The following is a 57671-nucleotide window of genomic DNA, read 5'->3' as shown; positions in this document are numbered from 1 at the left end:
AGCGCGCTATCCTCTACCGCAAGATGGAGGGAATCCCTGCAGAGTGGGGAACCGCTGTAACCGTACAAGCTATGGTATTCGGGAACATGGGCAATACCTCAGCTACGGGGGTATGCTTCTCTCGCGATGCCGGTAACGGCGAAAACCTCTTCAACGGAGAGTACCTTATCAATGCACAAGGAGAAGACGTGGTAGCAGGTATCCGCACTCCTCAGCAGATCACCAAGATCGGCTCACAACGTTGGGCAGAACGCGGAGGCATTAGCGAAGCAGATCGTGCCGCTAAGTACCCCTCTATGGAGGAATGCATGCCCGAGATTTATGCCGAGCTCAACGCCATCCAACAAAAGCTAGAAGACCACTACTCCGATATGCAGGATATGGAGTTTACCGTACAAGAAGGCAAACTCTGGCTCCTCCAAACACGTAATGGTAAGCGCACCGGTAGCGCAATGGTTAAGATCGCTTGTGACCTACTCCGCGAAGGTAAGATCACAGAAGAGCAAGCCATCATGCGCATCGAACCCAACAAACTCGATGAGCTACTCCACCCCGTATTCGACAAGGAAGCGCTAAAGAAAGCCCAACTTCTAACGAAGGGTCTTCCTGCATCTCCCGGTGCTGCAACGGGGCAAATTGTATTCTTTGCCGACGACGCTGCCGCTTGGAACGCAGAAGGCAAGAAAGTAATCATCGTACGCCAAGAGACTTCTCCCGAAGACCTCGAAGGTATGACAGCCTCTCAGGGTATCCTCACCACACGTGGGGGCATGACCTCTCACGCTGCCGTAGTGGCTCGTGGTATGGGTAAATGCTGTATCACCGGTGCCGGCGAAATGATGGTGAACATGGTAGAGCGCACGCTTACCATCGGTAAGACCGTTCTCCACGAAGGCGATAAGATCTCTATCAATGGTACTACGGGGGAAGTATTCCTCGGCGAAGTAGCTACAGTTGCTGCCGAAATGGACGACGACTTCCGCACCTTGATGACGCTCGCCGATAAGCACGCACGCCTCCAAGTTCGCACCAATGCAGACACGCCTCGCGACGCTGCAACGGCTCGTAGCTTTGGTGCTGTAGGTATCGGTCTCTGCCGTACAGAGCACATGTTCTTCGAAGCAGAAAAGATCAAAGCCATGCGTGAGATGATCCTCTCCGAAAACGAAGAGGGTCGTGTAAAAGCACTCGAAAAGATCTTGCCTTACCAGCGCAAAGACTTCTATGAGATCTTCAAAGTAATGCAAGGCTTGCCCGTAACAGTACGTCTTCTCGACCCCCCTCTCCATGAGTTTGTTCCCCACGATGTAAAACAACAAGAGGAGATGGCAGAAGCTATGGGCATCGATCTCGCTACGCTCACAGCTCGCATCGAAAAGCTCAACGAGCAAAACCCAATGCTCGGGCACCGTGGTTGCCGTCTCGGTAATACCTTCCCCGAAATTACTCGCATGCAAACGCGTGCCATCCTCGGGGCTTGCTGCCAACTCCAAAAGGAGGGTATTGAAACTCATCCCGAGATCATGGTACCTCTCGTTGGTATCCTCTACGAGTTCAAGCAACAAGAGGAAGTAATCCGTGCTACAGCAGAAAAGGTATTTGAAGAAGAGGGTGTACGCCTTGACTTTAAGGTAGGTACGATGATAGAGATCCCTCGTGCGGCTCTCACTGCCGACCGTATCGCCTCGTCCGCTGAGTTCTTCTCGTTTGGTACTAACGACCTTACGCAGATGACCTTCGGGTACTCTCGCGACGATATCGCCAGCTTCTTGCCTCACTACCTCGAGCAAAAGATCCTAAAGGTCGATCCCTTCCAAGTACTCGACCAGAAGGGTGTGGGACAACTCATCAGCATGGCAACAGAGCGTGGTCGTGCCATCCGTCCCGAACTCAAAGTGGGTATCTGCGGCGAGCATGGTGGTGAACCCTCGTCCGTTAAGTTCTGCCATCGTGTAGGTCTTAACTACGTATCTTGCTCCCCCTTCCGTGTGCCCATAGCACGTGTAGCTGCTGCACAAGCTGCTATCGAAGAGCGCAAGTAATCTAGCGAACTAGATACAATCCCAATAAAGGGATACCTGAGAGATGAAAATCTTTTGGGTATCCCTTTTTATTTTACCAGTGAGAAAAACTTGGAAACGTAGCCTGTAAGGCAGGAGAAACCAGCCGCCCCCCTCGGACAAATCACCCGAACTTACACGTTATCGGGAGACGAAGACGAGCCCTCCTCACACCCATACGCATTCGACTCCACCCCACCTCACACTAATAAGGATAGTTTGTTTGGGACTATGGCTGTGCGATAAGGAGTTATCGGATTAGGATAATAGAAGGGCTGGCTTCTCGCGTGGAGAAGTCAGCCCTTTTGTCAAGCCCTTAGGAAGTTTTTCTTCAAGGGCGGTTATGGGTTACCAGCCTTTGTTATAGCCGTAGCGGAAGTCGAGCTCTTTGCGCAGTAGGTCTCGCACTTCGTTCTCGGAAGATGAGAACGAGAACACATCGCCCAACTTGGTACAATTCTCTATGTCAAGCACCTGACTAGCTAAGACACGAGCGACCACCAACTTAGAGCTATCAAAACTGGGAACGGAGCACAGGGCTTTGAATTGCTGAGCCGTCACTCCGGCATCGGCGGGATAGAGCGCCATCACCTTTTCCACATCCGACTTAAAGGAGCAGTCCTCCAGCTCCTCTAGCAACGCCTTGTAGGTCTGCTGGGGGAGAGGGCGCAATCGGAATCCTTTGGAGTTCGTTACAGATGAGTAATCTCTACGGGGGCGACCATAATCGTCTCTATCACCTGGGCGCCCGTAATCCAAAGAAAGATACCTCTCGGCATCAATATACTCTGTACCATAACCCGAGAAGTAAAAATTGCGGTCATATATAACGCGCTTCCGCGCATGCACTTGCTCCAGAGGCACCTCTACTCTTACCCGATAGTTGCCCCGAGGCAGAGCCACATAGCAACTATAGGTAGGGTTGCAAACCCGTGTATTATCTATATACACAATGATGGGGACGCTCCTTGCTTCGATAGAGATACCCGCGAGACTTTGTGCAGAAAGCGTTGTTGCCAAAGCGAATGTAAGGAGTAGGGAAAGGAGTAGAGTGTAGCGTTTCATAAGGCTTCCTATTTATATTTATACTCCCCCCAAAGGTAAAACATTCTCCCCAAAAACCGTTCTCCCCTCCGCAGCGCACAGTCTCCTCTACATAATTGGCGTTGATGGTGGTAATGGCAGATATTTTTCGTAATTTTGTACTTGGTAATCATGGCGATTATCATCTGTAATTTTTAGGGTTCCGACATTGTAAAGATATAACAATCTTGACCAGTTGCTAGATTTACAAATAGCTACGCTTCGTCAAGCTCACATTAAGTACTGATGAAAAGAATTGTATCCATCTTGTTCAGCCTTATCCTTTCGATAGGGAGTGTATACGCCATTAGTCCTGCCAACTCCATACGTCGGGAGATGAACCGCCTCCGAGGGAAAGAGCTTTTGCAAGCACACAGCAACCTTTGCCAGTTAGCGGCCACCCAAGACGATATGCAGTATGAGTTGCGCTGCATCCGCGAATTTCTTGCGGAGGCTCTGAAACAAAAGGACGCGGAAGCCGAAGGGATGGCACGTGTAAGACAGCTCTATTGCTACTACAATTACGACAATCTGGACAGCATCCTCTTCTATCTGCCGGCGTCGCTCAAGTCTATGAAGGAAAATAAGACCTGGGACTATTACTACAATGCGTGGAGCGTCTTGGTAGAGAGGTATATTTATGAGGAAAAACTACAGACCGCTTTGCTCGAGGCACAGAAGATGTATGCCGATGCGCACGCTACGAATAGCAACTACGGACTGGGCATTTCCTCATACGATATGGGTTGCATCTACCAAACGATGGGACGCTTTCGTGAGGCGGAAAAATCCTTAACGGAAAGCATTGCCGCTCTCTCTAAGGAAGAAGACATCTCGCAGCTGCTCTCTGCGTACAATGCTTTAAGCGAAATCCTCGACGAATTGGGAGAGTACGACAGATTGCGAAGAATAGTCGAGGAATGGAAATCCGTCCTCGACAAATATCGGGAGGAATCACTACGCAAGGGGTATACCCAGTCGCTAAATGGGCGTTACCTCTACTGCACGCTGGCTGCCGCCGTTGCCGAGATAGAGACAGCAAATTATACAAAGGCCGGTGAACTGCTGAAGCAAGCAGAGATATATGCCGAGGGACGCAAAGCTGTTGCGCAGTTTAAGCTCCTGCAAGTGCAGGCACGCTACTATGCGGCGATGAAACAATATGACAAAGCAATAGCCTGCAACCATAAGAATATAGAGATTATCGCCGCCTCGGGTGACTCCGTGAGTCTACTCTCCGTACAGACCCAGCAGGCAGATTTCCTCCTGAAAGCCGGGCGGTATAAAGAGGCTGCCGAACTCTACCACGAGATCCTCCCCCACAAGGATAGGATGCGCACCACGGAACTTGCCAATCAGCTCGACGAGCTGCATACCATCTTCGAAGTGGATGAGCTCACGCTACGCAACGAAGTCGTCACCACACGTTTCTACCTCTCTCTCTTTATCGGGATATTGCTGTTGCTTGCTCTTGTCCTATACATTATACAGACGCGCAGACTGCGCCGTAAGAACCGAGCTTTGTACGACTCTATCCTACAATCGCAACGTACGCAAGACAAAGCGGAGGAGGAGGCGAGAACCACTTCCGAAGAACAACTCGACCACAAAAGCAAGCTCTACCGCCAACTGTGCGAACTGATGCAGGCCGAAGAGCTCTACAAAGACACAACCCTGAACCGAGATATTTTGGCCGAACGACTCTGCACAAACTCCGTTTACCTTGCCGATGCTGTGCACAAATATGCCGACGGTGCCACCATCAATGAGTTTATCAACAGCTACCGTCTGCGCCGTGCCGCCTCCTTACTGACCGAAAATCCGAAGCTAAACATCAATGAGGTGGAATACCAGTCGGGCTTCAATTCTCGCTCCACTTTCAACCGTTGCTTCCGAGCCTACTATGGCATGTCTCCCTCGGAATATAAGACCATTTCCAAAGAAAAGAAGATAGGGAAGTAACTCAGAGAGAGAGAGAAGGGGGAGGGGAAAGAGCCAATACGGCTCTCCCTCCCCCTCTGTATTTATCTGATTTAAAGCCGTTTCCAAATATGAAACACTTTTTTTTCAAATATGACACATCCCCCGAATCCCTCTTTTTTAGTTTTGCATCGTCATCAAAACGAAAAAAAGAATGAAGACGGGAATGTATTGGGTGTACATAACGGAGGATAGCGAGAGCGAAATAACCATTGGGTTCTCTACCGAAATGGATAAGACGTTCCTTGAGCTTTCTAGGCGAGGAACAACCTTTTCCTATCTCCGCTCCTTTTCCACCCCTTTCGATGCTCTAGCACACAAACATCTGCTTGAGGATCTCTCACCACAGACAATTAGGAGATTCATACGAAGCCATCGGAAGGAGACCAAGCGACGTTGCGACAAACTTTTGTCTATATCTAATTATCGAGAAGCGAATATTCTAAATTAAGTCAGAAGATGAATTATAAAAAAATTGTGCTAGCTGTGCTGCTTGGAGGAGCAATTCTCCCCACCCATGCACAGGAGGCTCCGGAGGGGCGCACCACGGATCTAGGGTGGTACACCGGACTTCGCGGAGGAGTGTCGGCAGGGTCGTCTACATTTGTTTCGGCCGCTGCCGATAAGTTTCGAGCCGGGTGGAGTGCAGGCCTTTTCGGCGGTTACCGATTTAATTCTGTACTCTCTCTCGAGGGCGTATTGAAGTGGGGAGAAGTCACGCTCGGCGTCCGCAAGGGCGATGTCGACGCTAACTACTGGCTGGGCAGAGACCTCGTGCGCTACCATGCCCCCGTCATCGACTTCGAGGGTTGGAACTACAACGACCTCAAAAGTCGCATCAACGCCCAGAGTTTTAGTCTACAGGGCAATATCAACTTGTTGGGATTCTTCCATTCCGGCAATTGCCGCTGGCGCATGGAGGTCTCCCCCCTTGTCTCGCTTGTGCGTACGAAGGCTCGTTTCGTGGCGATTGCCAACGACGAGACCGTTATGAGTCTCAAGCCCCAGTGGCATGCCGGATGGGGTGGCGAGGCACAAATCGGATATCGGGTGTCCGAACATTGCGAGCTCGGCATCTACGGCGACTTCACGCAGCTTCTTGGCAAACGCTTCGACCGCATCCCCGAGCAGAGCTACAAAACCAACCGGCTCTGCGAAGGCGGTCTGAAGCTCACGTATGCTTTTGGTAAGCAAAGGAAGAGAACGGAGGCATTGAAGCCCATCGAGCCCGGCATGCCCGAGGGGGACGCGCTCTACGAACAACCGGCACGGAAAGTGGACAGCGAACCGGAAGCAACAGAGAAGGCCGAACCGATGGATCAATCAACGACAACGGCTCCCTCCTCTCCCGAAGTAAGTATCGCCCCCGTAGAGAGTGCGGCAGCCATCGACTTCCCCACCGTCTACTTCGCCTTCAACAGTGCAACGATCTCGAGCGAAGAGGAGGTGAAAATGCAACAGACACTCCGCTTACTACAAGAGAATCCGAAGCTGAATATCATCATAATAGGTTGGTGCGACACGGTGGGCAGCGACGCCGTCAACCTACGGCTGTCTCAGAAGCGTGCCAAAGCCCTCAAAACATGGCTGACCACCCGAGGTATCAGCGCCGCCCGTATCAAGGCCGTGGGCAGAGGCCGAGACTTCAACGAAAAGGAGGCTGCCAAAGCGCGCCGTTCGGAAACAGCAAAGGAGGATTAAACAATGAAACAAACACCCTTTTATTACACACTTCGGAGACTTTTAGCACTCTCCGTCATGTCACTTTTGACTTTGGGCATACTCTCGCTTACCTCTTGCCGCCATAAGGGCTCAGAGCATGATGATTATGGACTTTCTGCCGCTCTCTCCTGGGCAGACCCTAGTGATGCCGGCCGTGAAATCAAAAACGTCAGGATATGGATATTCCAAGCCGGTGGCAAACTCGTGGCTAAGCGTCAGTATGGTAGTAAGTTTCTGATCGCCCTCGACATTCATCCCCTTCCCGTTGGGGAGTACGACGTGGTGGCTACGACCAACCTTATCGAGCCTTTCGGGGCGGAGGGTGACGAGACCTTTTCCTCCCTGCAGCTCAAACTTCGGGAGGCTTCCACCTCGGCCGAGCACGCCCACTATGCCGTGGGGCACATCAGCCTACCGAAGGACAGAAATAGCCGTATCGGTCTCAGCCTGCGCCGCATCCTCTCGGAGCTTACGGTAGAGGTGGAGGGCGCCCCCCGGGGCACGAAGCTCGAAACGATGGTACTCAATGCTGCCGATGCCCTTGTGCCCTCGCAAAAAGGAGCCGAAGGCATTTGGGGTAGAGCTTCTAACAACAAGCAGCCGGCCCAAGGCAAGAGTGCCATTGAGCAGAACGGACTTATCAAGACCGAGACCCTTCGCCCAATGCCCACGGTGAGCCATGATGCATATGCCTACCTCCGGTTTACATTCCGCCTAGCGGACGGAAGCCTGCGCGAGTGCGCTGCAGAGGCCCCGATCATGAAGCCGGCAGGCAAGTATACGTTGAAGATGAAATACTCCGAGCTCAAACCCTTTATGCACATCAAACCCACACGTATCAGCGACTGGGAAGAGGGGTGGACCGTAGTTGGAGAAATACTCAACCCTGATGACTAAACGGGGCAAATGACGAAATGGATGCCCCCCTTCCCCCCCTATCTCTAAACTATTCAAATTCAATCACATAAAATTAGCAAGTATGAAGAAAAAGACTCTTTTCGCTGCCGTGCTGGCAGCCGTTGTGCTCGTAAGCTGCCACAACAACAAGCAGGTGCAATCGCAGGCCAAGCCTGAGTACATCACCGTGAGCACCTCTATTGACAACCTGACCCGCGTCTCCACCACAGGCGATGCCTCTCGGTTTGACGAAGGCGACAAAATCAGCGTCTATGCCTGGACAGGCACTGCCGACGAGGTGCCCACTGCCAACCTGGTGGTGAACAACTCCCTCAACGAGCTGAAGGGCGGCAAGTGGCTGCCTACGCCCCTTATGAAATGGGCAAACATGTCCACGCCCCACTTCTTCCTCTCCGTTTACCCTGCACGCGCCATTGCCGACTTCAAAGCCGACCCCGTGAAGGTAGATATCGAGAAACAGATGGAGAGCGACCTACTTGTGGCCGTCAATACGGGCGAGAGCAAAGCCGGGCTCAAAGCCACCGACAACCCCGTGTCGCTCCGCTTCGACCACATGATGTCTAAGCTTATTGTAGAGCTGACCTACCGCAACGAGTTCAGCAAAACACCCACCGTGGCTTCGGTAAGCACCGAGGCTAAGAACGAGGGTACCATCGATTACCTCAAGGGGGTGATTACGCTCAAGGGGGCTTCCGCTCCGTTCCATCTGCATACGCAGAAGGCCAACGAGGCATACGCTTCCGTTATCATGCCACAGGCGGTGCAGAAGTTCACGATCACCATCGATGGCAAGAGCTACGTCTACACCCATCCCACACCGCTCACCCTCGTCAAGGGCAAGAAGCAGACCGTAAAACTCATTGTGGGGCGCAACCGCATCGAGCTGGATCAAGTAGTGATCAATGACTGGGGAGCAGCCGAAGACATCACGGGCGGAGAAGCGGTAGATTGAATATAGTAAGCACTGATTAAGAAATCGACTTCAAAAAAAAGGAATATGAAGAACCATTTTTTCATCTCAATGCTTGCAGCGGTGGCTCTCCTTGGGGGGCTGACCGCCTGCAATGGCAAACTCGACAAAGCCCCCAGGGCAGACCAAGTACCCGAGAATGCCGTGCGGATTACAGCCAGCATCGGCAACCCGTTTTCCACCACCCGTTCCATGCCACTAGGCACGGAGGAGGAGCAAGCCAAGTTCAAGGAGGGCGACGAAATCTTGGTGAAAACCTACTACAGCGAACAGCGTGCCACCTATCGTTTCGACGGCACTGCCTGGAAGCCCAAAGACGGCAAGTACCTCCTTTGGAAATACGACTGGCCGGAGTCTTTCAGAGCCTTTTATACCGTCGAATCTGGCTTGCAAGCTGTTGATGGGGCACCATATGTTTTTCCAACAGACCAGAGCAGTATAGACAAAATCGCTAAAGCAGATATAATGTCGGCGGATCTTAACCCTGCAAAGACGAAAGAGGTGTTGCACTTTGCGATGCGACGCTCGACGGCACGCCTTATTGTCAAGATAGCCGGCTTCAACTCCGAATTTCCTGCCGATGCCAAGGTGGAGAACGTCAGGTTCCATAACAAAAACAACGCAAGTGCCCCTCTAAGAACATACATACCCTATGCCAAGGGCGAGGGCAAGACGGGCAGCACCTACACGGTGCTCGTTCGCGGTGATGCTGCGTACAATACGATTTCCCTTGAAGTAGGCGGCAAAACGATGACCGCCAAGCTGTCGGGAATTACGTATGATACCGGCCAGAGCTACACCTACCGCCTCACCGTGGGCAAGGAGAAACTCGAGACGACCGAAGTAACGGTATCCGACTGGACAGGCAGCGCAGTTATCCCCGGCGGAGAAGCCAAGGCGAACTAAGGAACCCACCTGTCGCACTCATAGTACGGCCTCGGTCGAAGCATAAGTAAAACAGAATGAGTATATAACCCATCAAAAAAAGCAGTAAATGTTGATCCATCAAATAAAAAAAGGAGTTGTCTATGTAGGCAAAAACAAGGGTAAGGCCGTTTACTACGCATCCCCCATTGTACAAAACAAGATTACCTCCCATCAGGTGGAAAACCGTATTATCAAAGCCACGGCACTATCGCGTGCCGATGTACGCAGTGCCATCACCGCCCTTGCCGAAATCGTGCGCGAAGAGATGCTTGCCGGGCGGGCGGTAGCTCTCGCCGACCTCGGTTCGTTCCGAGTTGTCTCGACCGGCAAACGCATGGCCACGGAGAAAGAGGTGACCGCCGAGACCCTGAAGGAGCCGCGCATACAGTTCCTCCCTAAAATGGAGATGCGCAATATGGCTAAGAGCATACAGCGCGTTGTGCTACGCCCCGGCGAGACCGTGCCCACAGCCAAGAAGCCATTGGGTTGAACCCCTCTCTCTCTAGAGGGGGAAACATATTCATTCCTCAATACGAATTTCAATAACAAAATAAAATAATCAAGATAATGAAGACAATAAAGAATCTGGCAATGCTTACCATTGCCGCACTTGCCGCTGCTGCGTGCAGCCATGACAAAAACCTCGTCGCCCCCACCAACCATTTCCCTGCCGACGGCGTCATCCGCGTGGCTACCGACGTAACTCGCCCACAAACCCGTGCCGGGATGGAAACCGGCAACCTTACGATGTTCCAACTTCGCGTAAAGAACCCCGTAAGTGACGGCTATTCTTACAACGCCCTCATGAAGAAAGAGGGTAGCGACTGGGTGAGCTACAACAACGATGGCACCGCAAAAAAGGTGATGCTCTGGCAGAACAAGACGCAAAAAGTGAATGTAGCTGCCGTATACATCCCCGGCGTCACACTGACCGACGAAAATTGGAAGACCACCGACGTCGTACCCGTGAATATTAAGGTAAGAGAAGACCAGAGCAATGCCGACAGTCTGAACGAAAGCGACATCCTCGTGATGAAGGACCACGAGGTGGACCCCTCCAGCGCCACCGACCTGACCCCACAAGGTAAGATGAAAGTGGAGCTCAAGCACCGCCTCGCTAAGCTCAACCTCACGGTGAATCTCGGTACGCAGTTCAACATCGACGGCTCCGGCACCGCCACCAACCCCATCACCGCAGTGAGCGTGGAGGGTACGAAGACCCAAGCCTCATGGAGTCTCATCACCGATAAGCTGGAGGGGCAGAGCGAGGTAAAACCCATTAAACTCTTCGAGGCTGCTTACGCCGCCGGCGAGGGTAAAACAAAGAGTGCCGTGGCGAAGTACGAATGCATCCTCATGCCGCAGACCATCGCTTCCAACGGCTTTATGGTGAAGATTGTCATAGGAGGCAAGACGTATACATGGAAGTCTTCGAACGAAGTCACTCTCGCATCCGACACGCAGTACAACCTCACCCTCTCCGTGGGCAAAGACGTCGTGATCGTTGGCGGCTTCTCTGCCACCCCGTGGACCGACGGCGGCTCGAGCAACATTGAGACGGAATAAAACTTTTTGATGCAATGAAACTCAACATAATGATAACGCTTGCAGCGGCGGCTCTCCTTGGGGGGCTGACCGCCTGCAATAGCAAACTTGACGAAGCCCCCAGGGCAGACCAAGTGCCCGAAAATGCCGTGCGGATTACAGCCAGCATCGGCAACCCGTTTGCCGCCACCCGTTCCATGCCACTAGGCACGGAGGAGGAGCAGGGCAAGTTCAACGTGGGCGACGAAATCTTTGTTGTGTGCACTCGAAGCAACCAGCGTGCCACCTATCGTTTCGATGGTTCTGCCTGGACGCCCAAAGAGGGCGAGTACCTCCTTTGGAAAAGAGATATGGAGTCTTTCGATGCCTACTATCCCGCCGAATGGGGCTTGGCAGTGGTTGATGGGGTGTCATATGCTCATCCTCATCCAACAGACCAGAGCAGTACAGAAAAAATTGCTAAAGCAGACGTAATGTCGGTAGGGCTTAACCAAGCAAAGACGAAAGAGGCGTTGCTCTTTACGATGCGTCGCTTGACGACACGCCTCATTGTCGAGATAGCCGGCTTCAAGTCCGAATTTCCCGGCGATGCCAAGGTGGAGAAGGTCAGGTTTCATAACAAAAGCAACGCAAGTGCCCCTCCAAGAACATACATACCCTATGCCAAGGGCGAGGGCAAGACGGGCAGCACCTACACGGTGCTCGTTCGCGGTGATGCTGCGTACAATACGATTTCCCTTGAAGTAGGCGGCAAAACGATGACCGCCAAGCTGTCGGGAATTACGTATGATACCGGCCAGAGCTACACCTACCGCCTCACCGTGGGCAAGGAGAAACTCGAGACGACCGAAGTAACGGTATCCGACTGGACCGGTAGCGCAGTCATCCCGGGCGGAGAAGCCGAAGCGAACTAAGATTAGTATTGAGCTCTGCTCACTATTAAATAGAGATTAGATCCGATTGGAGCTCCCCCTCTCTCAGGCTTTGTCTTGGGAGGGGGGGGTATCTTTTTCTAGCAGCGGTAGCAAGTAGTCCGTACTTCCCCCATGGTAGGTGTGGGAGAGAAAAGCCGAGAGAGCCCCGAGCGTACACCTTAATAAAGGAGGGAATTATCCCCCGAGAAAGAAGCACAACACAGCACAAAACGACACAAAGCAGCACAACGCGGCACATTTTGGGCGAGGCTATTGCACAGCGCAAAATCTCGCTTTACCTTTGCAATGCAATCCACGAGAGAGAGGGCGCTCTCTAGCACAAGTGGGAATAAGAGCAACAAGCCATACTACAGAAGACTCTCCCCCCTAATCTACATTGTATTTTGTGTAGAAGAGGAAGAGGACAAGAAGCTTTGAAGACAATGCCGGCTTACCTCTATCAAAGACGCATTCTTTAGTACTACGCCACACTCCATCCCCCACACCCCCTCCACGAGGAGAGCAAAAACATTTTATTAACTATTTATTCCGACAAAAGTTATGTCTGTAAATTATCGTGTGGTCCGTCGAACCCTTAACTTCGACAAAGCGAATCCCAAAGAAGTTGTTGTCGCTCAAACCGAACCACGTGCAACCACGGGTCTCGAAGATCTTATCTCGCTTATCGGTCAGATTTCTGCCATCTCTCGAGGCGGTGTACTCAGCGTTATCAGTACACTCACGCGCCTCATTGCCGACGAACTGGCCAAGGGCAATATCGTAGAAATAGGAGAATTGGGGCGACTGCGCTTCAATATGCGTAGCAAGGCTGCCAAGAGCGTCAAAGAGTTTACGCACAGCAATATACTCACCCCTACGCTGCACTTCTTGCCCGGTATGCTGCTCAAAGATGCGCGCCGCCGTATCCGCTTTACCCTTGCTGACGAAAAGGGGAAATCCACAGAGGGCAAAGGGAAGCCTACGACCCCTCCCAATAGTGGTAGTGGTACCGGGTCATCCACCGGTGGAGATGGGAACGAATAAGCTCTAACCTTACTCTCGTCAACTCTAACTAAGAGGGGGCAAAGGTCGGCTCCTCCCCGTGAAAAGGGACTCCACTTTTGCCCCCGACCTTTTATTCTCACCCCCTCTCTCGTAATAAAAACACACAAAACCCAACGAGAAGGGGCACACTATACTCCATTAAAAACGACAACACGTATATGAATGTACAATATATTGTAGTGCATTGCTCTGCCACGCGTATCGATCGCCCCTATAAGGTGGAGCAGTTGGAGCGCGATCACCAAGCCCGAGGGATGCGCTCTGCCGGTTATCATTTCTACATTCCGAGGGATGGTATTATCATTCCCCTCCGCCCCCTCAATGTAATTGGGGCACACGCCAGAGGTTATAACCGCAAAAGCATTGGGGTATGCTACGAAGGCGGATTGCTCAGCGACGGTACCCCCAGCGACACGCGCACCCTAGAGCAAAAAGGAGCCCTTGTGCTACTCCTTAGGATGCTGCGCAGATGTTACCCCCAAGCGCGCATTGTAGGGCATCGCGATCTCAGCCCCGACCTCAATAGAGATGGCAAGATTTCTCCCAACGAGTGGACTAAACTATGCCCTTGTTTCGACGCGAAGGAGGCGTATGCTCAGCTATGAATCGACCCTCTTTCCAGCTTTGGTATGCCGCCATCACTACCCTGCTCGGCATCGTACTGCTCTTCTGTTCGTTTTATGCACCTCCCGAGGGGGAGATCTCTCCTACCGTAATGGTTGCTTTTGGCGAGATCTGCACCTTTGCCGGAGCTCTGATGGGTTTGGATTACAAATGGCGCAATCGAGACCCTAAATAGTACGAAACAAAGATCCTATTTATACACAACACGACCCTCCGCCCCCCTCTATACAGGGTGTAGGAGGGTCTCTATCTATCTCTCGAAACGACCTCTCTCCTTCGCATAATATACTTACGAAAAAGAGGGCAAAAAGCTCCCAAATATTGCTACCTTTGCCTTGGTTACCTACCCAAAAGAGAGCCCGAGGAGCGGAGGCATTTACCGATCAAATTCTACCTCCCTGGGCAAGGCTGTAACCTAGCCGGAGTCTCTCCGAGGGAGGTCAAAACCCGATTCTCTACATAAGGAATGCTGTTCTCTCTCCCTAGAGAGGCGTGCATCCACCCAAAGTTCTCCCCATCCCTCCTAAATATCCCGGAGAGGAGGGAACACAACGAGAAGTTTATTTATCGCTCTTCTCCCCTCACACCCCACTAAGAAAGAGGGGAAAAGAAAGAAGAGTACGTGTATACATTTTATTATCTATTTTACGATGAATTGGAAGATCAGGAAGCCGACCCCACAAGAGGAGCTGTGCTATAGCTTAGAAGCTCGCCCCTATGCCACCCAAGAAGTTGCTCTCAAATGGTTTAGCATCGAAGGGAACATTACCAGCAACCCCAAGCAAAATGCCGTGCGCAATATGCGCAACTACATCAAAAGACATCGCGACCTGCAAGAAGCCCTTGCCCGTGAGGGGTACCGCTCGTACATGCGCAGCCTATCCCCCGTGTTGGTACAGCTCATTGTGACTCATCGCTCCAAGATGAAAGTGATCATAACCCCTATCGGTTTGGAGCATAGTTAGATTCGCCTTTATAGGGGCACAGAGAGGGCTCTCTCATTGGCAAGAAATTGCTACCTTTGCAGGCGGAGTATTCCTCTCATAAATTAAAAGAGATTCGAAGTAATAAAAAGCAATGACAGACGATTCGTTACCGCCGCAGACTTCAGACGATAAGTCGCCCATAGGCATAAAGTGCAGCGACCCAACAAGGCGAGAGAGCGTCTATCATGCTATTACGCTCGCCTCATTATAGATAGGAAGAGAACGGAGGGCTATCCCAAGAGAAAGCCTACCCGCAAAAGCTCTCTCCCCCCAAAGATGAATCTATAATTAGGGCTCCGAGCCTGCCTAATGCCCTGCTCTCTAAGAAGAGAATGAGGCATTTATTCTTATCGTCTACGCACTTTACGACAAAAACGTGCATTCCCTTCTCACGAAAAAAAGACTATGCGTAGATACTTTTACCCCGAAAAAGGCTTTGTTGAGACCGACACCCTACACGAGGGTTGCTGGATGAAAGTGGTAAGCCCCACAACAGAAGACCTCGACTTCTTGACCAACGACCTAGGCATCCCCGAGTCGTTCATCGCCGACATTGCCGACGCCGACGAGCGTCCTCGTACAGAAGAAGAAGAGGGCTGGAACCTAACCATTGTGCGCATCCCCATCGTGGCAGCCGACTCCGCCACGCCCTATACCACCATCCCCATAGGTATCATTTACTCCCCCGAGCGGCACATTATGATAACGGTGTGCTACCACCGCACGCAGTTGATGCCCGATTTTATTGGGCACAACCGGCGCAAAAAGATTGTGGTAACGAGCGAGACGGATTTCATTTTCCGCCTCGTACACAGCTCGGCAGTATGGTTCCTAAAGTACCTCAAGCAGATAAGTTCGCTTATCATGGAAGCGGAAGAGGCTCTCGAGAGCAGCGTGCGCAACGAAGACCTTTTGCAGCTTATGAAGCTACAAAAGTGCCTCGTATACTTTAGTACTTCCATCCGAGGCAACGAAGCGGTTATCAACAAGTTACAGGGAAGCCGACGCAGCATCGGATACGACGAAGACCTTGCAGAAGACGTTAGTATTGAGCTCAAGCAGGCCTACAATACCGTGACCATCCATGCCGAAATCCTAACGGGGACGATGGATGCTTTTGCCAGCGTTATCTCCAACAATGTGAACACGATCATGAAGCGAATGACCAGTGTTTCCATCCTTCTCATGCTCCCCACCCTTATTGCCAGCCTATACGGGATGAACGTGCCCAACGGGCTGGAGCATTCTCCCATCGCCTTTTGGGGGTTGGTAGTTATTGCCGTTGTTATCTCGGTAGGTGCCTTCTTCCTTCTCAAACGCATCAAATGGTTTTAAGACAATAACAGAAAACGAATACACATATATATGATCACGATCAACGACCTCTGCATCCAATTTGGCAAACGCATCCTGTTTCAGGATGTCAATCTCAAATTCACACCCGGCAATTGCTACGGTATCATTGGAGCCAATGGAGCAGGAAAGTCTACTCTACTTCGTGCCATTAGTGGGCAAATAGACCCTACTCGTGGCAGCATTTCTTTGGGACCCGGCGAGCGTCTCAGCGTGCTTAGTCAGGACCACTTTGCCTTCGATGAGTTTACCGTCCTCAACACCGTTTTGATGGGACACAGCACACTATGGGAGGTGATGGAGGAGAAAAATGCCATCTATGCCAAGGAGGATTTTTCTGACGAAGACGGCAATCGCGTGGCAGAATTGGAAGAGCAATTCGCCAACCTAGACGGCTGGAATGCCGAGAGTGATGCGGCAGCTCTTCTCAGCGGGCTTGGAATCAAAGAAGATCTCCACTACCAACTCATGAAGGATATTAGCGGTAAGCAAAAAGTGCGTGTGCTACTCGCTCGTGCCCTCTTTGGTAAACCCGACAACCTTTTGCTGGACGAACCTACCAACGACCTCGACCTCGATACCGTAGGATGGCTCGAAGATTATCTTGCAGAAACAGAGAGTACCGTACTCGTCGTGAGCCACGACCGCCACTTCCTCGACGCCGTTTCCACCCACACCATTGACATCGACTTTGGCAAGGTGCGCCAGTTTGCCGGGAACTATTCCTTCTGGTACGAATCAAGCCAATTAGCCCTCCGCCAGCAGCAACAGCAGAATAAAAAGAACGAAGAGAAGCGCAAAGAGCTCGAAGAATTCATCCGCCGCTTTAGTGCCAACGTGGCCAAGAGTAAGCAGACAACCAGTCGTAAAAAGATGCTCGAGAAGCTCAACGTGGATGAGATTGTGGCCTCCTCTCGCCGCTACCCCGGGATTATATTCCAACCCGAGCGTGAGCCGGGCAACCGCATTCTAGAGGTCAAGGGGCTCACCGCAAGCATCGAAGGGCAAATCCTTTTCCAGGACCTCAACTTCAATGTGGAGCAGGGCGACAAGATCGTTTTCATCAGCCGCGACCCTCGTGCCATGACAGCTCTTTTTGAGATTATCAACGACAATCGCAAAGCCGACTCGGGTACATTCGAATGGGGGCAGACCATTACCAAAGCCTATCTTCCTCTGGATAATACCAACTTCTTCAATACCGACATGAACTTGATAGAGTGGCTCGGGCAGTTCGCTCAGGATACCAACGACGTCTATATCAAGGGATTCCTCGGGCGTATGCTCTTCAGTGGAGAGGAAGTCAATAAGAGCGCTTCGGTACTCTCCGGGGGAGAAAAGATGCGTTGTATGATCTCCAAAATGATGCTTCCCCCGGGAGCTAACGTGCTCGTACTGGATACCCCCACCAACCACCTTGACCTAGAGTCCATCCAAGCCTTCAATAATACGCTCATCGGATTCAAGGGGAATGTCCTCTTCAGCAGCCACGACCACGAGTTTATTCGCACCGTTGCCAATCGTGTAATTGAGCTAGGCCCCAAGGGCAGCATTGACAAGATTATCAATTACGACGACTATATCAGCGATACCTCGCTACTCGAGCGTCGTGAGGCTATCTATTAATTATCAAGAATGCCATATCCTATGAAAAGAACTATCCTCAGCCTCCTCGCAGCCGTTTCGCTTGCCATACCCGCACATGCAACAGGCTACAGCGATGGAAATCCAACCCAACAGACTTCTCAATCCTCTATGATGACTCCGGAAATGCTCCTTACCATGGCTCGGATAGGAGGCTTCTCTCTCTCCCCCAATGGCAAACAAGTTGTGTACAGTGTGAGCCTACCAAGCATCCAAGACAACAAGGCAAAGACGCAACTTTTCCTTGTCAATAGCGATGGTTCGGGTCGCAAAGCGCTCACCGACGGCACGCGCACAGCAGTCTCTCCTCGCTGGATCGAAGGCGGGAAGCGCATTGCCTATCTTACGGTTATTGAGGGCGAGATGCAACTTGTCAGCATCCTACCCGATGGCACCGACCAGCGTCAAGTAACCCGCATCCCCGGGGGAATCACCGGATACCTCTACAGCCAAGACGGTAAGCAACTCGTGTACACAGCGGACATCAAACTCCCCAACGAAGCAAAAGATCGCAACCCCGATCTCGATAAAATCTCGGGGCGTGTCATTACCGATCTTATGTACAAGCATTGGGATGAATGGGTAGAAACCGCTCCGCACACCTTCGTTGCCTCTCTCTCTCAGCAGCCCATTACACAAGGGAAAGACCTACTAGAGGGCGAACTATTCGAGGCTCCCATGAAGCCCCACAGCGACGAGAGCGACATCGCCATTACCCCCGATGGTAAAGGGATTGCCTACGCTAGTCGTAAAAAAATGGGCTTGGAATACAGCATCTCTACCAACTCAGACATCTATTACTACGACCTCACAACCGGCACTACTACCAACCTAACCGAGGGTATGATGGGCTACGATACACATCCCTCCTTCTCCCCGGATGGTAAGTACATCATATGGTGTAGCATGGAGCGCGATGGGTACGAGTCGGATCTGATCCGCCTTTTCCTCCTCGATAGAACCACGGGCGAGAAGACCTATCTAACCGAGGGGTTTGAGTACAACGTAGAGCAACCCACCTGGAGCCAAGACGGCAAGAGCATCTACTTTATTGCTTGTGTAGAAGCCGAGTCGCACCTATACGAACTCACGCTCAAGAACAAGAAAATCCGCCGCATCACCCAAGGACAGATGGACTATGTGGGCTTCGACCTACAGGGCACGACGCTCGTTGCAGCACGCCAATCCATGCTGGCCCCAACCGACCTCTACCGCATTGACCTCAAAAAAGGAACGGCTACGGCTATTACAAAGGAGAACGAATCGACACTCGCTCAGCTGGGAGACATTCGTTGCGAAAAGCGTTGGATGAATACCACCAATGGCGAAAAGATGCTCGTATGGGTACTCTATCCCGCCAATTTTGATGCCTCAAAAAAATATCCCTCAATCCTATATTGCCAAGGAGGGCCACAGAGCACCATCAGTCAATTCTGGTCCTATCGCTGGAATCCTCGCATCATCGCGGAGAACGGATATATCGTAATTCTCCCCAATCGTCACGGCGTTCCCGGATTCGGCAAGGCTTGGAACGAACAAATTAGTGGCGACTACGGCGGTCAGAACATGCGCGACTACCTAACGGCTGCCGATGAAATGAAGAAAGAACCCTACATAGATCCCAACGGGATGGGCTGTGTAGGTGCCAGCTATGGAGGCTTCTCGGTATATTGGCTTGCAGGTCATCACGAAAAGCGATTCAACTGCTTTATTGCCCATGCCGGCATCTTCAATTTGGAAGCTCAATACCTCGAAACGGAGGAGAAATGGTTTGCCAATTGGGATATGGGAGGTGCTCCTTGGGAAAAATCCAATGCAACCGCACAACGCACCTTTGCCACCTCGCCTCATCTCTTCGTGGATAAATGGGATACGCCCATACTTATCATTCACGGAGAGCGAGACTACCGCATCTTGGCGTCACAAGGGATGATGGCTTTTGACGCAGCTCGTATGCATGGCGTTCCCACCGAGATGTTGCTCTATCCCGACGAGAATCACTGGGTGCTCCAACCCCAGAATGCGGTACTTTGGCAGCGCACATTCTTCCGTTGGCTAGGCCGCTGGCTCAAAAAATAATCCTTTATAAACCGTACAAACATGGGGCGTACCAAGATCTTTTGCTTGGTATGTGCCCCTGTTTTTTATTCCTATGATTAAGAATATCATCTTCGACTTTGGAGGAGTTCTTGTCGACCTCGACAGAGACGAAGCCGCCAGACGTTTTTTAAGCCTCGGGGTACACGACATAGAAGATCTGCTTGATCCCTACCTACAACGAGGGGTTTTTCTAGAGCTTGAGCGGGGTACTTACTCTGCCTCTCGCTTCGAGGATCTCCTAAACGAGCAGTACCATCTCTCCCTCACACATCAGCAGGTAAGCTGGGCTGTGCAGGGGTTTATCAAAGAGGTCCCTCTCTATAAGTACGACGATCTCCGTGAGTTGCGCAAAAAGTACTACCTCGGAATCCTAAGCAACACCAACCCCTACATTCTCGAAATGGTAGAGGCTCCCGGCTTCCTTCCCAATGGAGGTTCGCTCCCCCAAATGGTAGATCACATCTACGCCTCCTGCCGCATGGGGCTTCTAAAGCCAAGCCCCGAAATATACCAAAAGATGCTCTCCGAAGGCCAAATGAAGCCCGAAGAGACTCTTTTTGTAGACGATGGGATAGCGAACGTAGAGGCGGCTCAAGCTCTCGGCATCCACTCCCTTCTCGTAAAAAACACTGAAGATTGGCATGACGCCCTACAAGACATGCTCAATCAGCTGGAGAAGTAACCCACTAACTCTCTAAGAGACAAGGAAGTAAGATATAAGCAAGAAAAATATTTTTGCTCTGTGAGATCTAAAATAGTTGCATATCAAAAGTTTGTAGTAACTTTGCAGAGTATTTGCTGGAGTTACCCACTAAAGGGGATCGTCTGGCAGTTTTGTGTATCTACATTTGAGTGAGAATATAGAACAAAGAAATAGTATTATTAATTAAGAAGAAAATGAAAAAGGTATTTGGTATCATCGCTCTTTCTATGGCTCTTTTTGCCTGCGGTGGCAACAAAAACGAAGAAACAACTGACACAACTGCTACTGTTGTAGAAGAAGTTGTAACTCCTACTCTTCAAATGGGTGAATGGAAGGCTGGTGAAGTATCTCTTACCCTCAACGAAGATGCGTCTTTCATCTTTGTTGAAGGTGAAAAGAAAACTGAAGGTACTTATGCTTTCAACGCAGAAACCAAGGAACTTACCCTTACTCCTAAAGAAGGTGAGCCTATGGTTTTGAACCTCACCGAAGCTGGTCTTGAACCTGCTGTTAAGGAAGAAGGCGCTGCTCCTGTAGTATTTGTAGCTCCCGCTCCTGTAGTAGAAGCTCCCGCTGCTGAAGAAGCTCCTGCACAATAAGAAAGGAATCTAATCACCCTCTGTCTCTCCACTCTGAGAGACTTGGGAAAAGATAAACTTTAAGCGACCGCTACTCCTCTCTGTGAGGGGTAGCGGTTGCTCTTTTCTAGGGAGAAGATAGACGCCCAAACCCTTAGCGAAAAAAATCTACGCCCTAAGGTGTACAATATATAATCCATATTTTGTACTTTTGCAGCGGAAAAGGAGAGAGGGCGTTTAGGCCCGTAGGATAATCTCCACAGCTCCCAAGAGAGGGGCTGATTTCGATAATAGGAAAAAGAAGGGAGCCCATTCCCAAAAAGCCGAGGTGAACGCTAGTGGTCTATATGCGTTAGACACCATACGTAAACATCGTGAGGTAAACAAAGAAGGGGCTCCATATTATAAAAGACAATTTTAATAAATCAATCATTATGATGAAGAAGATGATGGGCATCGTTGCCCTCTCAATGATGTTGTTTGCCTGCGGTGGCAACAAGAACGAAGAAACGACAGACACAACTGCAACTGTTGTAGAAGAAGTAGTAGCTCCCGAACTCCAAATGGGTGAGTACAAGGCTACATTCCCTATGGCAGACAAGGGCACTGCTGAAGAAGCTACTCTCGTAATCAAAGAAGGCAACCTCTGCGACTACAAGACTTCTACAGAAGACCTCAAGGATGTACCTTACACTTTTGCTGAAGGCAAGCTCACTTTTGCTGACAAGGCTTTCGAAGTAGAAAACGGTATGATCTACATCCTCGATCAAGAAGGTAAGCGTGCTAACGTAGAAGGTTCTCAAGAATACATCTTCATGCTCGTTCCTGCTGAAGCACCTGCAGAAGCTGCTCCTGCAAAGTAAGAAACCCAACAAATATCCCCTAGCCATCTAGCGGGATAGAAGGTAAGCTGATCGCTGCGCCCTTTCTCTATTAGGGCGTGGCGATCTTCTGTTTATGGGGCTACCCCTAGACTCTTGGAGCCATGAACTAACTAGAGAACAGCCCCCAAGGGGAAAGGGAGAGACGGCAGATAGGGTACCCCTTTTCGCCTAAGACTCTCCTCGCTCCTCGCCCAAAACACCCGGACACTTCGGGCAAAAACCTTTTCGTTTCTGCTCCACTCCTCTCCAAATCTCAGTCAACTTCCCCCAAGAAACCACCCTCCTACGCGAGGAAAAGATATACAGATGCATATATCTATCAGAAAATCAAACTAATAAGTTTTCACAAAAGGGAAAGGGGTTACGACTTGCCAACGAGCGGACTTCTTTTCCCTTCTGCCTTTTGCAATGCCTCAATGAACACTTGTTTTGATGCGTTAAAAGTACTGATTATTCGATGAAAAACAGCTGAAATTAAAGAAATTCGTTGCCTCAGTCAAACAATATCCTAAATCCTTCGTCTATAAGCTGCTATATGTAGTATCTTTGCCCTATAGTTATTAAGACAGAGTATGTTGTTTCGTCTTCTTGCCCTGTGGATTTGCCTTATGACGACTTCGCTCCATGCTGTTGGGGCGAGGGCTGTTGCTATGGCAAATGGTATAGAGCGAAGGATGAGGGCCACTTACACTGATGGCAAGGCGTACAGCATCTTAACAGACCAACTCGGCACGCCGACAGAGGCTTACAACGCAGAGGGCGAAGAGGTGTGGTCGCGTAGGCTCGACACGAACGGGAATATATTCGAGGAGAAGTACAACCAATATGCTCCTTACAGCGATCAGATATGGATACCATTCCTATTCCAAGGGCAGTTCTATATTAAACCAAGGACACAATGTTATACGGAATAGATATTTTCTCAGGTGCAGGAGGTTTGAGCCTTGGTGCAGAAATGGCTGGAATACAAATCAGCTATGGAATTGAAATAAATCCAAGTGCAGCTAAATCATTTATCCGAAATCATAAAGGGGCAAAAGTTCTTCAAGGAGACATCAAAGACATTGACCCATCAAAACTCAAAGAAAGCAATGATCCAGTATTCATCATTATGGGTGGACCTCCTTGCCAAGGATTTTCGCTCTCGAATACTCGTACACGAAATATGCAGAATGAGAAGAACTTCTTGTTCTTGGAGTTCGTGCGTTTTGTTCAGGAGTTGAAACCAACTTGGTTCGTTCTTGAAAATGTGTGGGGCTTAACCAACATGGAAGAGGGTAAAACCAAGAACATGATTGAAGATTGTTTCAGAGCTTTAGGTTATGAGGTAAATTCTCAGGTGCTGTGGGCTTCTGATTATGGTGTTCCCCAAAATAGAAACCGTTTCTTCATGGTGGGCAATCGTCATGGAATAAAGTTTGAATTTCCAAAACCATTTGAGAAGAAGATTACGGTCGAAGAAGCTATTGGAGATTTGCCTGATTTGGGAAATGGCGAGATGCTCGAAAAGGGCAAATATAAAGTTCCTCGTTCAGAAGCAAGTGAGTACGCTCAGCTTATGCGAGAGCGTTCTCATTACCCAACTCAGAATTTTGTTTCATGTAATAATGACCTTGTAATTCAGCGCTATAAATACATAAAGCAAGGACAGAACTGGCGTGCAATCCCAGATGAACTGATGCAGAACTATGCAGACAAAGGACGAACTCATAGTGGCATTTACAAACGTCTTATTGCCGACCAACCGTCTGTGGTAATCTCTAACTACAGAAAGAGTATGCTCATTCACCCTTCTCAAGACAGAGGTTTGTCTGTACGTGAAGCCGCACGTTTGCAGAGTTTCCCTGATGACTTCTATTTCGAAGGCCCTATCTCTCACATCCAGCAACAGATAGGTAATGCCGTACCACCACTACTTGCAAAAGTAGTATTTGACCAGATTATAAAAATATCTCGTCACAATGGCCAAAGATAGAGAAAACATACCAGTAGCACCAACCTTAATGGGTTCCCTCAGATCGATGGGGTATTCCTTTGAATCTGCGGTAGCCGATGTTATTGATAATAGCATCAGCGCACATGCTACATTCGTAAAAGTACTCTTTCCAACCAATCCACTTGAACCGACAGCTGTAGGCATTTTGGATGATGGTGAAGGAATGAGTGATGAAAAACTGTTTGATGCGATGCGTTATGGTAGCATGGCATCAGAAGCAGAACGTGACGAAGATGACCTTGGTCGTTTCGGCATGGGCATGAAGGCTGCTTCCCTCTCGCAATGTAGAAATTTGACGGTTGTAAGTTATAGTAAAGGAAAACGAAGTGCCTACACTTGGGATTACGTTTACATCCAGAAAAAACAGAAATGGATAATCCAAGAGCTTACGTCGCAGGAAATAGACAAACTTCCATACGTTCGCCAGATTACCAAGCAAGCTAAAGGCACACTTGTTATCTGGAGCGACTTTGATGTTTTGTCAAAATCAAGCGATGGTCAAGTTTACGAAACCCTTGTTGATCTAAAGAAATCACTCGACAAAGCTCTCGCACTTATTTTCCACAGATTCCTTTCTGCCACAGGTAGTGCTAAACTCGAAATTCAGATAAACAATCAGGGCGTAAAGCCGCTTGATCCATTCCTCGAACGTCATTCAAAAACTTCAAGAAAGAAGGAACGAACCATAGCAATCAACGATAGTGAAGGAGTTGAGCGTTTGATTCATGTAAAACCATTTGTCCTTCCTTTTGCTACCGATCTTTCTGATAACGACAAGAAGTTAATTGGAGGTATAGAAAACCTGCGAGCAAAGCAAGGATTCTACGTTTACCGAAATAATCGTCTCATTATCTGGGGTACTTGGTTTGGTATGAAGCAACGTGCAGAGTTGACAAAGAACGCTCGAATACGTGTTGATATTCCTAATACCCTGGATGACATATGGGGTATTGACATTAAGAAGCAAAATGCTTCTATCCCTAAGCGTATTCTTAATCAGTTGCGCAAAACGGTAGTTGATGCACTCGAAGCATCCGTTAATCAGCAAACTTACAGAGGAAGATCTGCAAAGATTGACGATGACACAGATTACATCTGGGATAGAAAAGAAGGTCGCAACCAGATGTTCTATTACCAGATAAACAGAGAAAGCAAACTCTTTCAGTTTGTCAAGGGAAAAATGTCTGAAGAGGATTACAACTATCTTGAAATGCTGGTAACAGAGATTGAGAACAACATCCCAACTCAGCAAATGTACATTGACAAATCAAATGAAGCAATTACTGCAGAAGAAACAGATAGTCGCTTTGATGATGTCTTCCAAATTGCCGTAACAATGGTAAGTACATTAAAGAGCGCAACGAATAGTACTACAGAAAGCATCATTAACGACCTGATGAAATCTGAGCCATTCTGCAAATATCAAAAGTTGAAGGATAAACTAACCGATAATTTCAAAGAAACCAATGACTGATGATTTATACCTTTCGTTGAAGCAAATAACATTTGGCTTCATCAATGCAGATAAAGCAGTTGGCAAAGAGGTGAAATTTGGAAACATTAACTCCTATATTGATAAAGCAATAACGTTGCTCCCGTTCACTTGTAATGAAGAGATAAGAAAACGTCTTTTCACGGATGTGGAGTATCAGTTCAAAATCACTCATGCCAAGGGAAATGTAATCTTTGATGATTATGACAATAGACAAGAGTGGTATTCCAATGAGGACATTGAGAATCCTTATTTCTGGAATAAATACAAGGCATTGCTTCTTGCCAACCCATCCTTCAACATAAAGAGTATAAATCTTCTAGATGAGGACACTCTTCCCAACATAATGAACTGTCTTGGAAATCCAAATGACAAGTTTGAAGGTAAAAGATTCCGCAGAGGTCTTATCATTGGTGACGTACAATCTGGCAAAACGGCAACATACTCAGGTTTGATTTGTAAGGCTACCGATGCTGGTTACAAAGTAGTCATACTGCTTGCCGGTATTACAGAAAGCCTTCGTCAGCAAACACAAGAGCGTATTGACGAAAGTATTATTGGCATTACTTACAAGAAGCAAGGTCGTACGGATTTGACTTCTCAACGTGTTGGTGTTGGCAAGGATAATCAGGAGCTCAGAGCGACTTCATTTACATCCTGCGTTAATGATTTCGTTGACGATCATGATAAAATTGCAATGTCGTTGAACTCACAGAAGTCTTTGGTCGTATTTGTCATTAAGAAGAACGTTTCCGTTTTGCAGAAGCTTCACAAGTGGCTTAAAGACCAAAATCTTGATCCAGTGAAGGGTTACATCGATATTCCTATGTTGTTGATTGACGATGAAGCAGATAATGCGTCTGTCAACACAAAGAAGGACGAAACTGACCCGACAAAGACAAATAAGCTGATACGTCAGATCTGTACGCTCTTTAAGGACACAACGTATGTGGGATTTACTGCTACACCATTTGCAAATGTGTTCATTGATCCAGACTCTGTGGACAGCATGAAAAACGCAGATTTGTTTCCAGAACACTTCATTTATGCCTTGGAAGCACCTTCTAATTACGTGGGTGCTCAAAAGATTTTTTATCCTGAAGGTCAGTTCTATCGCAACTTGCGCTACATTACCGATATTGAAGAGCCAGATTATACCTCGGAAGAATATCTTGACCAAGTTGATAATGACATTGATTCCCTAAATTCCGGAGGTTTCTATTATCGCCACAAGAAAGAATGGGATGGCGAATTGCCTGCTTCATTGACGGAAGCCATCTATTGCTTCTATCTGGCAAATGCCATTCGCGACCTTAGAGGGCAACATTCAGCACCCCGAAGTATGCTTATAAATATGAGCCGTTTCATCAAGGTGCAACGTGTAATAACTGAGCACGTAGAGCTCGTTCACGAAAAAGTCTTTGATGACATTCGCTTCAACTTTACCGACAATAACAAAGATAATAGGAAGTTACCTCTGTATCAAATATTCGAGAAGCTCTGGAAGAAGCATTTCTCGCATGTAACAGACATTACCTTTGATAGAGTTGTCCAGAAACAAACCATCATGGATGCGATTGAGAAGATTAAGGTGATGGTAGTCAATGGCTCTAAGCAAAGCAATAGACTTGATTATCGAACCAATAAATCACTTCGCGTAATTGCCGTTGGTGGCTTGGCTCTTTCTCGTGGTTTGACTCTCGAAGGTCTTCTTGTAAGCTATTTCTATAGGAATACCTCTACCTTTGATGTACTTATGCAGATGGGTAGATGGTTTGGCTATCGTAATGGCTATGACGACATTTTCCAGATATGGACAAGCCAGACAAGTGCAGAATGGTACGCTGAAATTGCACGCTCATCACAGGAGCTAAAAGATAATATCAAGAACATGTATGACCAACGTCTTACACCAAAAGACTTTGGCATAAAGGTTCGTGATAATTGTAATGAATTACAAATTACGGCTTCAAACAAGATGAGAACAGCAAGAGGTTTGGATTTGCGCTACTCATTCTATGGCAATATTTACGATACCCCCTACGTAAGTTTTAACATTGAGCACAATCGTAACAATTGGGAGGAAACTGCAATTCTTATTGACACATTGTTTAAGGGTGGTTATACATTGCGTTATACTGACCTCGTAGGAAAGGCAATCAAGGATGTAAATGACACTTCTGATAGTAGTTCACGCTTCTTTGAGAATGTTCCAAAGGAAACCATCATTGCGTTTATTGAAAAGATAAAGTGTTCGATGGCAAATGGAAATTTCAATGTGCCAAATATTCTTGAGTTTCTAAAAGATGCTGAGAATACTGGTATAGAGAATTGGGATGTTGTAATTGAAGGCGGTGAAAGCAAAGAACATGTCCGGTTTGACGGATTGCAAAATATAAGATGCGTCAAGCGTTCCATCTATTATGGTACTCGCAATGTTGTTCAGATAAGCTCACGCCGAAGAGCACTTAGTGGTAGTGCAGAAGGAAAATACGCACTCACGAAAGAACAGATAAAGTGCGCAGAAGATGAACATAGAAAAGGTAGCGGAGGTGAGAATACTCCGTTGAAGGCATACTTTGAATTCTTGCCAACACGTAAACCAATCTTCATCATTATGCCCATTCATCCTGTACCTGCAGAAACAGGTGAAGGAAAAGAAGAAAATCAGAAACTAACCAAGTTCAGAGAAGACCTAGGTAATGATCATATTATTGCCTTTGCAATCGGTTTACCAGGAGTGAAGGGAATAGAAAATGCTGTTCATTACAAAATAAATAAGGTCTACCAACGTCTTAATGTAGAAGATGCAGAAGAAGAGGAGGTTGATGATGCAGATTAAGATTTACACACTTCTATCTGGAGATTTCAAGGCAAGCCATTTCATTAGGATTGGTGAGAACCACAACATTAGTTTGTATGTGGGTAAAGACGAAATGGGGCGTTACGCTTTTGATTTCAGAGGTCGATTCAAGGTTGCTCGGACTAAGAGTTCTGAGGTAATCTCTGTTACTCACATCAATAGTGGGGATGAGAACTTTATACGTTTCTCGTTAGAGAATCCTGCGTTGCTCGAATACTTTTGCACCTTCTGTGAAGACCTGATTACCTCTACGCAAGTAATAAGCGATGACGAAACTGCTTATCAAACGCTTAGAGCTCGTTACTTCTCATGGAAGCAACTCTTTAAACCAAATCATGGCAATCTTACGGAGATTGAGGTGATGGGGCTTATTGGTGAGTTGCTCTTTCTTAGAGACGAAATGATTCCTACAAAGGGACTTGATGCTGCTCTTGAAAGCTGGATAGGACCAGAGAAAACCCACAAAGATTTCTCATACGACAATAACTGGTACGAGGTAAAGACCATCAACTTTGGCAAAGAGTCGGTTCATATTTCATCTATTGAACAACTTGATGGTAGTAATGAAGGGCATCTGACTGTGTACTCCTTGGAACGCATGAGTCCTTCATTCAACGGAATCAAGTTGAATGCTTTGGTGAACGAGTTAATTGCTACGATAAGACCTTCTCACTACAAAGAGACGTTTCTTGCGAAGCTGAGTTTATATGGATTTGATTTCTCGCCAGAGAATGATAATCTCGTTTACGACCTTAAATCGGTAGCGTCATACAGAGTAGATAATGCTGATTTCCCCAGAGTAACTAGAGATTTGCTTCCTGACCCAATTATAAAAGTACAATACGACATTAGACTCTCAGAAATAGAAAGGTTTAAAGTGTCATAACCTATAAAAACGCTGGCACAATGGAAATTGAAGAATACAGACAACAATTCATTGATGAACTGAGATTCAATGCGGAACATGAAGGCACAGAGCCCGAAACTCAGTTTATAGAGAAAACCCTTAATGACTTGGAAGAGGTTGGCGAGCTCAACGACCCAATTCCAATATCTGTGGAAATGCGAGGTTCAAGAAACCGCATTTTGGCATTTGATGCATATGCTTACGATGAAGCCGATGGCGCATTAGTGCTTATTGCAAGTGACTTCACAAATCAACGTGATACAGCTCCCACACTAACAAATACTCGTATTGAGGAGTTGTACGGTCGTATGTTGAACTTCGTAGAAGAAAGCGTACAAGGCAATATTAGAAAGTATTGTGATGACTCTGATCCTGCTCTTCTGATAGCGAACGAATTTAGAAAGAAGATAGGTAAGGGTATGCTCTCAACGGAAATTCTCCGTTTCAAGTTCTTCATTATTTCCAATGCAACATTGAGTAAACAGGTAAAGAATCTCAGCAAACCTGATTTACTTGAACGTCCTGTAGAACTGAATGTGTGGACGCTTGAACGTTTCTTCCAGACCTTTGCGTCAAACTCCAGCGAGATTATAGAGATCGACACTGCCGACTTTGACTGTCAGGGTATTCAATGTTTGAAGGCAGACCTTGGACAAGGTTCTGAGTATGACGCTTATCTTGGGATTGTCCCAGGTAAATTTCTTGCAGATATTTATCTGAAATATGGTAGTAAGTTGCTGCAAGGTAACGTTCGTGCATTCCTTAGTGTACGTGGAAAGGTAAACAAGGGTATTCGTGATACTATTATAAATCATCCCGAGAAATTCTTTACTTTCAACAATGGTATTGCTATTGTTGCTCGTTCCGTAACATTTTCGCCTGATGGTAGTCGTATTGTTCATTTCAAGGATCCTCAGATTATCAATGGCGGTCAGACAACGGCTTCACTTGCCAACGCAATTATCAAGAAAGAAGCTCGCTATGGTATGGATACGCTATTTGTTCCTATGAAGCTTACCGTACTCAATGTGGAAAACGACATGAGCGAAGAGCAAATTGAGCAGTACAACACCATTACAAAGACCATTTCTCAATGTGCCAATAGTCAGAATGCAGTTTCTGATGCTGACTTCTTCTCTAACCATCCGTTCCATGTTATGATGGAGAAGTTGTCACGTAAGGTTATGGCTCCTCCTGTTGATGGTAACCCATTCCAAACAATTTGGTTCTACGAGCGCTCACGAGGCAAATGGGAGCAGGAACAGATGAAACTGACAGTAGCGCAGAAGAAGAAATTCTGCGAGATGCATCCAAAAAATCAGGTTATCAAGAAGGAGAAACTGGCAAAGTGCTACAATGCCATCTTAATGAATCCTAATCAGGTGTGCCAGAGTTCTGCTATTAACTTCAGTCGTTTTGCGTCGGTTATTGAAAAGATTTATGAAGAGCAGCGTGACAGTATTAACGAAGATTTCTTCAAGAAGTGTGTTAGCTCTGTTATTCTGTTTGATTCACTCGATAGCTTAGTCGGGAAGGCTTCTTGGTACCCAAAGGGTGGTAACAAGGCACAGATTGTACCTTATACAATTTCAAAGTTGATGACTCTTATTCCAAAGGATCGTGATCTTGATTGGTATTACATCTGGCAGAAGCAGTCTCTCTACCCAGAACTTGTAGAAGAACTGTTAAAACTTGCCTATGTAACCCACAACTTCCTCATGGATCAAGCTAACGGTGGTATTGTGCGTACGATCTCACGTACCCAGACCATTTGGAAGAATTTCCAAGATTACAAGTACACGCTCAGCGACAAGTTTATTGGGACACTCGCATCAATGGCAGAGAACAAGGCTATTGCACAATCAGCAAAGAAGGCACACAAGTTCAATTCAGACGTTGACGCTTCTGTAGAAGTATTCAAACGTGGGTCACAGTATTGGATGAAAGTTTACAATGACCTTGTCAAGGAAACCGTATTGTCTTATGGTGATTGCAGTTTCATCAAGGGAATTGCTGATTACATTACACGTGGGAACCTTCCGTCTTCCTCACAATGCAAGCGATTGCTGAAGATTGTAGCAAAGGCAGAAGATAAGGGTTACATTATGCCGAATTAATAATGTACCAAGTAAGATGGCAAAGGTAATTGCGTCCATTATCTTTCGGGATGGCATGCTTTTCGCCACTCAACGAGGATATGGCGAATGGGAGAATTGGTGGGATTTCCCTGGTATTCTTGGGTATTATTCTTTGGGGAACAATCTGTTATTATGATTGGGATATTCGGTGGACAAACTCAGCTAAGTTTCAGGTGTTCAAAGAATTGTTAGGTCGCGATGGCATTCGCATCTTCAATGGAGTTATTATTGTTGTTGCGATGTTGGCATTGACATATTTCTTTTTACATTAGAGAGCCTATTCATTTTACAACTAGTGAGCGACAAAATCGTGATCCCTTGAACAAGGGAATAGGCATCATAAGCCTTGTTTCCCTACTCAAAACCTCCTCTCTATCTCTTCTCTTGATTATCAAACGCCACAGTCAGCTGTATCTCCCACACCTGTAGCTTGAGTATTGCCTCAGAGTAGACTTCGAGCTAGCGTATCATTCTCTGGGCTGTTTTAACCGAGTGGTAGCTGTTGTGCGTCTTGACAGCTTCGTTGTAACTCACACCGATGATTCTCAATTTGGTGATGATGCTGTCCAACTCTTTGCGATATGGCTCTGACGATTTATCCTCTGTGATGACCTTAAAAGAATGGCTCAGCATTCAGTAAGGAAGCTGACTAGGTAAAACAGCATGGAGCAAAGGGGGTGAGACCTCGCTAGCGAACTGCGAAATGCTCTGCAAAATGCACAACCGACAAAAGGGAAATAAGTAGCTTCCCTCCCATCTTAGTACATAATGAGTAGTCTACATATATCTATGAACCTCAAAATATGTACAAGATGCAAAAGACATTCGAAGAGGTCTCGCAACTATGGTGCGAGACCAAGCGCCCTCTCGTGAAGTACTCAACGATGTGCGCCTATCGCCTAACACTCCGTACCCATCTACTCTCCCTCTTCGGGCAAATGAGAGAAATAAGCGAGAGCGAAGTGCAACGCGTCATCATCGACAAAGTAAAATCAGGGCTAGCCCAAAAAGACCGTTCGGGATATCATTGCCGTCCTAAGAGCCATTATTAAGTATGGAGCTAGGAACAAGTTATTTGAGAGAGAAGATTGGTAGCTAGATTACCCTACAGAAGAGGGAAGCTATAGATTTCCGGTTCTTTCTCTCCGCCATCAAAGGAAACTGATGATGTACCTAATTGAGAATCCCAATTCTCGAAATATCGGGATACTCCTTGCGCTCTGTACGGGAATGAGAATAGGAGAAGTGTGTGCCCTGCAATGGACTGATGTAGACTTAAGCCATCGAATCCTTCGGGTTCACAAGACTGCGGAGCGCATATACAACTGTGATTTAAGGACTACAGAACGCATTCTCTCTTCCCCTAAAACCAAGTATTCATATCGGGAGATACCCATCTCAAAGCAACTATTCGAGGCTTTGAGTATCGTAAAGAAACAATCCCCTTCAGCCTTCGTAGTGGGCACATCTATCCACGCCGTAGACCCTCGCACCTATCGAGACTCTTTTACCCGACTACTGAAGAGGCATCAGATACCGCCTATGGTCTTTCCATATAGCTAAACACGAATCTCTTTACAAACAACTATATTTCAACGAATTGGAACAACAAGAAAGAAGAATAGGTAACGGTAAGGAAATCAGTAATGTTCTATATCCTTCCTTATTTTACGCCTTCAAAAAATCGCTTTTTAAGACTGAAAGAATAATATTATTCACTCAGAAATCGTATTTTATCACGATTTTACACAATCATGGATCTAACTTCTATTGCTTGTATTCTTTTAAATTTGGCTTGGCTACACAAATAGTCAAGTATATTGAGCTTCTAGGTCCTTTCTTCCTGAGGATGTGTCACCTAAATTCTCAAAGGCAATGTTGGGATAAAACAAGATTGGGAAATCCTCTCCGCTATGTATTGGGATGTTTTTAATTATATTGTATTTTGTAACCAATTGTTTGTTTATGTCGTTTCTATTCTTTTTGTCATATTCCCACGCCATTCCCAAATCACTGATAGTGTCGTAGAATAATACCATTTCTTCTGCATTTGACATCTGACATCTGAGCATTTTCACATACTCATATTTTTCTTGGAAACTTAGAAATGGTTGCTTGTTGACATATTTTACACATTGGAACAATGTTCGAAAATAATTACCTAAATCATACTGAAACCCCTCAAAATACTTATTTTCATTATTTACAACTTCGGACTCTGTTACAGGATTCCCTTCTTTAGAATCATTAGATTTGTCATGCGTAACCGATAGTTTCAAACGAAAAATACGCAATAGTTTTTCTATTTCCTCGGACTTATATTGCGATAAATATTTGGTCCTAAGGAGATCACACCCGTTACTCCTCACTCCAAAAAAAGTGACTAGGAAAGCTATATTTATTATGTTGTGTTTGCAAAGAAGATTCTCTCCCCATACAGATTTATCAGCCTCATATCTTTCTGATGGATCCAAGTATAACTCTTTTATATCTACCTTACCTTCAACAAACTCTGTAACGATTTTGATTGCCTCTTCAATTTGTCGACAAAAAATCTCAAATACACTCTTGCCGTCAAATTTAGGCTCTCCTCTTTTTGATGTGTCTATACAACTCATCTGGGTTACTGCATTTCGGTTGAAACGAATCAATTCCAAAAACCGCCCTTCAAAATTCTGTATCTGGAATTGGCGTCCTTGATCACGCAATGTTCGATAGAGGTAATAAATACTAATGACTGTAGCGACTCCGCCAAGAAAGGAACCATAATTACTAATAAAAATAGAGTCAAACCAGCAACTCCAGCCCGTTTTTCTGATCATTGAAACAGCTACATGGGTTAAAAGTCCACCCGCAGCTACTAAAATGCCAATTTCCCATCGTCTATAATTCCTGTATATTGATTTCATGTGCTTCGGCATTAATGAGTGTCACTCGATCATGTTTTTTTGCAGGATGTCCTTGTATATTGATCGTGTTGTACATACTGGGAGTATAATAGTATATCGCTCCTATTCTTTTGATAACTTTTTCGATATCTGGATCAATTATAAAAACTGTTTTATCTCTGCACTCGCGTAGAATCCCATTGAAATGCTCGTCCGAGTGATTAAAAGAATAGCCTACAATGATAATCTTATCAGCATCTTTTATTACCTGTTCTGCCCCAAACCAAGTTTTAATGAAACGACGAGAAAGAAGGGGCTTAATCTTCATCGGAGGTAAGAATTCTGGAATCATGTATTTCCGATTGTTGTCTTCGAACGATAAATTAGGCGCAAGTTGTTCGTCAAAGAAACTTAGAATATTCAAGTCTTTATAATCGACATCATTTATAGGGAGTTCTGTTTTATTGTAAACATCAACATGTGTCATCAGATTCCCATGAAAATATAAAGCATCCTCATCATGCCTTGCAGCAGCAAAAAAATGTGCAAATGATGAATAGTTGAATGTGATGATCTTCCAATCGGCAGGGATTTGTGAATATATAGGGAAGTTATTACATAGGTCTTCTGAATGAGTGTGGTAGATTTCTTTTTCTTTCTCTTTCAGAAAACTCCAGAGCATCCAAGATATGTAAATATAAGTTTTGATACTTCCTATATTACCCGTGTAGAACCCAACAAAGTACTTTACCAGTATTTCTTCAATATCAAGAAGGTTGTGATATACATGTTTTAATATGGCATTGTTAGGATGTGACAAACTTCGCTCCATAATTTGGCGCATTACACTCTTAAAAGTATCTGTATAAACCAACTTAGAGAAATCGACGATCGTCTCATCATCAATTCTTATTGTTTGACCAAAAAGTTCCTCTATAAGCTGAGCAGTCTCTTCATCTAAAACGGCTCCAGTTTTTAGAGAACTAACTTTGTTCATGATCGCCATTACTAGTCTACCCATTTTGCGATCTTCCTCTGACAACCTTTCATTGTTTCTTAGCTCTTCTTGTATATTGTCTCTAATTGAGACTACTTCTCTACCAAAGTCTTGAGCAATCCTATCAATGGTATTCTTGATGAATTTGTCAAAATGAAATCGTAAAGAAGGAATCATGGAGCGAAGTTTACGTTCAATACTTGCCCCTTCTTCTGTTTGAATAAACTCACTTATCTTGGGAATAAGTTCGTTGGTCAAAGGCATGCCAATGCCCTCTGTGGCGTCTACGCCAGCCCCTAAAACGATAACTGTCATAACAATTGAATTAACACAAACCAAATTGTATACAAAAACCGTGCCAACACAAAATCTGACACAATAGTGTTACAACAGGGAAAATCCATGACATATTGACATGTATTATTTTCACAGGGACTCTCAAGTTTGCTTCCATTCACAAGTTTTCAATCTCAAGAGATTCCTTACAAAACAATTTCCCAAATGACAAATGGATCAATCGTGCTGATTTTCTTCTCTGTCATACTCTTTTGGTTTTAGTATTGTAACACATTCTATTATTCACCTCAACATGGACATATGCACTTCCTTGAAAGAATCTGCCCGCTGTCGAAGATTGACGCTGTTGTGAGTTTTTCTGTATGGACATAACCTTTTGCCTATGTATTTCAGTAGAGGTTTCTATTTTCGATTATCAGGACAATCATTCGATTGCATCCACTTTCAGACATTAATCCGTTCAAGGATATATTCCGTGCATCTAGGGAGGATATTATCGAAAATATATACCCTCGTAAATACAAAAACAGTGTCCCTCTTTGTGGGTATTGCAGGGTTAGAGATTAGTCACTAACTTTGCACCGACGACATCAGAAAAGACGTTGGTCTGTGGACGGATTTGCGGAGCTTGCAACCACAAGAAAAAATGCTAAACCTTTCCACCCCTCGCGTGACAAAGGCTATGCTACGCTGCTCTTCGCCTCTTTCTCAAAAAGAGAAATTGCGAACTAGGGGTTCCCCAGAAAGAGGGAACAAATAGACAACACTGAGCAGCATCTTTGGACAACTCCCAAGTAAAACCGATGCTGAGAGGGCAATTTATTATATCTCTTCTCACTCTCCACAGTAAGGCGTGGAGAGTTTTTTGTTGCCCGAGTGAGAGCCTAACCTCTACCTTATACAACCGAAAACCCATGGGGCTGCAAAGCGTTGTGTGCACCACTCCAACAAAATCGGGTGCCTGTCCTTGCGAAACAATCAATATTAGACTAATCAAAAAAGAAAGTATGAGTTACCTCTTTACATCCGAATCTGTATCGGAAGGTCATCCCGACAAAGTCTGTGACCAAATTGCCGACGCCATAGTAGATAGCCTTATTGCCGCCGATCCTCAGTCCAAAGTTGCCTGCGAAGTGCTTGCTACTCGTGGACAAGTGGTACTTGCAGGGGAAGTTCGCAGCCAAGGATATGTAGATATTGATGCCACCGTGCGCCGTGTGGTAGAAGGTATTGGGTACAATCAAGCTGCCTATGGATTTGACGCCCATAGCTGTGGTATCCTCTCGGCAATACACGACCAAAGCCCCGACATCAACCGAGGGGTAGAGCGCGAAGCCCCCGAAGAACAAGGTGCAGGAGACCAAGGGCTTATGTTTGGGTATGCAACACGCGAAACCCCCAACTACATGCCTCTAGCCATTGACTTGGCTCATAGTCTGCTGCTCGAGCTGGCACACATCCGTAAGCACGAACCCGCGCTGATGCCCTACCTCCGCCCTGACGCCAAGAGCCAAATCACCATTGAGTATAGCGACGATCACCGCCCCTTGCGTATTGATACCATTGTGCTTTCGACTCAGCACGACGAGTTCATCACTCCAGAGAAAGGACAAAGTCAAGATGATGCGGATAGTGCCATGCGCAAACGAATCGAAGACGATGTACGCTCGCTGCTGATCCCTCGTCTCATTGCTCGCTACGATGCCTCGATACAAGCTCTATTCCAAGGCGACTACAAACTCTTTGTAAACCCCACGGGCAAGTTCGTAATAGGCGGTCCTTCGGGCGATACAGGGGTGACCGGTCGCAAGATTATTGTAGATACCTATGGCGGTAGATGTAGTCATGGTGGGGGTGCCTTCTCGGGCAAGGATCCCTCAAAAGTAGACCGCTCGGCCGCCTATGCTGCACGGCACATTGCCAAAAACATGGTGGCTGCCGGTGTAGCCGATGAGATGAAGGTACAGCTTGCCTACGCCATCGGGGTAGCCCAACCCATCAGCATTTTTGTAGAAACGTTGGGCACAAGCCACGTAGCGATGAGTGACGGAGAGATTGCCCGCAAGATTGGGGAGATCTTCGACCTTCGCCCCTATGCCATAGAGCAACGCCTCGGCTTGCGCAAGCCCATCTACCAAGAGACCGCAGCGTATGGGCACTTTGGTCGTATGCCCCAGCGTGTAACCAAGCGTTTTGAGTACTTCCATCGCCCCGCAGAGGAGGTAGAGGTAGAACTCTTCACATGGGAGAAACTCGACTATGTAGACCGCATCAAGGCGGCCTTTGCCCTCTAAAAGGCATCCGATCCCTTTGCATCACCCACTCCTCGGGCCCGCCCCTGGAGTGGGTTTTGTTTATCCACACCTTCCCCCATACTACAGAAAAAGCGCTCATACTCGTAGGCGAAAAGGCGGTATACACAAGCCTCGCCCTAGAGAGGAGTGCCTATCTTTTTGTACTTTTGCGGCAGAATGAAATACGAAGTACTACGCAACGATCCCAAGAGTGCAGCTCGATTGGGGAGGATTACAACCGACCACGGAGTTATTGAGACTCCTATTTTTATGCCGGTAGGTACGGCAGGTGCTGTCAAAGCCCTCACCATGGAGCAGATGGAAACAACGGGCGCACAGATTATCTTGGGCAATACCTATCACCTCTACCTCCGCCCGGGGCTGGAGGTACTACGTAGTGCAGGCGGGTTGCATAAGTTCGGCACTTGGCAAAAACCGATCCTCACAGATAGTGGAGGATTTCAAGTATTTTCATTAGCGCACCGCCGTAAAATCACAGAAGAAGGGGTAACATTTGCCTCCCATATTGACGGCTCCAAACACCTATTCTCCCCCGAGAGGGTAATGGATATAGAGCGCACCATCGGGGCGGATATTATCATGGCTTTTGACGAGTGTTGCCCCGGGGACGCCTCCTACGAGTACGCACGTCAGTCGCTCGACATTACCGAGCGTTGGCTGGAACGTTGCCGTAAGCGCCTCGCCGAGACTGAGCCACTCTATGGGTACCAACAGTCCCTCTTCCCCATCGTACAGGGGTGCGTTTACCCCGACCTTAGACGTAGAGCAGCCGAAAACATTGCGGCTCTAGGGGCGGACGGGAATGCTATCGGAGGGCTTGCCGTGGGCGAACCGACCGAGAAGATGTACGAGATGATTGAGCTCACCAACTCCATTTTACCTCTTGACAAGCCTCGCTATCTGATGGGCGTGGGCACTCCTGCCAATCTCTTGGAGGGAATTGAGCGTGGGGTGGATATGTTCGATTGCATTATGCCTACACGCAATGGGCGCAACGGGATGCTCTTTACACGGCATGGCACCATCAATATAAAGAATGCCAAGTGGCGCGATTGCTTCGAGCCGATCGAGCGCGGAGGGGCACACCCGATGGATGAGCGTTACACGCTTGCCTACCTGCACCACCTCTTCAAGGCTGAGGAGCTAACAGGGCTAACCCTCGCATCGCTCCACAATGTAGCCTTCTATCTATGGCTTGTGGGCGAAGCGCGCAAAGCTCTTGAAGAGGATCGATTCACGGAGTGGAAAGCCGGGATCCTGCCCGAGCTCACTCGCCGGCTCTAAAAAAGAAAGATGCCCTCCACACTAGAGGGACAGCAGATTTTGGGAATTCGCTTCGCCAATTGGGGATAAGTAGGGAGATCGCCAGAGAGTATATATGGTGGGGCTTAGTATAAAATAGTAGATTAGTATGTGGGATAAAATCTTAGCCGACTTATCGGCATTCAATTTTGCGGAGGCAGGTCGCGCCTTTATGACTCTTTTTATTGCAGTAGACATAGTGGGAGCCATCCCTGTTGTGCTTAGCCTCAAAGACAAGGGGCAGAAGATAAGCCCCTCCACCGTTACGCTCTGGTCGTGGGTAATGTTGCTCGCTTTCCTCTTTATCGGGGAGCCTATGCTCAATATTTTTGGGGTAGATACACAGAGTTTTGCCGTAGCAGGGTCTATCGTGCTCTTTGTGCTGGCCGTGGAGATGCTCTTTGGTGTACAAGTATTCAAAGACGATGGGCCTAATGGGAATGCCAACATCGTACCCCTCGTATTCCCCTTGTTTGCAGGAGCCGCCTCCTTTACCGCTTTGCTCACCTTGGTAGCTCAGGGGGTTGCTTACTCCAACATATTTGTAGCCGTGCTGGCTGTCTCGGCACTCATTTTCTTGATGCTCAAGTTTGTAGATCCGCTCGAACGCTGGCTCGGCAAGGGCGGGATCTTCGTACTCCGTAAGTTCTTCGGAGTTATCCTACTTGCCGTCTCCATCAAATTCTTCATTGATAACCTGATGAAAGTTATCGATATGCTGCACGCCGTTCAGCCCTAAGAAGGAGAATACTTATTACGTTGGGAGAAAAAGCTAATGAGGAATCTGTGAAAAGCTAATTAGCAATTTCGCAAAAGCTCATTAGCTTTTTTCCTCTCCCAAGGGAGACTGATAACAAAAGGCAAAGATGTTCCCCTCTATCGCAGAATATACCACGGCATTGCGCCACGCAGAGAGTGGTACGTTCCGAAGCCTGCGCCTTGCGCTCTCGGTTGATGATGAGGGGGAGCCCATCTACTCCCGGGGGAGCTACTCTGTGGTATTCAAGGCGCATAGCGAGGGGAACGAACGCGAAGAATGGGCCATCAAGTGCTACGTAGCCGAACAAGAGCGACGTATCCCCAGCTGCCGAGCCATCTCTCAACAACTCAACAGCATTGCCTCCCCCTACCTTCTCCCCATGCGATTATGCGAAGAGGAGTTGCGAGTTGGCAACACGTACTATCCTCTAGTACTACTTCCGTGGGTGGAGGGGAAAAGCCTCGTTCGTGAGGTCGATTACTACCTCCACAACCCCGAGCGACTGCTACAGCTATCCCAAGACTTTGGGCATTTTGCCTACTGGCTCCGTAGCCAATCCTTTGCGCACGGCGACCTCAAGAGCGACAATCTACGTATTCGCCCCGATGGCTCCATCGTGCTTCTCGACTACGATGGCATCTACCTGCCCTCCATGCAGGGCGAGCTACCCCGAGAGGAGGGCAATCCCGATTATACACATCCTCTCTGCTCCCCAAGCGACTTTAATCTACACGCCAGCGACTTTGCTTTAGCCGTGATCGCCCTCTCGCTGCGGGCCCTAGCCCTAGCTCCCGAGCTTTTCTCACACTTTGGTGGTAAGGAACGGCTCCTACTCTCCGCTTGGGACTTCCGTCACCCGAAGCAATCCCCAGCTCTCAAGGCCCTCAAGAGCCTCCCCCAAGATGCCTATCTAGCTCGGCTACTAGATCTATTTTTCCAGGCTCTAGAAAGGAAAAACCTAGCGCACCTCCCGCCTCAACAATTCCTACCTCTATGAAACGACACCCTCTTACTTTCGCCCTCGCCCTACTCACATTCCTCCTCCCCCTTAGGGCACAAAACCTCCCCTCTATACCTCCCGAAGACTACTCCCTAAGCCCGGACGGACGCACCCTGCTACATTGGAAGGGTCAAGAATCCTACCTCAATATGGCCATAGATCCCGTACTGAGGTGGATTGATACCATTGCTCCCCAAGCTACGTACTACGTCGATTCTTTGGGGCAAGTCGCAGGTCAACCCTTTCTGCAAGAGCTGATTCTCCCCTTCCCCCTCCAGCACATTTCTTCCCGAGCTTTCTACTGCCCCTACCTACGCCATGTACTCCTCAACAAAGGGCTTAGAAGTATGGAGCAATGGGCTTTTGTGGATGGGGCTTTCTCGGAGATTCGCCTACCGGCCACACTCCAGCACTACGAAGAGGGTGCCATCATGGGGCGTTATCTAGAAACCATAGAGGTAGAGGAAGGGTCGCCCTACCTTGCCGTACAACAAGGATGCCTTGTGGATCTCACAAGCCGCACGCTGCTACTCTACCCCACGGGCAGCCTCTACGCTCACCCCCTTCTGCCCGAAGAGATAGTCCGCATCGGGCGATTTACCTTTGCCATGAGCCCCTATGTAGCCCATCTAGAGATACCCGAAGGGGTTACGAGTATCGGGCAAGAGGCCTTTCGGGCGTGTGGCTCCCTCACCACCCTCGATCTCCCAACCACGCTCTCTCAAATGGAGGGGATTCCTTGGCTCGACTCCCCCCTCGACACCCTCATTATCCGCAGTGCATTCCCTCCCGAGATTACAGGCTCAACCTCCTCTTACCGCGGAGATCCTCTCTATCTCTATGTACCCGAAGGGTCCATCGCGCTCTACACTCAATCTCCCTTTTGGCAGAAAATAGTGCGCCAAATAGAGTCTATCGATGCTTTGGAAGAGCAAGCACAGTGGCAGGAAAGCGAGGAGCAACCCTACCGACTTGTGGGCAATACCCTGATGCTCTCCCCACCTCAAGGGGTTACAACGGCTCGGCTCTACGATCACGAGGGCAACCTGATTACGCAATGGACCTCTAGCGGTAGTTACACGCTCTCTCCCGGGATATACCTACTACGCATAGGCAGATCCTCCTACAAACTCACCCTCTAGAGAGTGACCTGCCCTCCCCAAAGCAAGCAGAATACCTAGTCATTGCCATCTCAATACAGGAGAGAAATTGGCAAGCTTCAAAGGCTATGATTCGCCGAGAGAGTAGCCACGCCTCCATTGCAAAGAATCCATTTGTTTATAGTAATTTTGCGGTCAAATTGAGATAGCTATGGAGTATAATTTCTCGGAAATAGAGGCTCAGGTACAAGCCTTTTGGCGTGAGCATGATGTTTATAAGGTAACCGAAAACCCCAATCGCCCTCCCTTCTACGTCCTCGATATGTTCCCCTATCCCTCGGGGGCTGGGCTACACGTGGGGCACCCATTGGGCTACATTGCATCAGACATATTCTCCCGATATAAGAGATCGAAAGGCTTTTCGGTGCTACACCCTATGGGCTACGATGCCTTTGGGTTGCCTGCTGAGCAGTATGCCATCCAAACAGGGCAACATCCCGAAGTTACCACCGAGATAAATATCAAACGCTACCGAGAGCAACTCGAGAAGATCGGCTTCAGTTACGATTGGAGCCGCGAGGTACGCACAAGCGACCCGGCCTACTACAAATGGACGCAATGGGTCTTTGCACGCCTTTTTGAGAGTTACTACGATACGAAGAGCAACTCGGCTCGCCCTATTGAGTCGCTCGTTGCCCACTTCGAGGAGCACGGATCCGAAGGGATTCATGCCTATACCCATACGCCTTGCTGCTTCTCTCGCGAAGAGTGGCTCGCCTATACCCCCCAAGAAAAAAGCGAGGTGCTCATGAACTACCGCCTTGCCTACCTAGGCGAGTCCGTAGTGAACTGGTGTGCAGAGCTGGGCACCGTACTGGCCAACGACGAGGTAAGCGAAGGGGTCAGCATCCGAGGCGGTCACCCCGTAGAGCAGCGCAAGATGAAGCAATGGTGCCTGCGAGTTTCGGCCTATGCAGAACGACTTCTCTCTTCTCTCGAAACCCTAGAGTGGACCGATGCGCTCAAAGAAACGCAACGAAATTGGATTGGGCGATCAGAAGGTGCCGAGGTAGATTTCGAGGTAGAGGGCACCCATACTCGCTTTACGGTTTTCACCACACGCCCTGATACCATCTACGGAGTTTCGTTCATGGTACTTGCACCCGAGAGCGATTTGGTAAAGGAGGTTACCACCCCCGAACAAAAGGCGGCTGTAGAAGAATATCTCGCTGCCACCAAACGCAAAACAGAGCGTGAGCGCATTGCCGATCGGCGTGTAACGGGGGTATTCTCCGGAGCTTATGCCCGCAATCCTCTCACAGGTGCGGTTATCCCCATTTGGATCAGCGATTATGTACTCGCCGGCTATGGCACAGGGGCTATTATGGCGGTACCTGCCCACGATACGCGCGACTTCGCTTTCGCTCGTCACTTTGGGCTCCCCATCACTCAGGTAGTGCTCCCCAATGGCGAAGAGCCTTCTGAGACAGACTCTTGGGAAGATGCCAAGGCCGGCAAAGAGGGTACCCTTATCAATAGTGGCATACTAAACGGATTGTCTGTTGCCGATGCCATCAAGACCATGAACAGCCACATCGAAAAAGAGGGGCTGGGCAAAGTAAAAGTAAACTACCGCCTGCGCGATGCTATCTTTAGCCGCCAACGCTACTGGGGAGAGCCTTTCCCCATCTATTATAAGGAGGGAATCCCAACCCTTGTTGCCGACGATCAGCTCCCTCTCAAGCTCCCCGAAGTAGATGCTTTCCTCCCCACCGAGACAGGCGAGCCCCCTCTGGGCCGTGCAGCCAACTGGCATACACCCGAGGGATACCCCTACGAACTCAGCACGATGCCAGGCTTCGCAGGGAGTAGTGCCTACTACCTCCGCTATATGGATCCGCACAACGATCATGCCCTCGTGGGCGAAGAAGCCAACCGCTATTGGCGTCACGTTGATCTCTATATCGGCGGTACCGAGCACGCCACAGGGCACTTGATCTACAGCCGATTCTGGAACAAATTCCTCTTCGACCTAGGCGTTGTGTGCGAAGACGAACCTTTCCGCAAACTGGTGAATCAGGGGATGATACAGGGGCGTTCCAACTTCGTGTATCGCATCAAAAACAGCAACACGTTTGTCTCTCTGGGCAAGAAAGATCAGTACGACACCACAGAAATACATGTGGATGTAAACATCGTACACAACGACAAACTAGACCTAGAGGCCTTCCGTACATGGCGCCCCGAATACAACACAGCCGAGTTCATCACCGAAGAAGATGGTAGCTACCAATGCGGCTGGGCTGTAGAGAAGATGAGTAAATCGATGTACAATGTGGTTAACCCCGACGACATCATCGCATCCTATGGGGCAGACACCCTCCGTCTCTACGAGATGTTCCTAGGGCCCCTCGAGCAGAGCAAACCTTGGGACACCAAAGGGATTGATGGGGTGCACCGCTTCCTCAAAAAACTCTTCGGGCTGTTCTATAAGGAGGAGAATCTAGCCGTAACAGATACGGAACCCACCCCCGAAGAACTCAAAGCTCTGCACAAACTCATCCGCAAGGTGGGGCAAGACATCGAACAATTCTCGTTCAATACCTCTGTCTCTGCCTTTATGATTTGTGTAGGAGACCTACAGCACCTCAAGACCACCTCACGTGCCGTCCTCGAGCCTCTACTCGTTGTGCTTAGTCCCTTTGCACCGCACATCACCGAGTATCTCTACCGAGCTCTTGGTAACTCAGGCTCTATCGTGGATGCAGAGTGGCCTCAATTTGAAGAAAAATATTTGGTAGAAAGCATCACTAAATACCCGGTAAGTTTTAACGGCAAGGTGCGTTTCACCCTCGAGATAGCCGCCTCTGCAACACCCCAAGAGGTAGAGACTGCTGCCCTCAGTGCCCCGGAAGCCGCCAAATGGATAGAAGGGAAGCAACCCAAAAAGGTGATTGTGGTACCCGGACGCATCGTAAATATAGTACTCTAAAGAACGAAATTAAAAACAAGAAAATATCTCTCAAGATGACCGAATCTAAGTTGCAGCTCCCCAAGCAACGAGGGGCAAAATTGCGCATTGCGCACGATCTTCTGATCATGTTTATCGGCGTAGTGAGCTATGCCTTTGGGTGGACAGCCTTCATTCTTTCTCAGAACATTACTTCCGGAGGTTTGGCCGGTGTTACTACCATCATCCAGCTTGCTACCAATATCCCCGCAACTGTCCCCTACTACATCATCAATGTATTCCTCTTGGTGCTCGCAATCCTCTTCTTAGGATGGCGCTTCACACTTAATACCCTTATCGGGGTCGGGATGATTTTGCTTGTACTCCCCTTTGGTCAAGCCCTCTTCACAGACCCCGTGGAGCAAGCAGAGGTACTCAACAACATCTCTCCATTTATCCGCAATCTCGTACCCAACGTAGGGCCTTTGCTCGCACACGATGAGCCCTTTGTGGCATTGCTCTTGGGTTCGGTATTCTGTGGATTGGGATTGGGATTCGTGTTCTCTGTTAATGGATCTACCGGAGGTACGGACGTAATTGTTGCCATCATCAATAAGTACAAAAATGTATCGCTCGGTCGTGCTATGATTATGGTCGATAGCGTGATCGTAGGTACGGGATGTGTCGTAAGCCACTACATGGGTCCTCAATACGACTGGACGGTAGCTTTTGGTAAACTTGCCTTCTCGTTTGTAGAAATCGTGGTGGTAGCCCAAGCTATGGACTTCTACCTCAACAGCAACAAACAGAGTGTACAATTCTTTATCAGCAGCCTCAAGTATTCCGAGATCAACGAAGCTATTGTCCATCGTTTGCACCGAGGTTGTACCATCTTAGAGGCTACCGGAGGGTACAGTCAGCAACCCACCAAAGTATTGATGGTCGTTATGCGTAAGAATATGCGCACCCCCCTTATGCAGATTGTACGCGAGATTGACCCCAACGCTTTCGTGTCCGAGGGAATTGTACATGGTGTGTATGGCGAGGGCTTCGACGCTATCCGTAAACAAAAATAGCCCAACAGAGATCCCAAAACAGGAGGTAGGATGAAATACTCCTTCACTCGTATTCTAAGCATAGGTGTAGGGGTGGCAATTGTGGTTGCCCTCCTACTCCTTTTCTTTTTCAACCCCGAGACAACCCCCATTTACCCACGTTGTCCCTCACGTCTACTCACGGGTTACCAATGCGCCGGATGCGGGAGCCTTAGAGCTACCCACGCATTATTACATGGTCGCCTGCTACAAGCCTGGCACTATAACCCGATTCTTTTCCTTGGGATGCCCCTGGTCTTTTTCCTTCTTGCGATTGAGCGTCTACGCCATCGCCACACTTGGGCAGAGCGTATCTACCTCCGCTGTAATAGCCCTCTCTTTATCGGAGTCCTCATTCTCATCACCATAGCCTGGACTATTATCCGCAATTTATAAGCTCCTAGAAGTGAGGCTAAGACTCCATTTCTGCCACATTTTAGTTTCATTTCCGATTTTTCCCTAGCAAAATACAACTATATTGTACTATCTTTGCCAGCGAGTAAATAAACAGATAGACCGAAATGACTACAACCAATTCACCTAGCTCCCCCTCTAGCGAGAGCCTCTCTCGTTTTAGTATGAAGGGCGTTTGGGCCTTTCTTATCGTACTTTTTAGTATGCCCCTAGGGCATGCCCTCATGATTTTGAGCGAAAAATTTGCCGGCGACGCCTACGTATTTCACGCTGCTCTAGTCATGGGATTCATCGGAGTAGCACTCCTTCTCTGGGGATTTATAGCACGAAACGCTACACAGCAGACCATATTAGGCTTCCTCGGAGGAGTACTTTTCTGGACTGGTTGGGTGGAATTTGCCTTCGTCTACTATGCTAGACGCTATGGTATAGAACCTCTGCTAGACCCTGTAACCAAAGAAGTTATAACCAAACCTGAGTACCTAATTATGCCCTCAAGCATTAGCTTTTGGGCTATGATGATGCTCGGCTACATCCTTAACTCCCGCACGGGCTGCAACCTATTCAATTGGATACAGCGTCACTTCCTCCCCAAAGAAAAAGTGAGAACATTCCGTGCTCCGGTACACAACGTGGCCGTTACCACCTTTATGGAGTTTAATGCTGTCATCTGGACTTGCTACCTACTCCTTCTCTTTGTCTACGACGATGCCTTTATCGGAGATAGGCACCCCGTTGCCTACATCATAGCCTTTGGCTCTCTCGTTTGGGCTATGTATCTCTTCTCTCGCCTCATCCGTATCAAAAACATTGGAGCCGCCATCCGCTATGCTATACCCACAGTGATTATCCTATGGAATACGGTAGAAATCCTAGGAAGATGGAACCTCTTCAAAGAGATCTGGGTACACCCCATGGAGTATGCCCTTGAGATGACTCTCATCCTTATCTCTTTCTTCGCATTTATCGCTATCCTCTACTTTAGCGACAAACGCCATGCGAAGCAAAAGGCAGAAAAGGATACTCAAAAAACAGACGAGACAAAAAGCTAACTCTTGAGCAGCGAATTCTAGGCAGCCGCAAGAACACATAGAAAAAAGCAGTATCTTTGTGGGCAGTGGGTCAGAAAAGGTCCATTGCCCACTATTCTTGTATGCATTTAACTCCTTCCACAAATAGGATGGTCCACCAAAACATTCACCTCCACAAATATAAAACGAAATGAAATTAGAACTTAGATTACAAAGCTTAGTGGCTTGGGCCTTGTCCCTTGCACTCGTAACCATTGCCCTGCCTCAACTTAAGGCACAAAATCCTGTCATTACCCTAAAAACCTCCAAGGCAAAAGGGGGAAAACTCCTCTTTAACATTTACTCCAAAGCTCCTTTTACAATAGAGGGTGCTAAGGCCAACGGGACAGACCCAGAAACAAAAAAGCAGATTTATATTCTCGACTCCGAAGATGGGAAAATCTCTATAAGTGGTCCGGTACTCTCCTTTGAATGCAGTGGCGAAAATATTACCTCTCTAGACATTTCAAAGAACTCAATGCTGGAAATGCTAGACTGCTCCAAGAATAACCTCACCTCTCTAGATGTATCGAAGAATACAAAACTAAAAAAGCTTGATTGTTTCTCCAATAGCATCTCCTCTTTGAGTGTTTCGAAAAACACTATTCTAGAGATGCTCAATTGCTCCGGCAACAGGATCTCCTCTCTAGATCTCTCAAAGAATACAGAATTATTTGAGCTGAGATGCTCCAATAATAAGCTCACATCTTTAGACCTCTCAAAGCATAACAGGTTGCAAGAAGTCCATTGTGACAACAATCAACTTTCCTCTTTAGTCGTATCCAAGCAAGCTACAGAACTAATAGAAGTACGCTGCACACAAAATCAGATTCAAGGGGCATCTATGGATGCTCTCATCGCCTCTCTTCCCAAACTCAATAACCCTAAAGACCCCGGAATCCTTGCCATCTATGATAATAGCAAAGATAGTGAGCACAACACCTGCACATCGGCACAAACCGCTGCAATCAAAAAGCTCGGCTGGGTTCCCTATACGTACAACAAAAGCGCGAACACCTGGAAAGAATACACCCCTGCTACGTTTTTTATCACCTACGCTCAACCCTCAAATGGAGTTCTTACGGTAAAGAAGGGTGTAACCTCAATAGCTTCCCAATCTTCTGTTGAGATAGGCACCCAACTCACTGTCGTAGCGACTGCCAACCAAGGCTACGAACTCGAGGCGTTGATGATCAACAACAAGAAGGTAGAGAACCCTACATTCGACCCAGCTCTTCGCACCTACAAGGCAAACTTTACCGCTGAAAAGGCGACAACCATCTCCGCTACCTTCAAACGAAAGATTGAGAAGGTTACCATTACCTACAAGCCCGCGACCAACGGCAGTCTCGTGGTAAAGCAGGGGGCAAACACCCTAGCGTCCGGCACTTCGGTAGAGAAGGGAACCCATCTTACTGTAGTAGCGACTGCCAACCAAGGCTATGAATTGGAGGCGTTGATGATCAACAATAAGAAGGTAAACCCAACCTTTGACCCTACACTCCGCACCTACAAAGCAAACTTTATCGCTGAAAAGGCGGCGACCATCTCCGCTACCTTCAAGCGAAAGATCGAGAAGGTAACCATTACCTACAAGCCCGCAACCAACGGCAACCTCGTCATAAAACAGGGAGCGAATACCCTAGCATCCGGTGCTTCAGTAGAGAAGGGGACTCAACTCACTGTCGTAGCGACTGCCAACCAAGGCTACGAACTCGAGGCGTTGATGATCAATAACAAGAAGGTAGAGAACCCCACATTCGATCCTGCCCTTCGCACCTACAAGGCGAACTTTACCGCAGAAAAGGCGACAACCATCTCCGCCACCTTCAAACAAAAGATTGAGAAGGTTACCATTACCTATAAGCCGGCAACAAACGGAAGTCTCGTGGTAAAGCAGGGAGCAAACACCCTAGCGTCCGGCACTTCGGTAGAGAAGGGAACTCAACTCACTGTCGTAGCGACCGCCAACCAAGGCTACGAACTCGAGGCATTGATGATCAACAACAAGAAGGTAGAGAACCCTACATTCGACCCAACACTTCGCACCTACAAGGCAAACTTTACCGCTGAAAAGGCGACGACCATCTCCGCTACCTTCAAGCGAAAGATTGAAAAGGTAACCATCACCTACAAGCCGGCAACCAACGGCAACCTCATCGTAAAGCAGGGGGCAAACACCCTAGCATCCGGCACCTCGGTAGAGAAGGGAACTCAACTCACTATCGTAGCGACGGCCAACCAAGGCTATGAGCTGAAAAATGGCAAAGTACTTTTGGGGGATAAAGAACTAGCACTGACTCGTGAAGGACAGGTTTACACCGGTACATTCGTGGTGGAAGCTTCGGTTGAAATCTCTGCGGAATTTATCACAACGACTGCCCTCTCGGCTATAGACTCCCCAAGCATCATGATCTATCCCAACCCCGCCAGTCATAAGGTACAAATCAGCAATGCTAACCTAAATAGCGAAGTAGCTCTCTACAATATGGATGGTCTGCTCCTCCAACAGGCGACCACCAACGCTGAGGGAGAGGTCACCCTCCCCGTTGCTACCCTCCCCACAGGTCACTACCTTGTACGGATCGGTTCATCGAGTGTTTTACTAAATATCAGACGTTAGTACTCAATACACTACAATAACGTAAGACGCCGAAGAGCGGGGGCAATACAGTACGAAAGTTGTTCCTGACCTCTTCGGCGTTTTATCTTTTACAATCCACTCTTTATCTACATCTAATCTCCATTTTATCCCTACCTTTGCGCCAAACAGAATGGTGCAACAGCAAATGACACAAGAAAAGAAGTATCCACTTCTGCTAGGGATTGAGAGCTCTTGCGACGATACCAGTGCCGCCGTAGTGCGCGGATGCGAGCTCCTCAGCAACGTAATTGCAAGTCAAGCAGTGCACAGTGCCTACGGAGGGGTAGTCCCCGAGATGGCATCAAGAGCACATCAACAAAACATAGTACCTGTAGTAAGCGAAGCCCTCAAGCGTGCCGGAGTATCGGTGCACGACTTGGATGGCATTGCCTTTACGGCAGGGCCCGGATTGCTAGGCTCTCTGTTGGTTGGGGTCAACTTTACCAAAGGTTTACACCTCGCACTGGGTACGCCTCTCATCTCAGTCAATCACTTGAGAGCGCACGTGCTGGCGCACTTTATCTACGAACCCGGAGAGGAACACCAAAGCCCCGAATTTCCCTTTTTGTGCCTATTGGTATCGGGCGGGAACTCGCAGATCATCAAAGTAAATAGCCCTTACGATATGGATGTTGTAGGGCAAACGATAGACGATGCCGCAGGCGAAGCCTTCGACAAATGCGCCAAAGTAATGGGGCTAGGTTACCCGGGAGGCCCTATTGTAAATAAGCTAGCGAATGAGGGAAATCCCCTTCGTTTCCAATTCAGTAAGCCTCAAATTAAAGGACTTGACTATAGTTTTAGTGGGCTCAAAACCTCGTTCCTCTACACGCTTAGAGACGAACTAAAGGAGAACCCCAACTTTATAGAAGAGAACAAAGCAGACCTTTGCGCTTCCCTCCAGAAGACGGTTATCGACATTCTTATGGGTAAGCTCCTAAAGGCCACCAAACAATATCAAATCAATCGGGTAGCTGTAGCCGGAGGGGTCTCGGCGAATACAGGACTTAGAGATGCCTTTGCCGACTATGCCTCTCGCTACGGGTGGCAGATCTTTATCCCCAAGTTTGCCTACACTACAGACAACGCTGCCATGGTAGCCGCCGCCGGATACTTCTCGTATCTGGCCGGAGATTTTGCCTCACGAGACCTCGTTCCCTTTGTACGCACTACGCTCAAAGAGAACCTATAAATAGAGAGATCCGAATGACAACGCTCCAACCCCTCGTAGCACAAATAGCACGGCTACTCCTTGCTCGGCAGGAGACAATAGCGACAGCCGAGAGCTGCACCGGGGGAAGACTTGCCTCTTACCTTACCGCCCAAGCAGGGGCAAGCAGATGGTACGCAAGCGGAGCTATCACCTATAGCGAAGAGCAAAAGGTGGAGCTACTGGGGATCGAACCCTCGCTCATTGCCCGGCATGGGGTGGTAAGTCGGGAAGTGGCTCTTGCCATGGCGCGCGGTGCACAAAAACGCTTTGGCGCAAACCATGCCCTAGCAACAACGGGATTTGCCGGACCTCTGGGAGGCACTCCTGAGTCGCCCATTGGCACTGTTTGGATTGGGATAGCCCTCGAGAGCCAACTTTATGCACACAAACTACTAATACAAAAAGGGCGAGAGGCTCTCATCGCGGAGGTCTGCCGTGAGGCTCTACAGCTCTTTATCCATCACTATACAACGAAGAAATAACTCTAGAGAAGCATACGATGAAACTTAAACACCTTCTTCCTCTAACCTTGGCTACACTCCTTTTGGGATTCGGTAGTGCACAAGCTCAAAACTCCAAGTCTAAGAGCCAAATCTGCCGCATTGGGCTGGAGTATCAGATGAGTTACAACGAAAATTGGGGAGCCAATCGCCCTATCATCCTCTCTATCGAGCCCAATTCTCCTGCAGCTCTTGCCGGGCTCAAAGTGGGGGATATCGTAGAGAGTATCAATGGTCGGTCTCTCAAAGATCTCTCCGAGCAGGAGTTTGTGGATATCTTGCAGGGAGGAGACGCTGCCATACAGCTGGAGGTTAGCAATTTCTCTTACAAGAAAAAGAGCCGTACCCTCCAACCCGAGTGCCACGACCGCTCCCTACTCGACGAGCGACTTCTCGCGCAAGCCTTTGCCTTCTATAGCCTCGAAGACGAAAGCGAACGTGCCATCGTTTATCCCTTCGACACCGGACGTGAGGGCAAAACGAGCTTCGAAAACTTTGGCAACTTTGCTTTTGCAGACGAGAGCAAAGCCCTCTCTAGCACCGATATTGCTCTAAACGAAGTAATCCGTAAGCAATTAGAAGCCAAAGGGCTACGGTACGATGCTTCCGACCCCGACATCGTTATCGACACCTATTACACGTTGGCACGCAATCCCTACTTCGACGCGAAAAAAGCAAAGAACACAGATAAACTCTGGGATGTACGCATAGACCCCGACCAAAAGAGCCTTGTACAAGTGCCTTTCCTAGCCGTAGGAGCCGACAAACAGCTTGCCGGCTATGTACTTACCATAGGAATACGAATCTTTAATGGGCGCAATCTAAGTATTTTGCTTTGGAGCTGCGAAGCCGTAGAGCACCTTACCGAAGAATTTTCTATCGAGGAGTATGCTCGCCTTTCCATCCCCATGATGATGGGACAATTCCCCTTCGTTCGCTACAATATCAACCCCAAATGGCGCATTGCCACACATCGACACAACTACACGGGGCTCTACTTACGTACCTCTGATCTCGGAGACGTAGCCTATGTTGTGCCTAACTCTCCTGCCGCTAAAGCCGGGATACGCGCAAACGATGTGATAGTAGCCATCAACGAAAAGCCTATGGCCATGGTGGATCAGCTCAATGCCGCTTATCGTCTCTTCGTAGAAAACACGCTGCAATACCGAGACGAAAGCACCATGTTTACGGATCGTAATGGAGTAAAATACTGCCGTTATTGGCGCAAAGACAGCTACTCGTCTATCCAGAAACAGATCGCAAAGGAGAAATACCTATCCATCTTCTCCTACCTCTTTGGCTTCCGTCCCTATATCCTTGGAGAGCGTTCTACCCCCTATTACACCTTCGACGTACTAAGCGAGGGGGTAACTCAACGCCTCAATGTGATGCCGGAGCTACACGACAATAGCTATATCACGCTCGATTAAACTCGGAAGAGACGCAGATGTCACACCCCAAGAATACAAAAAAGGGAGATCGAGAGCCTGCTCGCGAGTTCGGTGCAGGTCTTCGCAAAATCACCTTTTTACACGAAGATGAAGTTGCATCTCCACCTTCTCGCCTCCCTGCTCAGCCCCCTCTTTCCTCTCAAAACCCCTATTTGGGGAAGTGGACGGCTCTAGAGGTATTGCGCATCACGCCTCCCGGGGCTTACCTTGCCGTTGATACCGAGGAGGTACTATTACCTCGCCGTTATTTTCCGGAAGAAGGGCTACAAGAGGGTGATCAGATTGAAGTATTCATCTACCACGACAATGAGGGAAGGCTCATTGCCACTACACTGCGCCCTTATGCTCTCTTAGGCGAAGTCGCTTTTTTAGAAACAAAGGCGGTGACCAAGGAAGGGGCTTTTATGGCATGGGGCATCCATCGTGACCTCTTCGTACCCTTTGCCGAGCAGCCTACACGCTTTGTCCAAGATGCCAGTTACCCTATTGTTGTCTATGTAGACCATGTTAGTGGCAGACTTACCGGCTCCGGAGAATTGCGAAAACATATAGGGAACGAGCTTCCCAACTACACCCCCGGCGAGGTCGTGGAGGCTCTCATTGTGGAGAACCACGAGAGGGGCTATCGTGCGGTAGTCGATCATCGCTATTGGGGTATGCTCTACCATAGCGACCTTGCGGAACCTCTCACGATAGGAGACCGCATAACCTCTTATATAGTACGCACACGTGAGGATGGCAAGCTAGACCTCGCTCCCAATCCCATAGGGGTGGCACGACTCAAGACCAATAGCGACTATATCCTCCAACTACTAACGGAGCGAGGGGGGAGCCTTCCCCTTGGGGATAAGAGCAGTGCTGAGGATATTGCAGCCCTCACGAAGCTATCCAAAAAAGCCTTTAAGATGGCAATCGGCGTCCTCTACAAACAGAGACTCATAGAGCTAACTCCTCAGTCTATTCACCTAGCAAAAAGGGAATAAAGACTCTCTACACACATAGTGCGACCCACACAGAAGGGATAAAAGACGAAGTTCTCAGATCCCTTTTGCTGCTGATTCTCAAAAATTTCGACAGAATCTATTTGCTCAAAACAAGAAAATTGTACTTTTGCAATCGGCAAAATAAATAACTCAAACAACCAAAACGACAATGAAAGGTAACACCCCTCTATTAGTAAAGGCCCTATTGGCACCAATACTAGTAGCCTCGTCTACCCTATTTGCCACGGCGCAAATATCGTATGGAGGTACTCCTGCAAGTTTTAACCACTCCGCAAGCTCTAGCGCACTTCGCTCTGTTGCGGCTCCTAAAGTAATAAAGGTTCTTCCCAATTTCAACCCGGACGACGTAAAGAGCACGAACGGATGGGACGTAAACAGGCTTCACGTAAAGCCTCTGACCATAGGTAGGACCATCGAGACTAATATTGACTTTGCTCGTGATGCCGAACGTATTACGCTAGACAATGGTACCACAATGTACCGCCTTACCATAGACGTGAAAAATGCCAAGGCGAGCTTGCTTTACTACGACGACTTTTTCATCCCCAAAAATGGAGGTGAGTTATACATCTATACCCCCGACCGCCTAAAGGTGCTCGGAAAGTACACGCACGAGACACACCCCACACATGGGGCTTTTGCCACGGAGATGCTCCCCGGTGCTACGGCCGTACTTGAGTACTATCCCTATCTCAATAGCCAAGAGATGCCCTCAATCTTGATTTCCTCGGTGGGGCATATCTTCTCCACACGCGAAGCCGGACTTAGGGATCCCGGTGAAGACGGCGCACACGATGATTGCGCCTTCAACGTAAATGCGGCCGAAGGTGCTGAGTGGCAAGAGCAAAAAGCGGGTGTTGTACAAATAATGATGGTGCATGGGAGGAACATCAGTGTATGTTCGGGGAACCTCCTCAACAACACCAACGAAGACTTCAAACCCTATATTCTCTCTGCAGCACACTGCGAGAGCGTGACAAAAAATAGGAACTCTAGCGATGCGGATCTCGCCCAATGGATCTTCACCTTCCACTACGAAAAGCCCAATAGCAGCAACGGCGCCATCGCCATCGTTAGAGAACAAGCCAAATCAATGGTAGGCTGCGACATTAGAGCATTCTTGCCCATCGATGGTCAGTCGGATGGCCTTTTGCTAGAACTAAAACAAGAAGTTCCCGAGTCGTACCGTGTGTATTACAATGGTTGGGATAGATCGGATGTACTCCCTAATAGCGGGGTAGGTATGCACCACCCTGCCGGTGACGCAAAGAAAATCTCTGTGTACAACGGAGGTGTTACCAGCAAAACATGGGACGACCGATATAACGGCCAAGGGTGTAGAGGTGCAGAGAATGCACACCTTTTCTTCCACTTCACAAAGGGAGAGACAGAGGGCGGTTCTTCCGGGTCTTCCCTCTGGAATGAGAATAAATTGGTAGTAGGAACCCTCACCGGAGGAGGCGGTCGCTGTACCACAGGAACCAACTATTACGGCAAACTCTCGTACCACTGGGACAAGTTCTCCGAGAAGATGTCGACCTTCCTCGACCCCAAAACAAATGGAACTGCGACTTCCCTCCCAGGTGTTTGGAGAAAGAATAAAGATGGGGTAGAGCTACGCCCTCTACCCAACGTAACGGGTCTCAAAATAGAAAAAGATGGAGACAACCTAAAGGTAAGCTGGGATGCTATTCCCTCAACATACCTTGCTCCCGGATGGAAAGTGAAGTACAATATCCGACGCAACAACAGTACCGCAGAATACAAACGTACCGAAGCGACCTCCTTCTCCGAACCGGCAATAGATGCAGAAAAGGCAAACAGGGACGAGAAGGGATTCTGCCAAACCATTACTTATGCCGTACAAGCTCGCTACGAATATGGTACAGGCAACGACCTAACAACCCTCGATCCCACTAAACCGGAGCGTTATGTAGAAACGGACTGGGCAGAACAAAGTATTTTCGTAGGAGAACGCTCCAAGTGGGTACCGGTAGTTAGCAAGAGCCAAGAAAGCTCTGGCGGTATGCGCATCTCCTGGAATCTGCCGTACAACTTCCAAGAAATAACCCTTTTTGGAGCTCCCAAAAGCGATGCTGAGTATAAGCCCACTTACGCTAGAATGAAGGTATCTTTTGGTGGCTTTCCTGTTCCTCAAGACATCACTCTCTTCAGTAAGTTCCCATCAGACGCACTCCGCTCTAATGACAAACCTGTGTATGTACATGGGTTGCGTCTCATGCCCACTTCGGCCGGAAGCTCGTACAAAGCATTCCTACAAACCTCCAAAAGCCGTAGTAGCATTGTAACCAAGCCTTTCAGTGTCCCCTCTACTTGGAAGATGGGAGAGTGGGTTACCGTCATGTTCGACAAGCCCATCCTAATCAACCACGAGAAGGTGCTCTTTGCAGGAGTAAGTGTGACCAATGCCGCAGGTGCCGACCTCTTGTGCTACTACAACTACTCTAACGATGCTTACCGCCAATACACCGATGGATTTTTTGCCTTCGACCTAAGAGAAACGGATCTATTCTACATGTCTCCTTCTCAGACAAGCACCATCTACACTGTGGTGCCATCCGGATATCTTGCCATTGGTCTTTTGCTAAGTACCAACAACAAAAAGTCTTCTCCTGAAGACAACCTCGGTATTTTCTCCACGAGTAAGCAACTTGCCCCCTTCCCTGTTGTAAAAGAGTTTATCGTAAAACGTAATGGACAAGAGATCGCTCGCGTAAACACTCGTGAGTACACGGATAAGGACGGAAAGGAAAGCGACAAATACGATATTGAGGTGGCATACGAAGAGGGTGTGTACACAGGTAACCAAGAGATACCCTACGAAAAGGAAGCTCCCGGTGTGTATCCTACCAAGATTGGCAATGATGCCCTTTTGCACCTCACGAGTAGCTCTTCTATCTCAGCCGTCTCTATCTACACAGTAGATGGTGTACTCCTCAAGAAGGTAGAGCGTCCATCAGCAAGCATCTCTGTAGAAGACCTTGCCAGTGGTAACAGCTACATTGTTGTTCTTGATGGCAATACGGGACGAAGTGTACACCGCATCTTCCGATAATGCGCTAGCTATACCGGTAAAATAACTCGGGTAAATCCTAGAAAACCCTGCCCTCTTTTTTGTAGAAGGCAGGGTGTTTTTTTCTTGAAAATCTATCCCCAAGGTTCAAGAAAAGGCGAAATAGCGTGAATGATTTGTGAG

48 protein-coding genes and 1 pseudogene (1 of these 49 running past the window's edge) are annotated in these 57671 nt (G+C 48.1%); 45 read left to right on the top strand and 4 right to left on the bottom strand.

Translation table 11 applies throughout. The features are described 5' to 3' along the window. Nucleotides 1-2042 carry the 3' portion of a pyruvate, phosphate dikinase gene (ppdK, locus tag ACTTHR_RS07135; protein WP_315561191.1) on the top strand. It extends 685 nt beyond the left edge of the window, so the window shows 2042 of its 2727 coding nt (coding positions 686-2727); the start codon falls outside the window, past its left edge; its stop codon occupies nt 2040-2042. A gap of 366 nt (nt 2043-2408) precedes the next feature. Here the strand turns inward: ppdK and ACTTHR_RS07130 are convergent, their stop codons facing one another. Continuing rightward, complete coding sequence (locus ACTTHR_RS07130; protein WP_442605675.1) at nt 2409-3125, bottom strand: DUF4476 domain-containing protein; 717 nt, start codon at nt 3123-3125, stop codon at nt 2409-2411. Between the two features lie 264 nt (nt 3126-3389). Here ACTTHR_RS07130 and ACTTHR_RS07125 point away from each other — a divergent pair, with 264 nt between their 5' ends. The 26 genes from ACTTHR_RS07125 (at nt 3390) to ACTTHR_RS07000 (ending at nt 31724) form a co-directional block, all read left to right on the top strand. Further along, on the top strand, nt 3390-5105 hold the full coding sequence (locus ACTTHR_RS07125) for a helix-turn-helix domain-containing protein (RefSeq protein WP_442605674.1): 1716 nt from the start codon (nt 3390-3392) through the stop codon (nt 5103-5105). A 172-nt stretch (nt 5106-5277) separates the two neighbouring features. Then, the gene (locus tag ACTTHR_RS07120) at nt 5278-5574 is read left to right on the top strand and encodes a hypothetical protein (RefSeq protein ID WP_442605673.1); all 297 of its coding nucleotides are present in this window, start codon (nt 5278-5280) and stop codon (nt 5572-5574) included. Between the two features lie 8 nt (nt 5575-5582). Beyond that, nucleotides 5583-6824, top strand: a complete 1242-nt coding sequence (locus ACTTHR_RS07115; RefSeq protein ID WP_442605672.1) for an OmpA family protein — start codon at nt 5583-5585, stop codon at nt 6822-6824. A gap of 3 nt (nt 6825-6827) precedes the next feature. Then, entirely contained in the window at nt 6828-7742 is a 915-nt protein-coding gene (locus ACTTHR_RS07110) for a FimB/Mfa2 family fimbrial subunit (RefSeq protein WP_442605671.1), read from the top strand. 82 nt (nt 7743-7824) lie between these two features. Beyond that, nucleotides 7825-8715 (top strand): fimbrillin family protein, encoded by an 891-nt coding sequence (locus ACTTHR_RS07105; RefSeq protein ID WP_442605670.1) that lies wholly within the window; start codon nt 7825-7827, stop codon nt 8713-8715. Between the two features lie 210 nt (nt 8716-8925). Beyond that, on the top strand, nt 8926-9639 hold the full coding sequence (locus ACTTHR_RS07100; RefSeq protein ID WP_442605669.1) for a fimbrillin family protein: 714 nt from the start codon (nt 8926-8928) through the stop codon (nt 9637-9639). Nucleotides 9640-9727: 88 nt separating this feature from the next. Beyond that, nucleotides 9728-10150 (top strand): HU family DNA-binding protein, encoded by a 423-nt coding sequence (locus tag ACTTHR_RS07095; RefSeq protein ID WP_442605668.1) that lies wholly within the window; start codon nt 9728-9730, stop codon nt 10148-10150. A 197-nt stretch (nt 10151-10347) separates the two neighbouring features. Beyond that, nucleotides 10348-11226, top strand: coding sequence for a fimbrillin family protein (locus tag ACTTHR_RS07090; RefSeq protein ID WP_442605667.1), 879 nt, complete (start codon nt 10348-10350; stop codon nt 11224-11226). A gap of 14 nt (nt 11227-11240) precedes the next feature. Next, nucleotides 11241-12119, top strand: coding sequence for a fimbrillin family protein (locus ACTTHR_RS07085; RefSeq protein WP_442605666.1), 879 nt, complete (start codon nt 11241-11243; stop codon nt 12117-12119). A 561-nt stretch (nt 12120-12680) separates the two neighbouring features. After that, nucleotides 12681-13163 carry an HU family DNA-binding protein gene (locus ACTTHR_RS07080; RefSeq protein ID WP_442605665.1) on the top strand — a complete coding sequence of 161 codons (483 nt, stop codon included), beginning with the start codon at nt 12681-12683 and terminating at the stop codon, nt 13161-13163. A gap of 179 nt (nt 13164-13342) precedes the next feature. Continuing rightward, complete coding sequence (locus tag ACTTHR_RS07075) at nt 13343-13789, top strand: N-acetylmuramoyl-L-alanine amidase (RefSeq protein ID WP_442605664.1); 447 nt, start codon at nt 13343-13345, stop codon at nt 13787-13789. Then, nucleotides 13786-13983 carry a hypothetical protein gene (locus ACTTHR_RS07070; protein WP_276775643.1) on the top strand — a complete coding sequence of 66 codons (198 nt, stop codon included), beginning with the start codon at nt 13786-13788 and terminating at the stop codon, nt 13981-13983. Before ACTTHR_RS07075 ends, ACTTHR_RS07070 begins: the two co-directional genes overlap by 4 nt. Nucleotides 13984-14458: 475 nt before the next feature. Beyond that, nucleotides 14459-14773, top strand: coding sequence for a DUF4248 domain-containing protein (locus tag ACTTHR_RS07065; protein ID WP_424772836.1), 315 nt, complete (start codon nt 14459-14461; stop codon nt 14771-14773). A 426-nt stretch (nt 14774-15199) separates the two neighbouring features. Next, nucleotides 15200-16129 (top strand): magnesium transporter CorA family protein, encoded by a 930-nt coding sequence (locus tag ACTTHR_RS07060; RefSeq protein ID WP_004332494.1) that lies wholly within the window; start codon nt 15200-15202, stop codon nt 16127-16129. Nucleotides 16130-16159: 30 nt separating this feature from the next. Further along, nucleotides 16160-17773, top strand: coding sequence for an ABC-F family ATP-binding cassette domain-containing protein (locus tag ACTTHR_RS07055; RefSeq protein ID WP_004332607.1), 1614 nt, complete (start codon nt 16160-16162; stop codon nt 17771-17773). Nucleotides 17774-17794: 21 nt separating this feature from the next. Further along, entirely contained in the window at nt 17795-19870 is a 2076-nt protein-coding gene (locus ACTTHR_RS07050) for a prolyl oligopeptidase family serine peptidase (RefSeq protein WP_442605663.1), read from the top strand. A gap of 73 nt (nt 19871-19943) precedes the next feature. After that, complete coding sequence (locus ACTTHR_RS07045; RefSeq protein ID WP_442605662.1) at nt 19944-20573, top strand: HAD family hydrolase; 630 nt, start codon at nt 19944-19946, stop codon at nt 20571-20573. Nucleotides 20574-20788: 215 nt separating this feature from the next. Further along, nucleotides 20789-21193 (top strand): lipocalin-like domain-containing protein, encoded by a 405-nt coding sequence (locus ACTTHR_RS07040; protein WP_004332602.1) that lies wholly within the window; start codon nt 20789-20791, stop codon nt 21191-21193. 413 nt (nt 21194-21606) lie between these two features. Beyond that, entirely contained in the window at nt 21607-22035 is a 429-nt protein-coding gene (locus ACTTHR_RS07035; protein ID WP_314813758.1) for a hypothetical protein, read from the top strand. 593 nt (nt 22036-22628) lie between these two features. Then, nucleotides 22629-22970, top strand: coding sequence for a hypothetical protein (locus ACTTHR_RS07030; RefSeq protein WP_442605661.1), 342 nt, complete (start codon nt 22629-22631; stop codon nt 22968-22970). Beyond that, the gene (gene dcm / locus ACTTHR_RS07025; RefSeq protein WP_442605660.1) at nt 22955-24031 is read left to right on the top strand and encodes a DNA (cytosine-5-)-methyltransferase; all 1077 of its coding nucleotides are present in this window, start codon (nt 22955-22957) and stop codon (nt 24029-24031) included. The genes ACTTHR_RS07030 and dcm overlap by 16 nt, the downstream gene beginning before the upstream one ends. Beyond that, a complete protein-coding gene (locus ACTTHR_RS07020) occupies nt 24018-25526 on the top strand; it encodes an ATP-binding protein (RefSeq protein ID WP_442605659.1) in 1509 nt (502 codons plus the stop codon). Before dcm ends, ACTTHR_RS07020 begins: the two co-directional genes overlap by 14 nt. After that, the gene (locus ACTTHR_RS07015) at nt 25519-28386 is read left to right on the top strand and encodes a Z1 domain-containing protein (RefSeq protein WP_442605658.1); all 2868 of its coding nucleotides are present in this window, start codon (nt 25519-25521) and stop codon (nt 28384-28386) included. Before ACTTHR_RS07020 ends, ACTTHR_RS07015 begins: the two co-directional genes overlap by 8 nt. Next, a complete protein-coding gene (locus tag ACTTHR_RS07010) occupies nt 28373-29293 on the top strand; it encodes a PD-(D/E)XK motif protein (protein ID WP_442605657.1) in 921 nt (306 codons plus the stop codon). Before ACTTHR_RS07015 ends, ACTTHR_RS07010 begins: the two co-directional genes overlap by 14 nt. Before the next feature lie 20 nt (nt 29294-29313). Continuing rightward, nucleotides 29314-31431: an AIPR family protein gene (locus ACTTHR_RS07005; RefSeq protein ID WP_442605656.1), complete on the top strand. Its 2118-nt coding sequence runs from the start codon at nt 29314-29316 to the stop codon at nt 31429-31431. Between the two features lie 50 nt (nt 31432-31481). Further along, on the top strand, nt 31482-31724 hold the full coding sequence (locus ACTTHR_RS07000) for an immunity 17 family protein (RefSeq protein WP_442605679.1): 243 nt from the start codon (nt 31482-31484) through the stop codon (nt 31722-31724). Between the two features lie 187 nt (nt 31725-31911). Here ACTTHR_RS07000 and ACTTHR_RS06995 read toward each other — a convergent pair whose 3' ends face one another. Further along, nucleotides 31912-32085 carry a hypothetical protein gene (locus ACTTHR_RS06995; protein WP_442605655.1) on the bottom strand — a complete coding sequence of 58 codons (174 nt, stop codon included), beginning with the start codon at nt 32083-32085 and terminating at the stop codon, nt 31912-31914. Between the two features lie 40 nt (nt 32086-32125). On the opposite strand from ACTTHR_RS06995, the pseudogene ACTTHR_RS06990 reads away from it, so the two are divergent. The 3 genes and pseudogenes from ACTTHR_RS06990 to ACTTHR_RS06980 form a co-directional block, all read left to right on the top strand. Then, nucleotides 32126-32197, top strand: a pseudogene (locus ACTTHR_RS06990) (HNH endonuclease); the annotation flags it as partial. Nucleotides 32198-32264: 67 nt separating this feature from the next. Next, on the top strand, nt 32265-32504 hold the full coding sequence (locus ACTTHR_RS06985) for a hypothetical protein (protein WP_442605654.1): 240 nt from the start codon (nt 32265-32267) through the stop codon (nt 32502-32504). A 112-nt stretch (nt 32505-32616) separates the two neighbouring features. Further along, nucleotides 32617-33015, top strand: a complete 399-nt coding sequence (locus ACTTHR_RS06980; protein WP_442605653.1) for a tyrosine-type recombinase/integrase — start codon at nt 32617-32619, stop codon at nt 33013-33015. Between the two features lie 248 nt (nt 33016-33263). On the opposite strand, the gene ACTTHR_RS06975 is transcribed toward ACTTHR_RS06980, so the two are convergent. After that, the gene (locus ACTTHR_RS06975) at nt 33264-34361 is read right to left on the bottom strand and encodes a putative phage abortive infection protein (protein ID WP_442605652.1); all 1098 of its coding nucleotides are present in this window, start codon (nt 34359-34361) and stop codon (nt 33264-33266) included. Continuing rightward, nucleotides 34336-35652 carry a hypothetical protein gene (locus ACTTHR_RS06970; protein ID WP_442605651.1) on the bottom strand — a complete coding sequence of 439 codons (1317 nt, stop codon included), beginning with the start codon at nt 35650-35652 and terminating at the stop codon, nt 34336-34338. The genes ACTTHR_RS06975 and ACTTHR_RS06970 overlap by 26 nt, the downstream gene beginning before the upstream one ends. 989 nt (nt 35653-36641) lie before the next feature. Here ACTTHR_RS06970 and metK point away from each other — a divergent pair. The 15 genes from metK to ACTTHR_RS06895 all read left to right on the top strand — a co-directional run bounded on the left by metK (nt 36642) and on the right by ACTTHR_RS06895 (nt 57530). After that, a complete protein-coding gene (metK, locus tag ACTTHR_RS06965; RefSeq protein ID WP_442605650.1) occupies nt 36642-37928 on the top strand; it encodes a methionine adenosyltransferase in 1287 nt (428 codons plus the stop codon). 177 nt (nt 37929-38105) lie between these two features. Further along, a complete protein-coding gene (gene tgt / locus ACTTHR_RS06960) occupies nt 38106-39233 on the top strand; it encodes a tRNA guanosine(34) transglycosylase Tgt (RefSeq protein WP_442605649.1) in 1128 nt (375 codons plus the stop codon). A gap of 127 nt (nt 39234-39360) precedes the next feature. Continuing rightward, nucleotides 39361-39990, top strand: coding sequence for a MarC family protein (locus ACTTHR_RS06955; RefSeq protein ID WP_442605648.1), 630 nt, complete (start codon nt 39361-39363; stop codon nt 39988-39990). Between the two features lie 127 nt (nt 39991-40117). Next, nucleotides 40118-41008 carry a hypothetical protein gene (locus tag ACTTHR_RS06950; RefSeq protein ID WP_442605647.1) on the top strand — a complete coding sequence of 297 codons (891 nt, stop codon included), beginning with the start codon at nt 40118-40120 and terminating at the stop codon, nt 41006-41008. Beyond that, nucleotides 41005-42153 carry a leucine-rich repeat protein gene (locus ACTTHR_RS06945; RefSeq protein ID WP_442605646.1) on the top strand — a complete coding sequence of 383 codons (1149 nt, stop codon included), beginning with the start codon at nt 41005-41007 and terminating at the stop codon, nt 42151-42153. Before ACTTHR_RS06950 ends, ACTTHR_RS06945 begins: the two co-directional genes overlap by 4 nt. 169 nt (nt 42154-42322) lie before the next feature. Next, entirely contained in the window at nt 42323-45103 is a 2781-nt protein-coding gene (gene leuS, locus ACTTHR_RS06940) for a leucine--tRNA ligase (protein ID WP_442605645.1), read from the top strand. Nucleotides 45104-45138: 35 nt separating this feature from the next. Next, nucleotides 45139-46137 carry a YitT family protein gene (locus tag ACTTHR_RS06935; RefSeq protein WP_304285774.1) on the top strand — a complete coding sequence of 333 codons (999 nt, stop codon included), beginning with the start codon at nt 45139-45141 and terminating at the stop codon, nt 46135-46137. 30 nt (nt 46138-46167) lie between these two features. Further along, on the top strand, nt 46168-46551 hold the full coding sequence (locus ACTTHR_RS06930) for a DUF2752 domain-containing protein (RefSeq protein ID WP_304285775.1): 384 nt from the start codon (nt 46168-46170) through the stop codon (nt 46549-46551). Between the two features lie 125 nt (nt 46552-46676). After that, nucleotides 46677-47621 (top strand): hypothetical protein, encoded by a 945-nt coding sequence (locus ACTTHR_RS06925; RefSeq protein ID WP_424777522.1) that lies wholly within the window; start codon nt 46677-46679, stop codon nt 47619-47621. A 169-nt stretch (nt 47622-47790) separates the two neighbouring features. After that, a complete protein-coding gene (locus ACTTHR_RS06920) occupies nt 47791-50262 on the top strand; it encodes an InlB B-repeat-containing protein (protein ID WP_442605644.1) in 2472 nt (823 codons plus the stop codon). Between the two features lie 151 nt (nt 50263-50413). Then, nucleotides 50414-51475: a tRNA (adenosine(37)-N6)-threonylcarbamoyltransferase complex transferase subunit TsaD gene (tsaD, locus tag ACTTHR_RS06915; RefSeq protein ID WP_304285735.1), complete on the top strand. Its 1062-nt coding sequence runs from the start codon at nt 50414-50416 to the stop codon at nt 51473-51475. A gap of 14 nt (nt 51476-51489) precedes the next feature. Beyond that, nucleotides 51490-51978: a CinA family protein gene (locus ACTTHR_RS06910; protein ID WP_442605643.1), complete on the top strand. Its 489-nt coding sequence runs from the start codon at nt 51490-51492 to the stop codon at nt 51976-51978. A gap of 17 nt (nt 51979-51995) precedes the next feature. Beyond that, complete coding sequence (locus ACTTHR_RS06905; RefSeq protein WP_442605642.1) at nt 51996-53429, top strand: PDZ domain-containing protein; 1434 nt, start codon at nt 51996-51998, stop codon at nt 53427-53429. A 17-nt stretch (nt 53430-53446) separates the two neighbouring features. Continuing rightward, on the top strand, nt 53447-54433 hold the full coding sequence (locus ACTTHR_RS06900; protein WP_442605641.1) for a CvfB family protein: 987 nt from the start codon (nt 53447-53449) through the stop codon (nt 54431-54433). 169 nt (nt 54434-54602) lie between these two features. Further along, entirely contained in the window at nt 54603-57530 is a 2928-nt protein-coding gene (locus ACTTHR_RS06895; RefSeq protein WP_442605640.1) for a T9SS type A sorting domain-containing protein, read from the top strand. Nucleotides 57531-57671: the final 141 nt, after the last annotated feature.

Source organism: Porphyromonas endodontalis, from assembly GCF_052173515.1.
Lineage (GTDB): Bacteria > Bacteroidota > Bacteroidia > Bacteroidales > Porphyromonadaceae > Porphyromonas > Porphyromonas endodontalis_A.
The sequence above is the reverse complement of the archived record's forward strand: the minus strand, read 5'-3'. Positions and strand labels throughout refer to the sequence as shown.

Coding starts and splice junctions, on each gene's coding strand:
- ACTTHR_RS07130 (WP_442605675.1), bottom strand. CDS start 3,125: ATGAAACGCTACACTCTACTCCTTTCCCTACTCCTTACATTCGCTTTG.
- ACTTHR_RS07125 (WP_442605674.1), top strand. CDS start 3,390: ATGAAAAGAATTGTATCCATCTTGTTCAGCCTTATCCTTTCGATAGGG.
- ACTTHR_RS07120 (WP_442605673.1), top strand. CDS start 5,278: ATGAAGACGGGAATGTATTGGGTGTACATAACGGAGGATAGCGAGAGC.
- ACTTHR_RS07115 (WP_442605672.1), top strand. CDS start 5,583: ATGAATTATAAAAAAATTGTGCTAGCTGTGCTGCTTGGAGGAGCAATT.
- ACTTHR_RS07110 (WP_442605671.1), top strand. CDS start 6,828: ATGAAACAAACACCCTTTTATTACACACTTCGGAGACTTTTAGCACTC.
- ACTTHR_RS07105 (WP_442605670.1), top strand. CDS start 7,825: ATGAAGAAAAAGACTCTTTTCGCTGCCGTGCTGGCAGCCGTTGTGCTC.
- ACTTHR_RS07100 (WP_442605669.1), top strand. CDS start 8,926: ATGCCACTAGGCACGGAGGAGGAGCAAGCCAAGTTCAAGGAGGGCGAC.
- ACTTHR_RS07095 (WP_442605668.1), top strand. CDS start 9,728: ATGTTGATCCATCAAATAAAAAAAGGAGTTGTCTATGTAGGCAAAAAC.
- ACTTHR_RS07085 (WP_442605666.1), top strand. CDS start 11,241: ATGAAACTCAACATAATGATAACGCTTGCAGCGGCGGCTCTCCTTGGG.
- ACTTHR_RS07080 (WP_442605665.1), top strand. CDS start 12,681: ATGTCTGTAAATTATCGTGTGGTCCGTCGAACCCTTAACTTCGACAAA.
- ACTTHR_RS07075 (WP_442605664.1), top strand. CDS start 13,343: ATGAATGTACAATATATTGTAGTGCATTGCTCTGCCACGCGTATCGAT.
- ACTTHR_RS07070 (WP_276775643.1), top strand. CDS start 13,786: ATGAATCGACCCTCTTTCCAGCTTTGGTATGCCGCCATCACTACCCTG.
- ACTTHR_RS07065 (WP_424772836.1), top strand. CDS start 14,459: ATGAATTGGAAGATCAGGAAGCCGACCCCACAAGAGGAGCTGTGCTAT.
- ACTTHR_RS07060 (WP_004332494.1), top strand. CDS start 15,200: ATGCGTAGATACTTTTACCCCGAAAAAGGCTTTGTTGAGACCGACACC.
- ACTTHR_RS07055 (WP_004332607.1), top strand. CDS start 16,160: ATGATCACGATCAACGACCTCTGCATCCAATTTGGCAAACGCATCCTG.
- ACTTHR_RS07050 (WP_442605663.1), top strand. CDS start 17,795: ATGAAAAGAACTATCCTCAGCCTCCTCGCAGCCGTTTCGCTTGCCATA.
- ACTTHR_RS07045 (WP_442605662.1), top strand. CDS start 19,944: ATGATTAAGAATATCATCTTCGACTTTGGAGGAGTTCTTGTCGACCTC.
- ACTTHR_RS07040 (WP_004332602.1), top strand. CDS start 20,789: ATGAAAAAGGTATTTGGTATCATCGCTCTTTCTATGGCTCTTTTTGCC.
- ACTTHR_RS07035 (WP_314813758.1), top strand. CDS start 21,607: ATGATGAAGAAGATGATGGGCATCGTTGCCCTCTCAATGATGTTGTTT.
- ACTTHR_RS07030 (WP_442605661.1), top strand. CDS start 22,629: ATGTTGTTTCGTCTTCTTGCCCTGTGGATTTGCCTTATGACGACTTCG.
- dcm (WP_442605660.1), top strand. CDS start 22,955: ATGTTATACGGAATAGATATTTTCTCAGGTGCAGGAGGTTTGAGCCTT.
- ACTTHR_RS07020 (WP_442605659.1), top strand. CDS start 24,018: ATGGCCAAAGATAGAGAAAACATACCAGTAGCACCAACCTTAATGGGT.
- ACTTHR_RS07015 (WP_442605658.1), top strand. CDS start 25,519: ATGACTGATGATTTATACCTTTCGTTGAAGCAAATAACATTTGGCTTC.
- ACTTHR_RS07010 (WP_442605657.1), top strand. CDS start 28,373: ATGATGCAGATTAAGATTTACACACTTCTATCTGGAGATTTCAAGGCA.
- ACTTHR_RS07005 (WP_442605656.1), top strand. CDS start 29,314: ATGGAAATTGAAGAATACAGACAACAATTCATTGATGAACTGAGATTC.
- ACTTHR_RS07000 (WP_442605679.1), top strand. CDS start 31,482: ATGGCATGCTTTTCGCCACTCAACGAGGATATGGCGAATGGGAGAATT.
- ACTTHR_RS06995 (WP_442605655.1), bottom strand. CDS start 32,085: ATGCTGAGCCATTCTTTTAAGGTCATCACAGAGGATAAATCGTCAGAG.
- ACTTHR_RS06985 (WP_442605654.1), top strand. CDS start 32,265: ATGCAAAAGACATTCGAAGAGGTCTCGCAACTATGGTGCGAGACCAAG.
- ACTTHR_RS06980 (WP_442605653.1), top strand. CDS start 32,617: ATGATGTACCTAATTGAGAATCCCAATTCTCGAAATATCGGGATACTC.
- ACTTHR_RS06975 (WP_442605652.1), bottom strand. CDS start 34,361: ATGAAATCAATATACAGGAATTATAGACGATGGGAAATTGGCATTTTA.
- ACTTHR_RS06970 (WP_442605651.1), bottom strand. CDS start 35,652: ATGACAGTTATCGTTTTAGGGGCTGGCGTAGACGCCACAGAGGGCATT.
- metK (WP_442605650.1), top strand. CDS start 36,642: ATGAGTTACCTCTTTACATCCGAATCTGTATCGGAAGGTCATCCCGAC.
- tgt (WP_442605649.1), top strand. CDS start 38,106: ATGAAATACGAAGTACTACGCAACGATCCCAAGAGTGCAGCTCGATTG.
- ACTTHR_RS06955 (WP_442605648.1), top strand. CDS start 39,361: ATGTGGGATAAAATCTTAGCCGACTTATCGGCATTCAATTTTGCGGAG.
- ACTTHR_RS06950 (WP_442605647.1), top strand. CDS start 40,118: ATGTTCCCCTCTATCGCAGAATATACCACGGCATTGCGCCACGCAGAG.
- ACTTHR_RS06945 (WP_442605646.1), top strand. CDS start 41,005: ATGAAACGACACCCTCTTACTTTCGCCCTCGCCCTACTCACATTCCTC.
- leuS (WP_442605645.1), top strand. CDS start 42,323: ATGGAGTATAATTTCTCGGAAATAGAGGCTCAGGTACAAGCCTTTTGG.
- ACTTHR_RS06935 (WP_304285774.1), top strand. CDS start 45,139: ATGACCGAATCTAAGTTGCAGCTCCCCAAGCAACGAGGGGCAAAATTG.
- ACTTHR_RS06930 (WP_304285775.1), top strand. CDS start 46,168: ATGAAATACTCCTTCACTCGTATTCTAAGCATAGGTGTAGGGGTGGCA.
- ACTTHR_RS06925 (WP_424777522.1), top strand. CDS start 46,677: ATGACTACAACCAATTCACCTAGCTCCCCCTCTAGCGAGAGCCTCTCT.
- ACTTHR_RS06920 (WP_442605644.1), top strand. CDS start 47,791: ATGAAATTAGAACTTAGATTACAAAGCTTAGTGGCTTGGGCCTTGTCC.
- tsaD (WP_304285735.1), top strand. CDS start 50,414: ATGGTGCAACAGCAAATGACACAAGAAAAGAAGTATCCACTTCTGCTA.
- ACTTHR_RS06910 (WP_442605643.1), top strand. CDS start 51,490: ATGACAACGCTCCAACCCCTCGTAGCACAAATAGCACGGCTACTCCTT.
- ACTTHR_RS06905 (WP_442605642.1), top strand. CDS start 51,996: ATGAAACTTAAACACCTTCTTCCTCTAACCTTGGCTACACTCCTTTTG.
- ACTTHR_RS06900 (WP_442605641.1), top strand. CDS start 53,447: ATGTCACACCCCAAGAATACAAAAAAGGGAGATCGAGAGCCTGCTCGC.
- ACTTHR_RS06895 (WP_442605640.1), top strand. CDS start 54,603: ATGAAAGGTAACACCCCTCTATTAGTAAAGGCCCTATTGGCACCAATA.